General features: G+C 46.2%; 45 protein-coding genes (2 of these 45 only partly in view). 11 read left to right on the forward strand and 34 right to left on the reverse strand.

Translation table 11 applies throughout. The features are described 5' to 3' along the window. The 20 genes from gyrA to J2X75_RS11510 form a co-directional block, all read right to left on the reverse strand. Positions 1–1940: the 5' portion of a DNA gyrase subunit A gene (gene gyrA / locus J2X75_RS11415; protein WP_310336476.1), read on the reverse strand. The gene continues 523 nt to the left of window position 1, outside the view; 1940 of the gene's 2463 nt are visible here — the first part of the coding sequence; the start codon lies at positions 1938–1940; the stop codon falls past the left edge of the window. Positions 1941–1952: 12 nt separating this feature from the next. Continuing rightward, the gene (gene parE / locus J2X75_RS11420; protein ID WP_091029012.1) at positions 1953–3932 is read right to left on the reverse strand and encodes a DNA topoisomerase IV subunit B; all 1980 of its coding nucleotides are present in this window, start codon (positions 3930–3932) and stop codon (positions 1953–1955) included. A 76-nt stretch (positions 3933–4008) separates the two neighbouring features. After that, positions 4009–4998: an ABC transporter permease gene (locus tag J2X75_RS11425; RefSeq protein ID WP_310336479.1), complete on the reverse strand. Its 990-nt coding sequence runs from the start codon at positions 4996–4998 to the stop codon at positions 4009–4011. Next, positions 4991–5956 (reverse strand): ABC transporter ATP-binding protein, encoded by a 966-nt coding sequence (locus J2X75_RS11430; protein WP_310336480.1) that lies wholly within the window; start codon positions 5954–5956, stop codon positions 4991–4993. The genes J2X75_RS11425 and J2X75_RS11430 overlap by 8 nt, the downstream gene beginning before the upstream one ends. Continuing rightward, on the reverse strand, positions 5957–6829 hold the full coding sequence (locus tag J2X75_RS11435; RefSeq protein WP_310336483.1) for a GDSL-type esterase/lipase family protein: 873 nt from the start codon (positions 6827–6829) through the stop codon (positions 5957–5959). 290 nt (positions 6830–7119) lie between these two features. After that, complete coding sequence (locus tag J2X75_RS11440) at positions 7120–7935, reverse strand: CAP domain-containing protein (protein ID WP_310336484.1); 816 nt, start codon at positions 7933–7935, stop codon at positions 7120–7122. A gap of 316 nt (positions 7936–8251) precedes the next feature. Continuing rightward, positions 8252–8710 (reverse strand): GNAT family N-acetyltransferase, encoded by a 459-nt coding sequence (locus tag J2X75_RS11445; RefSeq protein WP_017687788.1) that lies wholly within the window; start codon positions 8708–8710, stop codon positions 8252–8254. Beyond that, on the reverse strand, positions 8700–9887 hold the full coding sequence (gene purT / locus J2X75_RS11450; protein ID WP_310336486.1) for a formate-dependent phosphoribosylglycinamide formyltransferase: 1188 nt from the start codon (positions 9885–9887) through the stop codon (positions 8700–8702). The genes J2X75_RS11445 and purT overlap by 11 nt, the downstream gene beginning before the upstream one ends. A gap of 252 nt (positions 9888–10139) precedes the next feature. Beyond that, entirely contained in the window at positions 10140–11162 is a 1023-nt protein-coding gene (locus tag J2X75_RS11455) for an NAD(P)/FAD-dependent oxidoreductase (protein ID WP_310336487.1), read from the reverse strand. 62 nt (positions 11163–11224) lie between these two features. Next, positions 11225–12214: an ABC transporter substrate-binding protein gene (locus J2X75_RS11460; protein ID WP_310336489.1), complete on the reverse strand. Its 990-nt coding sequence runs from the start codon at positions 12212–12214 to the stop codon at positions 11225–11227. Positions 12215–12345: 131 nt separating this feature from the next. Further along, entirely contained in the window at positions 12346–13986 is a 1641-nt protein-coding gene (locus J2X75_RS11465) for a helix-turn-helix domain-containing protein (protein WP_310336491.1), read from the reverse strand. Between the two features lie 211 nt (positions 13987–14197). Next, positions 14198–16048, reverse strand: a complete 1851-nt coding sequence (locus J2X75_RS11470) for an ABC transporter ATP-binding protein (RefSeq protein WP_091017941.1) — start codon at positions 16046–16048, stop codon at positions 14198–14200. Further along, positions 16045–17817: an ABC transporter ATP-binding protein gene (locus J2X75_RS11475; RefSeq protein WP_124116257.1), complete on the reverse strand. Its 1773-nt coding sequence runs from the start codon at positions 17815–17817 to the stop codon at positions 16045–16047. Before J2X75_RS11475 ends, J2X75_RS11470 begins: the two co-directional genes overlap by 4 nt. Before the next feature lie 324 nt (positions 17818–18141). Continuing rightward, entirely contained in the window at positions 18142–21828 is a 3687-nt protein-coding gene (locus tag J2X75_RS11480; RefSeq protein ID WP_310336498.1) for a dynamin family protein, read from the reverse strand. A gap of 307 nt (positions 21829–22135) precedes the next feature. Further along, positions 22136–22408: a hypothetical protein gene (locus J2X75_RS11485; protein WP_017687779.1), complete on the reverse strand. Its 273-nt coding sequence runs from the start codon at positions 22406–22408 to the stop codon at positions 22136–22138. Between the two features lie 23 nt (positions 22409–22431). Beyond that, entirely contained in the window at positions 22432–23127 is a 696-nt protein-coding gene (gene nth, locus J2X75_RS11490) for an endonuclease III (RefSeq protein ID WP_036607558.1), read from the reverse strand. 163 nt (positions 23128–23290) lie between these two features. Then, positions 23291–26029: an S-layer homology domain-containing protein gene (locus J2X75_RS11495; RefSeq protein WP_310336505.1), complete on the reverse strand. Its 2739-nt coding sequence runs from the start codon at positions 26027–26029 to the stop codon at positions 23291–23293. Between the two features lie 72 nt (positions 26030–26101). Further along, entirely contained in the window at positions 26102–26779 is a 678-nt protein-coding gene (locus J2X75_RS11500) for a GerMN domain-containing protein (protein ID WP_074095599.1), read from the reverse strand. 35 nt (positions 26780–26814) lie between these two features. Beyond that, a complete protein-coding gene (locus J2X75_RS11505; RefSeq protein ID WP_036607564.1) occupies positions 26815–28224 on the reverse strand; it encodes an N-acetylmuramoyl-L-alanine amidase family protein in 1410 nt (469 codons plus the stop codon). Positions 28225–28482: 258 nt separating this feature from the next. Continuing rightward, on the reverse strand, positions 28483–29889 hold the full coding sequence (locus J2X75_RS11510; RefSeq protein WP_310336509.1) for an N-acetylmuramoyl-L-alanine amidase family protein: 1407 nt from the start codon (positions 29887–29889) through the stop codon (positions 28483–28485). Between the two features lie 277 nt (positions 29890–30166). Between J2X75_RS11510 and J2X75_RS11515 the strand changes: the two genes are divergently transcribed. The 3 genes from J2X75_RS11515 (at position 30167) to J2X75_RS11525 (ending at position 33447) form a co-directional block, all read left to right on the forward strand. Then, on the forward strand, positions 30167–30841 hold the full coding sequence (locus tag J2X75_RS11515) for a response regulator transcription factor (RefSeq protein ID WP_310336510.1): 675 nt from the start codon (positions 30167–30169) through the stop codon (positions 30839–30841). Continuing rightward, positions 30826–31923 carry a HAMP domain-containing sensor histidine kinase gene (locus J2X75_RS11520; RefSeq protein ID WP_310336511.1) on the forward strand — a complete coding sequence of 366 codons (1098 nt, stop codon included), beginning with the start codon at positions 30826–30828 and terminating at the stop codon, positions 31921–31923. Before J2X75_RS11515 ends, J2X75_RS11520 begins: the two co-directional genes overlap by 16 nt. A 180-nt stretch (positions 31924–32103) precedes the next feature. Next, positions 32104–33447, forward strand: coding sequence for a serine hydrolase domain-containing protein (locus J2X75_RS11525; RefSeq protein WP_310336512.1), 1344 nt, complete (start codon positions 32104–32106; stop codon positions 33445–33447). A gap of 199 nt (positions 33448–33646) precedes the next feature. Here the strand turns inward: J2X75_RS11525 and leuD are convergent, their stop codons facing one another. The 5 genes from leuD to J2X75_RS11550 form a co-directional block, all read right to left on the reverse strand. Continuing rightward, on the reverse strand, positions 33647–34249 hold the full coding sequence (gene leuD, locus J2X75_RS11530; protein WP_091028995.1) for a 3-isopropylmalate dehydratase small subunit: 603 nt from the start codon (positions 34247–34249) through the stop codon (positions 33647–33649). Positions 34250–34280: 31 nt separating this feature from the next. Next, complete coding sequence (gene leuC, locus J2X75_RS11535; RefSeq protein WP_310336766.1) at positions 34281–35702, reverse strand: 3-isopropylmalate dehydratase large subunit; 1422 nt, start codon at positions 35700–35702, stop codon at positions 34281–34283. 371 nt (positions 35703–36073) lie between these two features. After that, positions 36074–37531, reverse strand: a complete 1458-nt coding sequence (locus tag J2X75_RS11540) for a glycoside hydrolase family 1 protein (RefSeq protein ID WP_310336515.1) — start codon at positions 37529–37531, stop codon at positions 36074–36076. A 45-nt stretch (positions 37532–37576) separates the two neighbouring features. Next, positions 37577–38416 carry a BglG family transcription antiterminator LicT gene (gene licT, locus J2X75_RS11545; protein WP_210108586.1) on the reverse strand — a complete coding sequence of 280 codons (840 nt, stop codon included), beginning with the start codon at positions 38414–38416 and terminating at the stop codon, positions 37577–37579. A gap of 36 nt (positions 38417–38452) precedes the next feature. Next, positions 38453–40351, reverse strand: coding sequence for a beta-glucoside-specific PTS transporter subunit IIABC (locus J2X75_RS11550; protein ID WP_091017962.1), 1899 nt, complete (start codon positions 40349–40351; stop codon positions 38453–38455). A 361-nt stretch (positions 40352–40712) separates the two neighbouring features. On the opposite strand from J2X75_RS11550, the gene J2X75_RS11555 reads away from it, so the two are divergent. Continuing rightward, positions 40713–41633, forward strand: coding sequence for a LysR family transcriptional regulator (locus J2X75_RS11555; protein WP_091018273.1), 921 nt, complete (start codon positions 40713–40715; stop codon positions 41631–41633). 246 nt (positions 41634–41879) lie between these two features. On the opposite strand, the gene J2X75_RS11560 is transcribed toward J2X75_RS11555, so the two are convergent. The 4 genes from J2X75_RS11560 to J2X75_RS11575 form a co-directional block, all read right to left on the reverse strand. Then, positions 41880–42065 (reverse strand): hypothetical protein, encoded by a 186-nt coding sequence (locus tag J2X75_RS11560; RefSeq protein ID WP_017687767.1) that lies wholly within the window; start codon positions 42063–42065, stop codon positions 41880–41882. Between the two features lie 90 nt (positions 42066–42155). Then, positions 42156–42977: a carbon-nitrogen family hydrolase gene (locus J2X75_RS11565; RefSeq protein WP_310336520.1), complete on the reverse strand. Its 822-nt coding sequence runs from the start codon at positions 42975–42977 to the stop codon at positions 42156–42158. 73 nt (positions 42978–43050) lie between these two features. Continuing rightward, positions 43051–44673: an AraC family transcriptional regulator gene (locus tag J2X75_RS11570; RefSeq protein ID WP_310336522.1), complete on the reverse strand. Its 1623-nt coding sequence runs from the start codon at positions 44671–44673 to the stop codon at positions 43051–43053. A 201-nt stretch (positions 44674–44874) separates the two neighbouring features. Next, positions 44875–45870, reverse strand: a complete 996-nt coding sequence (locus J2X75_RS11575) for an ABC transporter substrate-binding protein (RefSeq protein WP_310336523.1) — start codon at positions 45868–45870, stop codon at positions 44875–44877. 260 nt (positions 45871–46130) lie between these two features. Here J2X75_RS11575 and J2X75_RS11580 point away from each other — a divergent pair, with 260 nt between their 5' ends. The 7 genes from J2X75_RS11580 to J2X75_RS11610 all read left to right on the forward strand — a co-directional run bounded on the left by J2X75_RS11580 (position 46131) and on the right by J2X75_RS11610 (position 53564). Next, complete coding sequence (locus J2X75_RS11580; RefSeq protein WP_310336524.1) at positions 46131–47339, forward strand: pyridoxal phosphate-dependent aminotransferase; 1209 nt, start codon at positions 46131–46133, stop codon at positions 47337–47339. A 361-nt stretch (positions 47340–47700) separates the two neighbouring features. Continuing rightward, positions 47701–48804, forward strand: a complete 1104-nt coding sequence (proB, locus tag J2X75_RS11585; RefSeq protein WP_047843533.1) for a glutamate 5-kinase — start codon at positions 47701–47703, stop codon at positions 48802–48804. A 58-nt stretch (positions 48805–48862) separates the two neighbouring features. Next, complete coding sequence (locus J2X75_RS11590; protein WP_307534892.1) at positions 48863–50110, forward strand: glutamate-5-semialdehyde dehydrogenase; 1248 nt, start codon at positions 48863–48865, stop codon at positions 50108–50110. Between the two features lie 42 nt (positions 50111–50152). Continuing rightward, entirely contained in the window at positions 50153–51013 is an 861-nt protein-coding gene (gene proC, locus J2X75_RS11595) for a pyrroline-5-carboxylate reductase (protein ID WP_310336527.1), read from the forward strand. Then, positions 51010–52233 (forward strand): 2,3-diketo-5-methylthiopentyl-1-phosphate enolase, encoded by a 1224-nt coding sequence (locus J2X75_RS11600; protein ID WP_310336529.1) that lies wholly within the window; start codon positions 51010–51012, stop codon positions 52231–52233. The genes proC and J2X75_RS11600 overlap by 4 nt, the downstream gene beginning before the upstream one ends. Continuing rightward, positions 52230–52907: a 2-hydroxy-3-keto-5-methylthiopentenyl-1-phosphate phosphatase gene (locus tag J2X75_RS11605; RefSeq protein ID WP_310336530.1), complete on the forward strand. Its 678-nt coding sequence runs from the start codon at positions 52230–52232 to the stop codon at positions 52905–52907. The genes J2X75_RS11600 and J2X75_RS11605 overlap by 4 nt, the downstream gene beginning before the upstream one ends. 3 nt (positions 52908–52910) lie before the next feature. After that, positions 52911–53564: a methylthioribulose 1-phosphate dehydratase gene (locus J2X75_RS11610; protein ID WP_124116239.1), complete on the forward strand. Its 654-nt coding sequence runs from the start codon at positions 52911–52913 to the stop codon at positions 53562–53564. A gap of 163 nt (positions 53565–53727) precedes the next feature. On the opposite strand, the gene J2X75_RS11615 is transcribed toward J2X75_RS11610, so the two are convergent. The 5 genes from J2X75_RS11615 to asnS all read right to left on the reverse strand — a co-directional run. Then, entirely contained in the window at positions 53728–55029 is a 1302-nt protein-coding gene (locus J2X75_RS11615) for a multi-tm2 domain protein (RefSeq protein WP_406881052.1), read from the reverse strand. 28 nt (positions 55030–55057) lie between these two features. Beyond that, the gene (locus J2X75_RS11620; RefSeq protein ID WP_124116237.1) at positions 55058–55510 is read right to left on the reverse strand and encodes a hypothetical protein; all 453 of its coding nucleotides are present in this window, start codon (positions 55508–55510) and stop codon (positions 55058–55060) included. Further along, entirely contained in the window at positions 55503–56003 is a 501-nt protein-coding gene (locus tag J2X75_RS11625) for an RNA polymerase sigma factor (protein ID WP_152416945.1), read from the reverse strand. Before J2X75_RS11625 ends, J2X75_RS11620 begins: the two co-directional genes overlap by 8 nt. A 247-nt stretch (positions 56004–56250) precedes the next feature. Further along, positions 56251–56955, reverse strand: coding sequence for a DnaD domain-containing protein (locus J2X75_RS11630; protein ID WP_307534880.1), 705 nt, complete (start codon positions 56953–56955; stop codon positions 56251–56253). 20 nt (positions 56956–56975) lie between these two features. Then, positions 56976–57671, reverse strand: the 3' portion of a protein-coding gene (asnS, locus tag J2X75_RS11635) for an asparagine--tRNA ligase (RefSeq protein WP_310336534.1). The gene runs 600 nt beyond the window's last position; the window shows 696 of its 1296 coding nt (coding positions 601–1296); the start codon falls outside the window, past its right edge — the gene reads right to left on this strand; it ends in the stop codon at positions 56976–56978.

Consider the following 57671-nt stretch of genomic DNA (forward strand, 5'->3'; position numbering starts at 1 on the left):
AACACTTCATCGTCCTTGCCCACTTTACAAGCCGCAACTGCACCGGAACGTTTGGTAACGTAATCCTTCAGTTCCGTTCGTTTCACCTGTCCTCTTCGTGTGACAAAGACCAGACTGTGATTTGGCTCTTCAAAGGATTTCACAGCAAGCACACTTGCAATACGGTCATCTTTCGCAAGGGGAATCACGTTCACAATGGCTGTGCCCGGGTCTTTCCACTTGAATTCAGGTACCTGATGAACAGGTAACAAGAAATACTGACCTTTCCTCGTAAAGACAAGCAGATTCTCAAGTGTGTTTACTTCCAGAACCTGAGCGATATAATCGCCATCTTTTACTCCACTTCCGCTCCGTTCACCACCAGAACGTGTAAAGGACTGCATGCCTGTACGTTTCACGTATCCTTCTTTGGATAACGTAACAAATACATCTTCCGCATTCACAAGTACTTCGAGATTAACCTTGAGTTCTTCCACTTCACCCTGAATCGCAGAACGACGGTCTATACCGTATTTCTCACGAATCTCCATCAATTCTTTGCGGATGACTCCGATGAGCTTGCGGTCACTATCCAGAATGGATCGTAATTGCGCAATCTTTTTCATCAGTTCACCGAGTTCCTTCTCCAGAGAATTAATCTCCAGATTCGTCAAACGGTATAATTGCAAAGTAAGGATGGAATCCGCTTGACGTTCCGTGAATCCAAACATCCACATCAGGTTATTCTGAGCATCCTGCCGGTTCTTCGACGCTTTGATCGCTGCAATGACCTCGTCAAGGATGTTAAGAGCTTTAACCAAGCCCTCCAGCACATGTGCACGGTCTTCCGCTTTCTCCAGCTCAAACCGGGTACGGAATGTCACAACTTCCCGCTGGTGGGCAATGTAAGCCTCCAGAATTGATTTCAATCCCATTTGTTGTGGTGCTTTATTCACAATCGCAACCATATTGAAGTTGTAAGTGACCTGCAGGTCGGTTTTCTTCAGCAAATAAGCCAAAATACCTTGTGCGTCCGCTTCTTTTTTCAACTCAACCACGATTCGCAGACCTTCACGTCCGCTCTCATCACGCACTTCGGCAATACCTTCAACCTTCTTCTCAAGTCGGATGTTCTCCATCGCTGTAACCAGACGAGATTTCACGACCTGATAAGGAATTTCGGTAATGACGATTTGCTGTTTGCCTCCGCGCATGTTTTCAATCTCGGTTTTGGACCGGATATAGATCCGTCCCTTACCTGTGCGATAAGCATCCAGAATGCCGTCACCGCCCATAATCAATCCGCCTGTTGGAAAGTCAGGACCCTTCATAAACATCATGATTTCGTCCAGCTCAATTGACGGTTTCTCCATCACAGCGATCGAAGCATCAATGACTTCACGCAAATTGTGTGGAGGAATCTCCGTTGCAAATCCGGAGGAAATACCGCTGACACCATTAACCAGCAAGTTCGGATAACGGGATGGCAATACAACCGGTTCTTTGGCCGTATTATCAAAATTATCCTTAAACAGAACCGTCCGTTTCTCGATATCGCGAAGCATCTCCATCGCGATGGGCGACAAACGGGCCTCCGTATACCGCATCGCCGCTGCCGGGTCATCATCCTGTGATCCCCAGTTACCATGACCGTCCACGAGCATATGGCCCATTTTCCATGGCTGAGCCATCCGCACCATGCCCTCATAGATGGATGAGTCACCATGTGGATGATAATTACCCATTACGTCCCCAACGGTTTTGGCAGACTTGCGATAAGTCTTGTCAGGCGTATTACCTGAATCGTACATGGCGTACAGAATACGCCGTTGTACTGGCTTCAACCCATCCCGGACATCCGGAATGGCTCGATCCTGAATAATATATTTGGAGTAGCGACCGAAACGGTCCCCAACGACCTCTTCGAGAAAGGCCGGCATAAATTGTTCTGATGGACTCATTCCAAGCACCTTCTATTCTTCGTACTCTGTAAAGTCGACGTTCTCTACAATCCAGCGTTTCCGCGGATCAACCTTATCACCCATGAGCGTAGATACACGACGTTCTGCTTTTGCTGCATCAACAATCTGTACCTTCAGCATCGCACGAGTTTCCGGATTCATTGTTGTCTCCCACAGTTGATCCGGATTCATCTCACCAAGACCCTTATAACGTTGAAGCTCAACATTATTACCGAATTCCTTCATATAATTCGCCAGTTCTTCATCCGTCCATGCATATCGAACACTCGCAAGCTTACCAGACTTACGAGTAAGTTTGTACAATGGCGGCTGAGCAATATATACTTTGCCTGCATCAATTAAAGGCTTCATATAACGATAAAAGAAGGTCAACAGCAGCACCTGAATATGTGCGCCGTCCGTATCCGCATCGGTCATAATGATAATTTTGGAATAATTGCTGTCTTCAACTGCAAATTCGGTTCCTATGCCCGCCCCAATCGCCGCTGTAATGGCACGGTATTCTTCATTTTTGAGAATGTCGGCCAGCTTCGATTTTTCTGGATTGAGCGGTTTTCCCTTAAGCGGCAGAATAGCCTGAATCTTCGAGTCACGTCCCTGTTTGGCAGAACCACCAGCGGAATCACCTTCAACAATAAACAACTCATTTCGGGTAAAATCCTTTGATTGCGCCGGCGTCAGTTTGCCGTTCAGGTTGGAACTCTCACTGCGTTTCTTGCCTGTACGCATATCATCACGTGCTTTGCGAGCTGCTTCTCTGGCTCTGGAGGCTTGAACCGCTTTGCGAATTAACGTTTGAGCTACCTGCGGGTTTTCTTCCAGAAACCTTTGAATATTTTCGGACACGACCGAATCCACTGCACTTCGAGCGGAAGCGCTACCGAGCTGATCCTTCGTCTGACCTACGAACTCAACATCTGACATTTTGACACTGATGACAGCCATCATACCTTCACGCAGGTCATTACCTTCGAGGTTTTTGTCTTTTTCCTTAATCATGCTGGTACGCCGTGCGTAATCATTCATTACTCGGGTATACGCAGCCCTGAATCCGGTCTCATGAGTACCGCCGCCCCGAGTAGGGATCGAGTTCACGAACGAAGCCAGTGTCTCCGTATAACCCGCGTTATACTGGATTGCCACTTCAACTTCAATGTCATCCTTCTCCGCATAGAAGTGAATAACATCATGCAGGACATCTTTATTTTCGTTAAGAAAAGCAACAAACTGGCTTGCTCCGCCTTCATACATGTATTCATCCTGATTGCCCGAACGTTCGTCCTTGAGCACAATTCTCAGACCCGAATTCAGAAAAGCAATCTCCTGAAGGCGTTCTGCCAATGTATCATAATTAAATTGAATGCCATTCTGGAACACACGAATATCCGGTTTAAATGTAACTTTTGTACCTGTCCGATTGGTATTGCCCAACACTTCGAGACCGGAGACCGGTTCACCGACATGTTCAATCCCTTTTTTGTCCTTCCAATACTCGAATCGCTGACGATGAATCTTGCCATCACGGAAAATCTCGACTTCAAGCCACTCGGACAATGCGTTTGTAACTGACGCACCTACACCGTGCAAACCGCCTGATTTTTTGTATCCTGATCCACCGAACTTTCCGCCTGCGTGCAAAATCGTAAACACGACCTGGGGAGTAGGAATCCCTGTTTTATGTATACCTGTCGGAATTCCCCTTCCGTTATCCTGAACCGTAATAGAACCGTCCTTATGCAGCGTGATATCGATTTTGGAGCAGAATTTGGCGAGATGTTCGTCGACAGCGTTGTCGACAATTTCCCATACCAAATGATGTAGACCCGAAGTGCTGGTGCTGCCGATGTACATCCCCGGCCGTTTCCGTACCGCTACCAACCCTTCAAGTACTTGAATGTCGTCCGCGTCGTAGCCTGAAGACCCCTGTCCTCCGCCTGTCGAACCTGCCGACATATCGATTTGCTCGACCATTCATGCTCCCCCTTCTTAACTTGCAACTAAAAAAATGCCTAAAATGCAAACAGATGTTTTCTTATCCTTGTCCATTTTAATTCAAGATATCCCGTTTCGTAAAGACAAGGAATGACACAATGAGTGAAGCAATGCCCCAAACACTAAGCACAATAAGGGAAAAACCTAAATTCATACCCTCGATTGGCGGTAATCCGCCAGACAAATAATTCGGAAGTTCGAGGTTAACCATGAACAGATACTTCGCTGTCTGCCAGGATGCTGCCATACTGGTCAAGATTGTTCCTGCAATCAGCGCGGCCATCATGATAACGATACTTGCAGCAGTACTGCGCACAAGCACGGATACCATAAATGCAAGCATAGCCACAATTACACTCACAAACCAGATCAGTCCTGCCTGCATAAGCATATACAGCCACTGGTCTACAGCATGCACTGCCGACATATCGACATCTGTTCCCACAACTTTGAATCCTGTGAAGATTGGCATGTTGAAACCTTTATAACCAAAGACCGCACCCGATATGACATAACATATAATGTAAGCTGATACCACTATGATCGAAACAAACATAATCAGCGTAATTAATTTACTCAGAAGCACTTTCCAGCGTCTAACCGGACGCGTTAAAAGCATTTTAATCGTACCTGTCGTACGTTCACCTGAAACAAGATCTGAAGCAATAGCCATGATTAACAGTGGAATAAACAAACCAACCGCGTTGTTCATGAACTCCCGCGTAAAGGTAACACCACCCGGTTCTTTGGGATTGATGTCATTTTCAAGATAATACTGCATCTGCTGGATATATACTGTTCTATATTTTTTGTATTCTTCAGGTACCCGATCGCTACCGAGCGAATTTTGATTGTCTGTGATGGCCTGTTGCAGTTCAAGACGCCAATCGCCGCCAAACTTGTCGCGATTATTCTCCGCAGATTTCATCTGGGCATACGTAAACATCGGTACAAGGACCGCAAGTACAATAAATATAATATAAAGCCGTTTTTTCTTCACCATCTTAATCGTTTCATTGCGGATCAGCGGCAAGATATTATTCAATGGATTCACCTTCTGTCATTTTTAAGAATAGTTGTTCGAGCGTAGGCTGAATCCGCTGTACCCCTTCAACCTGAATACCTGCTTGAACCATCTGCTGCACCAGATCAGGAATTCGATCTTCATGCATCTCGGCAACCACAGCGTTGGGACCAAGGCCCGCAACAATGGTATCATCCATCACATCCGCAGGTCGACTTACCAGAGTAATGCCTGCATCCAGCAACATATTTTTGCCTTGATCCAGTGGTGAAACGTGCCATATAGCCAACTTGGAATGATCTTCAATCAGTTCGCTTACGCCTCCAACAGCAAGCACACGTCCAGCACTGATAATCGCTACTCTGTCACAGAGAAGCTGGATCTCACTTAACAAGTGACTGCTGACAAATACAGCCATCCCTTCACTCGCAAGTTGTTTAATAAAGACACGAAGTTCCTTAATTCCTTTTGGATCAAGGCCATTCGTCGGTTCATCCAGAATGAGCAGACGAGGCCGCCCAAGTAACGCTTGTGCAATACCGAGCCGCTGACGCATACCAAGTGAGTATGTTCTGACTTTATCGTGAATACGCTGATCCAATCGTACAATATCCACAACTTCCTGGATACGATCATTATCCACTCCCGGTTGCATGCGGGCAAAATGTTCCAGGTTCTCCCATCCGGTCAGATAGGTATATACCTCGGGATTTTCAACAATGGAGCCTACATACTTCAAAGCGCGCTCAGGGTCCCGATTCACATCATAACCACAGACTTTAATTTTTCCTTCTGTCGGTTTGATCAGATCGACCAGCATCCGTATCGTAGTTGTTTTTCCGGCACCGTTGGGACCGAGAAATCCGAAGATTTCACCAGGTTTTACGTCAAATGTAACGTCTTTAATGATCCACTTGCGTCCGATCCGCTTTTTCAGATTCTGTACCGATAGGACGGAATCATACTGCTGCTCTGCCATTTAATTTCCGCTCCCTTCTGCCGGTGTATCTGCCTGGAATTCCTGTGCTATCCGAACTGCAATTTGCTCATAACCTTGTCCGTTGGGATGGAAATGATCTGACGAGAGATACTCCCCCAGATGATTTTCAAACAAATCGAATGTAGGGACCAGTGTCATCTTGTCCTCGTTGTTCAAAATAGCCAGTGCAGCATCGTTCCATGCAGCAACCACTGCATTACCCGGCTTCTCCAGTTCCTTCACATCACCAAATGGATTGTACAACCCTATGTACGCAATCTGTGCATCGGGATTAATTTCTTTGACTTTCTTCAATATCACTTGAAGGCGCTTCGACGTTTCCGGCAAAGCCGCTGCCAGCTGCTCTGCTGTTGGCGGATCTTCCCCCTGGAGAACTTGTCCTCCCTGGAACAAATCATTTGCGCCGATCGAGAGCAAAATAAAATTGGATTGTTGCAGGACATAACGCACGCCTTGCTCATCGAGTTTTTCCAATAAAGCATCTGTTCTCAAACCGTTTACACCCAGATTATTAAGAACCTGAACGTCATATCCTTTATCTTTAAGCAGGTTCCCTGCACGTCTCACAAAACCGAGTCCTTCATCATCCCCCGTGCCTCTTGCCAGGGAATCGCCGATGACGGCCATCCGAATCTTGCCATCTTCCACGACAGCCGGTTCCCCCTCGATATCCTTAGATGGAGCGGGTGCTTCCTGGCCTGTAGTTAATGCGGAATCTCCCTCGGGGAAAATCACGTCTTTTATGGCGTATCCAAATCCAAATAACAACAGCAAAGTTGCCAAGATGGATACTGTACTGACGGTTCTCCAGATCCATGGTGCTGAATCAAGGCTTTTTTTCTTTTTCATCATCACATCTCCGCTCATGTACACCAATCCGGGTGCTTAATAATTTATAATGACTTTACATTAAGGCGTGTCTAAAAATCCGCTTCCTTCGGAGTTTTCAGACACGCCCTGATGATGTTATTCCTAAATAACATAAATGTTCTGTCGTTAATTTGCAAATTTTGCCGCTACATTCGCAGAATTCATTTTCTATATGTCATTTAACGGAAAAAAGGTTATGCCATACACAGATTTCAACTGTGCTGGCATAACCTTGTGGAAAAGAAAGTTCATACTTTCTTCATTATAATTGCTTATTTACCGATAAACTCTTGAGCCCAGTATCCGTTGTAGAAACCTACACCGATATGCGTAAAGTTTTTGCTCAGGATATTGGCACGGTGTCCTGCACTATTCATCCAAGCTGTTACAACTTCCTGAGGTGTTTTTTGTCCTTTGGCAATGTTCTCACCTGCATAGCTGTAAGTTACTCCGAACTGTTTCATCATATCAAACGGAGAACCATACGTAGGTGACTGGTGATCAAAATAGTTATTGTTGCTCATATCTTTTACTTTGGCTACAGCTACTTTGTCCAGAAGAGCATCTGAAGTCAGTGCGCTCAGACCTGCTTTGGCACGCTCAGCGTTCACAAGCTTTACAACTTGCGTAGCAAAGTCGGATTGTGTGCTTTCGCTACCATTATTACTTGTATTGTTACCTGTATTACCTGTGTTACCTGTGTTTGATGGATCTTTAGCCGGAGTAGTTTCCGGTTTTTCTTCTTGAGCTGGTTGTGTTGGTTTAGTCGGTTGCTCAGGCTTAGTTGTAGGCTCAGCAGGTTTTGTTGTTGGTTGAGTTGGTTTTGTTGTCGGCTCAGCAGGTTTCGTTGTTTGATCAGGCTGCGTAGCAGGCTTCTCTACAATTTGCCCCTCGGATACGGTATATCCATTTTGTTTGAGCCATTTCTCAATATAAGCTTTCAAGCTGTCTGTACTTGTAATTTTGTACGTTGTGATAGTCTTATATGTTGAATCTGCAGCAGACGCGGAAGCAGGAAGCATTACCCCTACGGCCAGTACGGCTGTCAGACTACTCGTTACGACAGTTTTCATCCATTTCTTTTTCAAATTCATTCATCTCCTTAAGATTAGTTATTACAACTTTGTAATTAATACTCTAGCAGTATATCAATTCAACAGGAGATTGTGAACCTATAAAATATGGAAAAGTAACTTTTTTGTCATTTTTTAGAATGTTTCAGATTTGTCCTAAGGGCTTATCAAAAGGCTCTACCCCCATTGACAAAAGCATAAAAAAAAAGACATTCGGACTAAAAATGCTAGTCGAATGTCGCTTCACCATCTATTTATCATTCACCACACCAGTATGTGCAGATCAGGATATCATGAGAATTTCCATGCAATAGAAGAAACTTTTTTTATACTATAGAAGAACTTTACTGAACCGATAGCCTCTCTTCTGAAAACCAATGTGCTCATAAAAAGAGTACGTTGTTGAAGTCACTTCACGGTTAGCACCCGTGACAAACAGTTGTTTACCACCTTGCTGTCTGCCCCAATCTTCGGCACGAGCCATCAAACGACGGCCAATCCCACCACCACGATGTTCTTGACCTACAATCAGGGAAGTAATTTGTGCGGCAGGTTCTGGATAGGCATGACTTTGCACACATTGCAAGCCAATCACACCAATAATTTGTTCATCCACTTCGGCAACAAGCATGCATGCGTTTGGATTGGTTTCCAAACATTCAATGCGTTCTTTCATGACATTGGTTGTTGTCGGATAGCTGACCTCTCGCATCAGTCCCGTTACCGCTTCAGCATCTCGCAGCTCACACTCTCGGATCATCAGTACAGGGGCCTCAACATTATTGGACATGATTTACCTCCACTTTCAGCATATTAGCGGCTTGCACCGCTGTTTTACGAGCTTCTTCCACATCTTGGCCAGCACTCAAGGCTACAGCCATTCGGCGTCCTACTTTGGTCTCAGGTTTGCCAAATACACGAATCTGAGTACGAGGAATAGCCAGTGCTTCTTCGATCCCGCCTACAGTAAAGTCAGATGTTTCATCATTAGCCTTCAGCGTTGCTGAAGCTCCCGGTGTCAACAGATGTACACCTGTGACCGGAAAACCAAGAATTGCACGTACATGCAGCGCAAACTCGGAACTGTCTTGCGTCACCATTGTAACCATTCCTGTGTCATGTGGACGAGGAGATACCTCGCTGAACACAACACCATCCGGAGTCAGGAACAATTCCACTCCAAACAGTCCATAACCGCCAAGTTCATCCGTGACGGATTTGGCAATATGACAAGCCTGCTCCCATTGTTCAGGAGTCATTGCATGAGGTTGCCAGGATTCGACATAATCCCCATCCTTCTGAATGTGACCGATCGGAGGACAGAATACGGTGCCTGATACGGACCTAACGGTAAGTAATGTAATCTCACTGTCAAATTGCACAAAGCTCTCCACGATAACACGAACGGATTTGCCACGAGCTCCCGAAAGAGCAATGTTCCAGCAATCCTCCACGTCGCCCGGTGTACGGCATACACTCTGCCCTTTGCCGGAAGAACTCATCAATGGTTTAATGACACAAGGTGTGCCAAGCTCACGTACGGCTTCCTGAAGTTGTTCCAGGTTGTCCGCAAAAAGGTAGTCAGCTGTCGGAAGTTTCAATTGTTCGGCTGCAAGCCGACGGATGCCTTCGCGATCCATCGTTAAACGTGCAGCTCGGGCAGTAGGTACTACACAAAATCCCTCTTCCTCAAGCTCCAGTAAAGCTTCTGTTGCAATAGCTTCAATCTCAGGTACGATGTAATGAGGTTTTTCTTTACGGATCAATTGTTTCAAAGCTTCGGCATCCAGCATGTCGATGCAGTAAGACCGGTGCGCGACCTGCATTGCAGGTGCGTTCTCATAACGATCAACAGCGATCGTCTCTACTCCCAGTCGTTGGGCATCAATAACGACCTCTTTTCCCAATTCTCCACTGCCTAGTAGCAGCATTTTTTTGGCTTGAGCCGTAAAAGGAGCACCCCACATGTTCTTTCCAATCCTCCCAAAGAGAAATCTTCTATATCTGTCTCTCTATTTTCGGGGTTTTGGTTAAAGATTGCAAGAGTGCTCCCTATTTTTCTTGTGAATTTTACAAGATTTTTTGTGTTTTTTCGATTAAATTTTACAATTACCGCTTACAGATTCGATACTCCTTCCATTCCTCCCAAAATTAAGGAAATGTTAAAAGAGCAGACTTTAATACTCCAACGAATCGAAATACGCAAACAAATCCCAAGTTTAAAGACTTGGGATTTGTCGATTTTTTTCTTTGAAGATTTCATTATGGGAAGAAACATAAGCCATCTGGGGGGCGTCTGGCGTCATATATTGTTTCGCACTATTAACTGCCACGATCGCATCATTGAAGGCTCCTGCAATGAGTCTAACTTTGCTCTCGTGGGTCGCACAGTCCCCTGCTGCAAAAACACCCGGAAGACTCGTCTGTGCATGGTGGCTCATTAGAACCATTCCATCGTCCATTTCTAAGCCACAACTGGCAAGATCACTTAAATTGCTTTTATATCCGTGACTAATGACGACTTCATCCACTTCCAACACTACATTGTCCTGACTTTTCATATGCGTAATCACAACCTGCTGGATTCGCTTGCCATTATTATGAAGCTGCGTGATGCTGTATGGTGTTCTCACATCCGTTATATTGTTCATCTCACTGACATTACGTTCCATTGCACGAAACTCATTATTCCGGTGGATTACAACTACACTGCGAGCAAGTTGAGCAAGTTCAATTGCCCAATCTACTGCACTGTTGCCTCCTCCTGAAATAAGCACACGTTTCCCTGAAAAATGTTCTGGATTTTGGACGGTGTAATGAAGATTCTCTTGCTCATATTCAATCGGCTCCTGAAGCTCCAGCTTCTGAATCTCTGCGATACCACGGCCTACTGCGACAATGATCGTTCGCGTATAATGTATCTTCCCTTCAGTGGTATACATACTCCATATTCCGTTATCCAGTCGAGTGAACCTTTCCACTTTGCAATTCAATACAACCGTTGGATTAAATGTATTGGCCTGCTGAACAAGCCACTCGATCAACTTCGAACATTTCATAGGCGGTAGACCGCCTACATCCCAAATTGTTTTTTCCGCATAGGTATGCAGAAATCCACCAAGCTGGTCTTTGCCTTCGATGATTTTAACTTTCATATCACGCATCCCTGCATAAAAAGCCGCATACATGCCAGCAGGGCCGCCTCCGATGATGGTTACATCATAGATATCTTCCTTATTCATTTTGGACACATCCTGTTATTTAGTAGTGAATTTAGAGATATGTGTAACATGAACCGTTTGCCTTATTTATTTTTTTCTTCAAAAACAGCTACAATGTCATCAATAACATACTCGTCAGCCAGTGGAGACATCCCCAGATTGAGCCATTCTTTACCACCAACCATGTACACATGATCATTTTTGACTGCTTTCAGATTTTTCCATAGTGAAGTTGCCAACATCTCTTCAAATTTCTTCTTAATTTCAGGATTCTTATCGTCATCCAGTTGAACAATCAAGTGATCTGCATCGTATTCAGGCAACACTTCCATGGATACGGACATGGCAACTTGATCTTTCGGGAAATTCGGGAGCGGATTCATACCCAGACGCTTGTGCACGAAGTTTCCACGGTCAAGGTTCTCCCCGTGAAGTACGATTTCTTTTTCCATCACTCTAATGTAGAGAACAGTCTCCTCACCAATCAGCTTATCCAATTTGGCAGCAGCTCCCTTCTCCTTATCCACCAAATCCTGGATAACCTTTTCTGCCTGTTCTTCTTTGTCCAAAATTTTGGCCATATCCCGCAGTTCATCGCGCCAATCATCACGCTGTGGCAAAAGTACGGTAGGTGCAATCAGAGTAAGCTGATCATAATCCTTTTCGGACCACCAGTCAGGAGCTATAATCAAATCAGGCATTGTCTCCATAACCGCTTCAAAATTCGGCGTTCGTGCGATGCCCATTTTCATGGTATTCGCGAATGGCTCTTCCAAATAAGAAGGATGATCCTCATGATAGTTCTGCACAGCAACAGGTACGATGCCAAGTGCATACAAAAACTCAGGATATACAAGGGACAGACCCACTACTCTTTGTGGTTCAACAGGGATTTCAATTTCTCCCATCTTTGTAGTCACTTTTTTTACCTGACTTGTTTCTGTTGTAGATGTATTGGCAGAATCAGTCTTCTGACCTTCGCTCGTAGCCTCATCTTGCCCCGCTGTACCGCAAGCCGCAATAATGAGCACCAACATCACGGTGCATAGTACCGTTAACCATCTGAATCTCATTCTTTATGTACCCCCTATATGGCATTTAGTTATGACAACGTCTAATTAATAATAATTATCATTATCATTTGATATAGGAGTAAGTATATTAAAATATGTTCAGGTATGATATTGACTATTCAGACTTTTTGCTATGGACGATCTTGCCATAACTTTAATATTTCATCCAACATAAGCTCATGAGTAAACGCAGTGTAGTCCAGCAGGACGCTCGACAAAAGGATATCCATTCTGCCATTCTGTACCGCCAACAACGCAAGCCATTCTTCAGACTTACACACAGCAGACCATGTCTGCCTGGATGTCTCATCATCACCCACAATCAGTAATATTCTTTCCACGTTGAGAACAGATAGCTCCTTAATGGTCACTGTGCCCCGTTCCCAATAAGTCTCAACTCCTTCGGGACCCTCCATTTGCATATCAACGTAAAAAACGGAAGCAATGCTCCTTGGGCCTAACATCTGCAACGCTTCACCATGAACTTTGAGTACAACCAACCTGTCTTTTTGTATAAAATCCGCAAGCTGATTCTTAATGATCTTTGCCTTCTCTTCATATCTTTGAAGCCACACCTCTGCAATATCCGACCTGTCCAAAAAGCTTGCAACATATCTCAAATGTTCTCTCCAATCCCCTTTTTCCCACGGGAGGTCACACACAGGAGCAATGTATTGAAGCTGACTTTGCAGAGCCTCAGACTCTGTCCCAATCGTAATAATATAATCAGGTTTAACTAATTGAAGCTGTTCCAGCCAGGTGGTCTCACTCTCTGCGAGTGGCATAACTTTGTCCGTTTCATATTTACGTCGGTAATAGTATGTCCAAGGATGACTTGCCGGCGCGGCACATGGAATGATCTGCAATGCAAGCAGTATACCAATGCTCAAAGAATGAACTGCAGCAATTTTTTGTTTGCTATTACGTATAAACGCTGCTGGTGGAATGCCAGAGATTTGCTTGAATTTACGCCGGAAATACGTCTCATCCTGATAACCCACGTACGATGCCACATCCTTGAGTCGATAACTGTGATCATTTCTCATTAAGATCTGGGCTTGTTTGATTCGATATAGCGTTAAATAGTCCACTGGACTGTGACCATACATTTTCTTGAATAAACGCATGAAATGTCGAGGGCTCATTCGTGCCACATTTGCTAATTCCTCAATGGTTAATCTCTTCGAATAATTCTGCTCCATGTAGCCTTTAACATGTTCTATTGGTGAAGCCAGATCCGTCTTTTCTGCGCAGGCCACGTCATAAAACATGGTATACAATAATTCCTGAAAACGAATCTGACCATAGTACCTTTGCAAACCATCCTTCTTCAATGTGTGGTGGTAAATCATCTGACAGATCACGCCAACAGCAACGGGCGAAGATGAGCTGACCTCGCCATTCACTTCATTACGTAAAAATTGCTTCATCATTTCAAGGGCTGTCCCACCCTCCTGATCCAATGTGTACATGACATCAAAACTCATGTGATACACACCTCGTTCATCCAATGAATGCACATTTGCCTCAACCAGTTGCCCCGGGAAACCTACGTACAGTCCGCCCACCTTCAATTCGATGAAACTGCCATCTATCTTTAACCACCCTTGTCCACTGGCTACAAATAATAACATGTATGTTTCAATGAAGTGTTTCCTCAGAAGCCACTCCGTCGCAGGGTAACTCGTATAATTCACGTGAAGGAGCCTAAAATTCATATGATCCAGGTGATCCAAATGCTTTGAATTTATTTCGTTGTTGTCCATCTGCATTGATCTCCCTCCAGCCATGAACAAATTGTATTGATTTCATTCTTCAAAAATATAACATACCACACTAACGAATAAAAAAAACACTCCGGCTATCCTCTAACCTGTCTTCAATGAATAAGATGCACTTATTATTGAAGGATCAGGCTATAGAACGCCAGAGTGTTATAAGTTCATATGTGTTCAGACGCTTCACAGGCGTCCGAAGGTTTCATCACAAAAATCTGTATTGAGCTTCTATTAATCCATTATACACGCCTTGTTTTTGGATCAGCTGCTCATGGTTGCCCTCTTCTTTAATTTCACCATGATCCAGGACGATAATGTTATCTGCATTCCGGATGGTTGAGAGACGGTGAGCGACCATAAAGGACGTTCTTCCCTGCAACAGCACCTTCAATGCTTCCTGGATTTTAAGCTCTGTCTCCGTATCAATGCTGGCTGTAGCTTCATCCAGAATCAGTATGCGTGGATCAGCAAGCAGCGCACGGGCAAAGGATAACAGTTGTCGCTGTCCCATGGATAATACGTTCCCGCGTTCCTCTACTTCGGTATCATATCCGCCAGGCAACTTCATGATGAACTCATGTGCATTGACTGCTTTGGCTGCGTCCTCCACCTCTTCATTCGTTGCATCCAGTCGTCCAAATCGAATATTGTCACGAATCGTCCCCGAGAAGATGAAGGTATCCTGTAATACAATGCTGATCTGACTGCGTAAACTCTCTACCGTTACATCCCGCACATCCTGTCCGTCAATGGTGAGACGTCCGCCAGATATATCATAGAAACGACTGATCAAATTGATGATCGTACTTTTACCTGAGCCCGTATGACCAACAAGTGCAATCGATTGTCCCGCAGCCGCCGAGAAGCTGATCCCTTTCAGCGCCTGTCTGCCCTTCTCGTATTCGAACACCACATTTTCAAATGCGATATCTCCTTTAATAGAAGGAAGTGGCTTGGCACCTGGTTTATCCGCAATACTTGGTTTTTCATCCATGAATTCGAAGATACGCTCCGATGATGCCATCGCAACCAGCAGCTGATTGTACATCTGTCCCAGACGGTTGATTGGGTCCCAGAAGTTGCCGACATAGTTGGCAAAAGCGACAAGTAATCCCACGGTCAACTGACCTTCCTGAATCAGGTAAGCACCGAACCAGAAGAGTATTAATGTACCAAAACCGCCTGTAATCTCAATCAGCGGTCCAAAGCCCTGGTTCATCGCTGATGCTCTATCCCATGACTTTTTGCTGGACAGGTTCATGTTGTCAAAGTATTTCATGTTCTCTTTTTCCTGGGTATAGGCCTGAGTCACTCGAATCCCTTGAATGGATTCATTCAAGTGGGAGTTAATTCGAGAGTTCTTCATGCGCACATCCTGCCAAGCACGACGGATCAGCACCCGCAGTTTGGTCGAGATGATAAACATGATCGGCACCGTAATGATTACGGCAAGGCCCAGTTTCCAGTTAATCAACAGCAAGATTACAATGATCCCGAGCAGCTGTACACAGTCGATCATGACGTTAACTGCACCGTTCGTGAATAGATCCTGAAGGGAGTTAATATCATTCGTAACACGTACCAGTACGGAACCTGCCGGTCTTTTGTCAAAAAAGTTAAAGGACAGCTTCTGGATATGCTTGAACAGATCCGAGCGAAGATCATAAATAACACGCTGTCCGATAATGTTTGTCAGTTTGATCCGGTACGTATTCGCAGCCCATTGAATCAGATACAAAACAAATATGGAGCCTGCGATAAGATAAAGCATAGTCATGCTTGGCAACCCCGTTGCCGGTGCGATGGCCCGGTCAATTGCCAGACTGATCAGAAACGGTACGGACAATTTCGTAATGGTACCCAAGATCATCATTAGAATAACAAGTGGTAACAGTTGTTTCGCATAGGGTTTCATGTATGCAAACAAACGTCCGAACTCTTTCCAGTTAAACGGTTTTTCAATAATTTCATCGTCCTGATACACAAATCGTTCATTCAGTTTCTTCTCAGAGGCCCCTTTGGCCTCGCGCCTGTCTGCTATCGTTTCGGCACTCATGAATTCACCTGCTCCCCAGCCTCCCGCTTACCGCGGGCAATATAATCTGCATATTGAATTTTATAAACATCCTGATATGGTCCAGGCACTTCAATGAGTTCGGTATGTTTGCCACGTTGTACCACGCGACCTTCATCGAGCACCAGAATCTCATCTGCATGTCGTAGTGAAGAAATACGGTGTGCAATAATAAATGTCGTTCTGCCGCGCATAACTTCCTGGAAACCGGATTGAATCTCGTGTTCTGTCTCCATGTCCACGGCGCTTGTTGCGTCATCAAGTACCAGAATTTTCGGATTTTTCAGCAAAGCCCTTGCGATCGCAATCCGCTGTTTCTGTCCACCAGATAAACCCATACCGCGCTCACCAACCACCGTGTCATATCCGTCCGGGAACTCCATAATGAAGTCATGAGCCTTGGCCAGCTTGGCTGCACGGATGATCTCATCCATGGTGACGTTCTTAAGCCCGTAGGAAATATTATTGCGAATGCTGGATGAGAACAGGAATGTTTCCTGGAAGACAGAAGCGATCTGACTCCGTAAACTGCGGATACCTATATCTTTGATGTTTTTACCATCCAGCTTGATCGTTCCCGAGTTCACGTTATATGCACGCATCAGAAGCTGAATGATAGTCGATTTACCTGACCCTGTTCCCCCGAGGAAACCGATTACAGAACCGGGTGCAGCGTCAAAATTAATATCGGTTACCGCTGGCATTTTGTTGCCGTAGGCAAAGGTAACGGATTCAAACGTTACATGGCCGTTGACCTGGTCTGCCTCCACAATGACCGGATCTTGCGTTTCTTCCACGTCCACTGGCGTATTGAGCAGTTCGAGCACCCGTTCACCTGAAGCTTTGGATTGCGTATAGTTGTTGATATGGAACCCAAGGTTCCACATTGGACCGATTATGTACCAGATCAAACTGAAAAAGGCAACGAGTTCACCGAGTGTCAGCGTCTTCTGTATAACCATTCTTCCACCAATCACCAGCAACAGTACGATACTCACCGAAGCAAGAATCTCCATGATCGGAAAATAACGACTCCACAATGTTGCAGCATGAATCTGATTTGTTTTGTAACGTTCATTACGTGTAGAGAATTTCTCCACTTCATAAGGCTCACGTGCAAAGGATTTTACCGTACGTACGCCAGTGATATTCTCCTGTACCGCTGTTGTCAGTGAACTGAGCGCCAGCCGCATCTCCTGAAACGCAGGGTGAATTTTGGATTCGAATCTCAGCGCAACGAAGGCAAGTAATGGGATGCATATGAGCGTGAACAGCGTTAGCTGCCAACTCATGGTCATCATCATGATTGCGCCGAATACGACCATCAAAACCATGTTGAGAATCTGGGCGAAACCAAACCCGATAAAGTTACGGATGGCTTCCAAATCTCCCGTGAGGCGGGACATCAGATCACCTGTCTTGGCCGTATCATAATAACGGAAGGATAAAAATTGAAGCTTTTCATAACATGCGTTACGAAGTCTGTACGCCAGGAAGTTACCCAAGCGTCCTCCAAAAAAGCCATGTAAAAACTGCATTCCCGCTTTCAAAATAACTACACCTAACACTGTCAAGGCAATTATGGGAACGTCTTCAAAAGTTCGCGGAACAATGATGTCATCAATCAGTATCCTCAGCATGTAAGGATACACCAACCCAAGTGCGGTCGCTAAGGCGAGGAACAAGATTGATACAAATAAATACGTTCGCTTTTCCCAAAAAAAGATTTGCAGTTGCCTAAGAACATCCATGTTTCTCCTCCTCTTATGTCGTTCAAAAATACTATGAACATTTATGAAGTTTATCACCGTACCCCATTCGCGGCAAAGCGAATAACAGACCATATTCTGCCTGCTTTCAGCTTATTGACGCATTAACGAAGGTAAATACCCACCTTTCAATCAAATGTTTGAATATTCTCTTTATTTCAGGTTGTTCGTACCAAAAAAAGGCTCCCTATATGCCTTTTCGGCAGGGGCCTTTTTGGGTTGATTTTCGCAACATTTTCAATGTGTTGCTGTATCATTCATTTTGTTTTACAAAGACTTCCAGAGAATACGTGTTATGCCGCGATTTTAACTGCGTTCAATCTGTTCCAGTTGGTTAGACAAGCTGGTCCATTGCTCCGCCGGAATTCCGCTCTCCAGTGTATCTTGAATTCCACTCACCGCCTCGCCCAGACGTTCTTCCAACTGACGGGATTGGTGTTGCAATGATTTACAAATCTGGTTGTCATAAAACTGAATCAGTTTGTCTTGCGCAGCAGGAAGAACTTCAATGATCATCTGTTTGAGGACAGGATCAAGTGCCTCTTGTAATCGCTGACGTCCATCTCCTTCGAAGAACTGTTTCGGATTGCGGAAATAATTCAAATAGCTTTTCCATCCGGACGGTTCTTCCAGACGAACTTCTTCAAGCACAGGTGTACTCCAGCGTTCGTTCAGTGGCAGTGACACATCCACGCCCCCTGATAACTGTCTCACCTCATCTATACAATCCGTAACTTGCTTCATCAGCCAGGTCTGACCTGCCTGTTCAAGTCTGAGGGTGGTGGCGAGCAGTTCCTGCTCCAGTTCAATGGCGATCATGCGTAACAGTTCACGTCCACAGGCTGCAAAAGCCATCTTCAGATTGCCTCGATCCTCCCGAAGTACGGATGGATGGAATGCTTCTGCCATGAATAGACCAAGGCGGTAGGCAAGTCGTTGCCGCACATGGAAGAGTAATTCTGCTGTTTCCTGTGACAATTCTTCCTTCATGGATCTTGCTGCAAGTTGCTGTATGCGCTGGCGTGACTGTCCCTGGATGGTCTCCAGTTCATCCCGCCGCTGCTGCAAAGCTTCCTCCCCTTGAGCCGCATCCTCCGCGCGTTTCTTCAGCCGCTGAATGACACGTGCCATCTCTTCGGAAGCTCCACCTACCGCAAGGTCGGCTAATTCTCTGCCTGCAAATTGGTTGAACTCTTCCTCAAACCGGATAAAACCGGATTGTTCAAGCAGCTTCGAATCACCTGCTATCTTGCCTTCCATCGCCAGTATACTGGATACCGGGAAGAGTCGTGGTGCCCGAATTCCATTACTGCGCAGTTGGGTGCTCACATGATCGAGAACCTGCTCCAGTTCTTCCTCAGAGGAAGACAAGTCACTGGCATTCACAACAAAGAACATCTGATCCATGGCAGAACTATCCTTAACACGACCCAACTGATTCAGGAACTGGCGATCTCCTTGTGAGAAAGCATGGTTGTAATACGTTACAAAAATGAGTGCATCCGCATTCTTCATATAATTGAAGGTTACACCCGTATGACGAGCATTCACGGAGTCCGCTCCTGGTGTGTCTACCAATACAATGCCTTGTTCAGTCACATCGCAACTGTAATAGAGATCGATACTGTCTACAAAACAGGACTTCTTCTCGTTTGCGACAAAGTTACGATAACCGTCCAGATCCACCAGCACATCCTGACCTAACTGGTCCGCTGTTTCTTCCCACCCGGCTGCCGCTGCCTGCAAAAAGCTGTAATGCGGGCGCCCCGCCGGATGCACATCCTGTGGTGAGAGGGACCGTACTCGCTTCTGCCACTCCGCTCCAGGCTCACCCAATCCGAGCAATCGGAAGGAATAGCCGAGGTCTTCCTGGAAGGCATCCCGGGTCTTCATGCGGACCCGGGCTGTTCCATGCTCCGCGCCCCCGGCAGGAGCCATGATCCGGTTAATCGCCGCTGTTGTTGGATGCGGCGAGACGGGTAGTACAGCTTCGCCCAGCAACGCGTTGGCGAAGGAGGATTTGCCGGCGCTGAATGCTCCGAACAGCGCCAGTGTGAACGTGCCGCCCGCAAGCGAAGCCGCGCGTGCACGCAGATCCCGTACCGCCGACCCCATGGCGGGGTACGGCTCCACCAGCGCAGCAGCGGCTTCAAGCCGTGCCGCTGCTGCGTCCAGGCGTCGGCGGCGTTCAGCGCCAGCCGCCGACGATAGCCCAGGCACTGCCGCTGCGGCTGCGCGCTGCGCTGGCGGTGCCTCTGACGTCTGTGGCTGCGCAGCCACAGACGTTGACGTGCCCGCATGCGGACCGGAAGCTTCGCCCGGTTCAGGCACCGCGGGCACGTGCGGGCCCTTCACCTCCGGCAATAGCCCGGAGGGGAGGGGGCCCGCATCAGGCAGCAGGCTGCGCAGCCCTGCTGCCTCTGCGGCGGCGCTGCGCTGGAGCGCCGTGTAGCGCGCCGCCGCCGCGGATTGCGCCAGCAGCGCTGCGCGGCTGGCGTCCAGCGCCTGAAGCGCGGCTTCGCCTCGCGCGCCCAGCGCTTCCAGCATGCGGTCGGCCAGCATCATGGCCGACTTGCGATAGCGGGCCTCAATCTCGCCCCGCACATCTTTACTGAACTGAATCACATACTCGGGTGATACCTCTGCACTGGCACTGCGTTTCATCTCCAGCAGTGCTTCATCTACAGCAGGCAGCTCTGTATTGAGCGCCTGCTCCCACTCCGCTCCCCATACCTGATGGGATTCACCCAGCTGCCTAAGCATCGTACGAATATGTACCTCAACTTGTCCGGAAGCCTGATCCTGTAACAGTCTGACCAGCTCAGAAGCACGGCGTTGTTTCTCCTGCTCGGTTTTGCCGCCTGAGAACAATAAGCCTACCCTGAAACCCGGTTTGCGGCTCTCCAAATAGGCAGCAGCCGACGTACGAATATCCGCAGGAGTAAGATTTGCATTCGCCAGAAGAGGCTCAAGCTCTGCCCGGAATTTCTCACGCACTCGCGAAGGCCCGGTGCGAATATCTTCTGCTTGTTGATCAAGAAGCTCCAGCTCCCTTTCCAAGCGTTCAATTCCTTCCTTGCCACCGATCTCATCCAGCAGAGAATTTTCTTCATCCTCACGTTTCTCCGCGTCTCTCGTCAGGTGTTGCTCCGTTACATGACTGGCCGAACTTGCCAAACTGTGCGTAATTAACGCTTCCTTCTCTTGCATCATGTGTCCAATGAGTTCCGGTAGCATATCCCACTCGTTGTAGCGATGCTCCTTGTCGCGGAGGGAAGTAAACAACAGTCCGTCATATCTAACTTCCCAGGCTGCAAATATAGCTTCGACCCCTTCGGTATATTGTTCAAAAGAAAGCTCACGTTCCCGATGCTTGTCGATCTGGTTTACGATCAAAAACAACGGTTTGCCCCAATCCGACAGACTCTTGGCAAATGAAAGATTCGTCTCGGACTGGACATGATTATAGTCCATGACGTAGAAGACCACATCCGCCAGATGGAGCGCGGAATGGGTCGCGAGACTGTGCCCCCGATCCGTAGAATCCACACCGGGTGTATCCAGTAGAACAGCATCATCCTTCAGCAGGGGAATATCATCCCATACCTCAATGGAGCTGTACGCTCCCCCATTTTTGCAATACGCCTCCAATTCCTCTGGAGAAACTTCAAGTGTTCCTGCTCCATTGTCAGCGCTTACGTTTGGCGTAGTATAAATAAGCGCTCTTGGCTTACCATTACGTATGGATACCACATTTGCACTTGTTGGCACGGGACTTGAAGGCAGCACCCGCTTACCGCACAAACTGTTGATGAGACTCGATTTGCCTGCAGAGAAATGACCACAGAACGCAATCGTCAGATGTTTCGTTTCCGCCTTGCTGATTAAATCCGTTATAGCCTGTACAGCCGTATGGTCCCCTGTCTGCTCCATCGCTTCACGCAGCGGAAGCAGAGGTTTGGCCATTTCTTTTGGGTAATCTGTTCTGGACATGACTGGCCTTCCCCCTGGCTCCTCTAATTTGACATCCGTTTCGACGTCTATCTCTTTTACAACATTTATTTTAACATTATCATGTTTGAATTTGAACGGTTGGAATTGAATATACATAAATGAACGTATAAATCTATAATCTAAAAAAAATAAAACCGAACAAGTCGGTTTTATCTGTAATACGTTTTATACTCGGTATTTAGCAAATGTTTACGCCAAGTGTCTGTTGCATGAATGCGATGCGATCACCTTAACCACAACGATCCTCATGACATTAATACAACAGAACCAATAGTGTAATCACTTCTTATGAAACTGCGTTCTCCATGGAAGGCAGCAAGATTTCAAATACTTGTCCATGTTGCAGAATTGTAATGTCTCTGCCTTTGTCTCTCATAACAACAACTTCTGGTTTAACAGACATACGCTCCAGATAATGTTCAGGCACGTCGCCAGAGTGGCTTACTGTGATTCCTTCTACTTCTTTTTCTTCATTTTCAGCCATTTCCTGTTCAACGATTTGTTCAAAGATATCGGAGAAGGCCTCAAAATTGTCAGTGTACACGGAAATGCATTTCATGATTATTCATCCTTTTCTGCTCATTAATTTATTTTGCGTTTTCGGGTGGTGACACGTTCCTTATCTTTCCTGATTTGGGACGTTTTCATACGTTTCTTCCCTTCCCTGCATATGTCCAGCAATGGACAGATATGACACGCAGGGTTCTGTGCCTTGCAATGGTAGCGTCCAAAAAATATAAACCGGTGGTGAGTTAAAGTCCACTCGTCCCGGGGTACGCGCTTCATTAGTTTCTTTTCGACTTCAAGTACGGAGTCATCCCAACCTGCAAGCGCCAGCCGCTTGGATACACGTTCAACATGAGTATCTACCGCAATTGCCGGTACTCCAAACGCATTGGAAACAACTACATTCGCGGTTTTCCGCCCGACACCTGGTAGTGTCACAAGCTGATCATGTTCCTGCGGTACATCACCGCCATACTGCTCTATTAAAATTCGGCACATGTTCTGAATATGCTTGGCCTTGTTCCGGTACAAACCGATTCGCCGAATATCCTGTTCCAACTCTTCGAGAGGAACCGCCAGATAATCTGCTGGGCTTCTGTACTTCTGGAACAAATCTGCGGTTACCTTGTTCACCGTTTCATCGGTGCACTGGGCAGACAAAAGGACAGCTACCGTCAATTCAAATGCATTGCTGTGATTTAATTCGCAATGTGCATCAGGAAACATTGCTTCCATAGTTTCGAGTATATGTCTAACCGTCGCTGCATTCATGAAGAGCTACCTCCCACAAAATGACTCCACTCTGCGGAGCCTTACTTCGAAGCTTCATCCGAGTACTTTGCGGGGACCTCAAAAAGCTTGCAAAAAAAACGTCTTGATGCGGGAAAGATCCCGTATCAAGACGGTCATTCTTTTGATCCTCGAAAAGAAACGATTACTGTTTTTGAATCTCCAGAATAACATTGTTCAGGAGATACAATACAATATTATCATTATCTCTGAGAGATTGCACGCTTAAAGTATTGTCACCCTGGTGAACAAATACACTTGATCCGAGTGCAAAACGATAGTTGGTGTCTGCTGTCGTTTCCCGTTTAACCAAAATCTGGTTACCCACGCCATCATAAGACCAGAATTGTTTGCTCATGACAGTTAGTACTCTGAAACGTGTGGAATTATCCGTATCTTTTGTCATTTCCACACGATCTCCGACCGTAAGACTAGTCAATGAAGTTAATGTGGAGCCAGATTTTACGACTTTAACAGAACCGCTAACAGGCACGGTTTCAGTCTGGCCGTTAAACTGTTTGAGCGTTACAGATGAAGCATCCACCGCTGTAACTTCAGCCAGTGTACGCTTCACGACTTGAACCGCTTTTGGCGTAGCTCCTTCAAACGTTACATTAATCAGGTTACCTGCTGTCAGTTGTGAAGGCGTGATCGTCTGACCACTCTCTCCTGTCAGTACCGCTTGATCCACATAGAACTGACTTGTCAACAGATCGGATTTTACTCGAATACGACTATTTGCTTCCAAGGCAACCACTTCGAATTGAGCCACAGTGTTGAGAGCAACCTTCTGCACTACATCCTGATTTGCTCCAAGCGTTACGGTCACTTTGTCACCAATCTTCAAATCTCCCAGACTTGCGCCCGATTTGTTATAGATCTCAACCGTAGGTAAGGTAGTATAAGGCACTGTAATCGTCTGATTACCAGACAACAAACTGATTTTTCTGCCCGATGTGTCAATGTTGTTGATCGTACCTTCGTACTTGTAAATCACTTTAACGGACAACGCACGTGTTCCCACATAGGTCAGATCCAATTTGCGACCATCATTTAAAATCGACTCCAGTCCAGCGAGTGTAGGTTTGGTCGTATTGTAGTCCAGTTTGGTTTTCTCGTCCAATGTAAATACAAACGGTTTTTTGTTGTTGTCCAGTACGGTAAGTACCTTTGTTTTGCTGTTGTAAGATACAACCGTTACTCCGTTCATAGGTTCCATTTGACGTCCAATCACCTGAATACGCGTTACCTGATCGTCAGCGTTCAATGACAACTCCACCTGATCCCCGTTCGTTGCATCTGTGATGAGATCATTTAGCGTTGCATCCTGAATACCATTAATAATAACTTCCGGCTTTTCAGTCAGCAGTTTCGCCTCAAGGGAACCCCCTTCACGTTTGAACGTTAACGTGGACTGGTTGCCACCGATCTCAACCAATGTTCCGCGCACAGATTGCTCCACACCTTGAGACAATGTGATAGTTTGCAAAACACTGTCCTTTACGGTGTATTTCACGGCACTGCCGGCTTTGAGATCAGCCACTGACATGATACGGTTTTGATATGTGATAAGCAGATTGTCATTGTATGCAAACTGCTCGGTAGCACCCGCTGTATTGACAAGTTTAATGGTTTTGCCAGAAGTGGATACTTCAGCAACTACGCCATTGTCACTCTTGTTCACAATGCCGGATTTCACACGAATAGCGACTGTTTTTTTGTCAGCCGAGAACGTCTCACGCTGTACTTCGATGATGCTATCTGCCGTAATATCGGACAGTTTGATTGCATTACCATTCTGATCGATGAATGCAGTTCCCTCATCATAACTGTACGTTTCGTAATTTTCGCCCACAAAGATACCAATTTTATTACCAGACAATGAACGTGCAAATGTACCTTCAACACTTTCCACCTGCGGTGTAGCATCAACAACTTCCACATAGGAAGCCCCACCTGCCGAACCTACAATCATAACTTTCGTATACAGCTTCACATCTGTGGCGGAAGCACGAGTTTCACTGTCTTTCGTAAAGTAAGGCGTACTGCTGTTCACTGCGAAGTTAACGGCTTTGCCGTCCACAACCAGCGTGATCTGCCCATCTTTCAATCCTGTCACATAACCCGTGGATGTGTTCGGGTACGTTGTATCCGTTAACGATTCACCACGACTGAAGAAGGTAGCCAGTTGAGCACGGGTTACGGAACCAGTTGGATTGAATTTGTTGCCTTCCACACCTTTGGCCAGATCCAGGCTAACAGCCAGATTGACATAACCTTTACCACTTTCGGAAATACTTGCATTATCAGCAAATCCGGTAGATTGATTGTTTTGTGCCTTCGCTTCAGCATCCTTGTCCAATGAACGGATTAACAATTTCGTAATCCATTCCCGTGAAGCAGGTTTTTGACCCCAGGAGGTCTTGGATACATCCACCGTTGATTCTTCCGTTTTGTCAATCAGTCCCAGTTGAAGTGCCAGCGCGACATATGGCTTGAAATAATTTCCCACTTCCATGTTTGTCGGTAATGCCGCAGCCGTGTCGGTATTCAACTGGCCCTCTTGATTCATAAAACGGATTGCCATCGTTACAGCTTCTTGCTGTGTTACCGCGTCTCCTGGACGGAACAGGCCGTTGTTACCGAGAAGAATACCTTGATATGCCAGTTTATACACATGTTTTTCAGCCCAGTATCCGACCTTGATGTCACTGAACAAACCAGTTGGTGCAGCCGTATTTGTTATTGCAGCAGTCTGACCCTGCCCCGTTTCTGTTGATTCTGCTGCCATGGCAGCTCCGCCGGCGCTAAGGGCCATCATGCCTGCAAGCACGGCTGATACTACTTTTTTAGAGTGTGATGGATTGTTATATTTAAAAGTCACCTATGATTCCCCTCTCTCATGTAAAACGACCCATATTCCGTGGATTCACGGTACAACAGCATGCTGTACAGCCTATTCGGATCTTGTCATTGGATGTTCAAGATCCACATGGCCCATCAGACTCTCCGTCTGCTGACCATCCACCAGTAAATCAAGTGATTTTACTTCATCAAACTGGAAGAACGTTTGTTTTAGAGCATCCAGCGCATAAGATTCTCCACCTGCTCCAAGACGTGCCGTATCTGGCATATGAATATCCAGTGTAAGAGCTCCATCCTTGAACTGAACAGACTTCAATTCAATTTCTTTAGACCACAGCGGAACAAGTTTAGCGTCTTTGCTCTGTTGCAGTGATTCAAAGGCAGCTTTATATTTGGCATCATCCGATGCGTATGAAATCTCTGCCGAAGCTTTGTGCAACTCCAGTTCTTCTTCATCCGTATAGAATACAGTGATCGTTTTCTTTTCATTACTTTCGGAAGTTGCCGGCTTCTCCGTAGACGTTTCGCTTGGCGGAGTAGTTGTAGTCGCTTCCTCCGAACTGCCTTCCGTCGATTCTGTAGGCGTTGTATTCTCTTCAGGCTCAGCAGTTACCGGTTCGGTAATTGTTTCGCCTTCAACCTCGGTCACATTGTTTTCCGTTCCTGCGCCTTGCGTCTGATTCGGAGCAGCTGTTGGCTTGCTTCCACATCCAGCAGCAACTGCCATAACCGTTACCAGCAAGGCTGCAATCCATATTTTCTTGTTCATTCTAACTCCGCCTCCTCAACATAAGGGCTTGTCCCTTATTTAATTCCCAGATACTCCTTGATTCCTGCAACAATCCCTTTGGCAACACTGTTCTGGAAACTCTCCGTGAACAGGGCTGCTTCGTCGCTCTTATTGCTAAGGAATCCACCTTCCAGCAGAACTGCTGGCATTGTCGTTTCACGGGTCACATGGAGACTTGCCGTTTTCACTCCACGATCTTTCAGTCCGGAAGACTGTAAAAGATACTTGTGCATCACTGTAGCAAGTGCTTTGCTGTTGGAGCGTGTATAGAATGTCTCTACACCGTTCGCAGCAGCAGGGCCACTGTTAGCATGAATGGAGATGAAAATATCCGCTTTTATGTCTTGTGCAATCTTCACACGTTCTTTCAATGCCAAAAATGTATCATCGCTGCGCGTTAACACAACGTCAATTTTGGATTCTTTTTTCAACAAGGCTTCCACTTTCAGAGCCATTGCCAGATTGAAGTCTTTTTCACGTTTACCAGTTACACCGATTGCCCCAGGATCATGATCTCCGTGACCTGCATCGATAACGACAACTTTTTTGCCATTATTACCAACTGGAGGAGCAGGTGTACCACTTTGATTGTCGAGGTTAATCATAACCAGTCCGGAATCATTTTGCACACTGTACCCTTTTGAACTGGACAGATCGATTACAAAACGAATAGTAGATGGACTGTTGCTGTATAACGAGTAACGAATCTTCGACACATCCGGATAGCCGCTAACGACGAGTTGTCCATTCTGGTTGCTGTCTAGAGCCTGTCCTTCACTGAACGAATCAGCAAATGCGGTATTCGGCAAGTCTATAACGATTCGATCTGGTCCTGTCATCGTGAAGACGTTCGGCTTCGTACTTCCGCTTGTTGCAATCATGAAGCGGTTGTCGCTGAAGCTGATGCCGTTCACCAGTACAAGACCTTCTTGATCCGATCCTCCGCCTTCATTGCCAGAGTTCGGAGGTGTGGTTGTCCCGTTTCCGGAACCTGAATTCTGGGTAACTAATGTTACCGTCTTCGTGGTATTGTTCCAACCCACCTTAAGACCCATTTCCTCACCAATAAATCGGAGAGGTACGAGCGTAGTACCATTTTTCACGAGTGGCGGGGCATCCAGGTTTACGTTACTGCCGTTCACCGTTGCCGTCTTCTGTCCAACAATCATCTGCATGGCAGTGTTGTCTTTGCTAATAGTCACCGTTTGCGTTTGCTGCTTCCACTCCACGCTATATCCAAGATTTTCGGACACAACCCGGATCGGAACCATCACCTTGCTGTTGATAATTTCCGCTTTTGTATCCGATGGCTGTACGATTTCTTTTCCGTCTAGGATAATTTTCGTGTCTGTTGCTGCGTGACTATAGCCCGGGAATACGAGCCCAAAGACAAATAACAGTACCAAAAAACCGAACTTCTTCATCCTTCACCCCTACCATTCTCATATTTTTTTGCCGCATGTTGTCATTTTCCAACTCCGACTGACCGCTTGGGCATTACCAGACACCTATTAGACGCCCCTCGCTCTCAAAAGTTGCGAATATATTCCAACATAACAGAAAAAAAACGTTGTCAGATCAAGCTTTTTTTACATTTTAATGTCTTCTTTTTTCCTTATTTATCAAATATACATCTCTAAACAACGTACTACCCTAACCTTCATATTTGCGCACAATTCAATTTACAGTCCCAAAAATTCAACAATTCCGTCCACAATCGCCTGTGCACATTTGTTCTGGTATTCTTCCGTGAGCATGACTGCTTCATCTGTAGGGTTACTTAAAAAACCAAGTTCAAGTAACACAGCAGGCATGGTTGTTTCACGCGTCACATGCAGACTAGCCGTTTTAACCCCACGATCCTTGAGTCCTGTTACCGGCAACACATATTTGTGAAGAGTGTCAGCCAAAGTCTTGCTTTCTTTACGACTGTAGAGCGTTTCAATGCCGTTTGGTACCGGTGTAGTAAATTTGTTTCCATGAATGGACACAAAAACATCTGCCTGATTCAATTCAGCAATATCCACACGCTGTTTAAGTGAAAGTTCTGTATCATCCTGGCGTGTAATGACCGTTTGAATATTTTGGTATTGTTGAAGGATTGCCTGTACCTTCAGTCCTACAGCCAGATTGAAATCCTTCTCATAAGCTCCTGACAAACTCACTGCACCCGATTGACGACCACCATGTCCCGGATCAATGACCACAATCGTTTTACCATCATTGGTAGGTACTGCCGGTTGGCTTGTCGGTTCTCCATTCGTGGCTGTCAGGTCAACGAGCAAGACATTGTCATCTCCAACAGACCATTTGGCTGTAGCCGTCTGATTCAGATCCAGAACGACACGCACGGTAGAAGGCGATTTACTGAACATAGCATAACGGACTTTGGAAACTATTGATGAATCCGTAACGAGAATCTGTCCACTGCCATCCGGATTAGATGCTTGTCCCTGAATGAATTCCTGAGAGAATTTCGCTGAAGGCAGATCAACAATAATTCGGTCTGGCCCACCAATACTGGATACTTTGGGGCTAATATTACCGTTTGTTGCTACAATCAACCGATCTCCGCTGAAGCTGATGCCTTGAAGTTCTGTCAAACCATCCGGGACAGGTGCATCGACGGGGTCACTGTCACCTTCCGTTTCAACTACAGGAGGAATACTAAATAGGCTTACTGTCTTGGTTCCATTGTCCCAGCCAACACGCAGACCCATGCCTTCCCCAACAAAGCGTAACGGAACAAGCGTAGTTCCCTGTTTGATCAGTGGGGGCGAATCCAAGTTCACCACGTTTCCATTCACTGTAGCTGCATCTTTGCCAGCCGTCATTTGGATCATGCTGTTTCCTTTTTGAACCTGGACTGACTGAGTTTCCTTCTCCCACTTCACCTTATAACCCAGGTTCTCGGATACAATTCGAATTGGAACCATGACCGTTTTCCCGATATTCTCTGCAGGTGCACCCGTCTGCTGGTTAATGGTTACACCGTCGAGTACAATCGAGGGAGTGGTGTCTGCATGGGCCATGATTGGGAATAAACATAGGAACAGAAGAAAAACGACTGCTGCCGACCATTTTTTCATACCTCATCCACCATTCATTTTTTGTCTTTGAACATCCGACCTGATTCTCTGCAGCGTAACATCAATGACAATATGTAACCTTCCATAATCTACTAATCAGTTTATCAGATATTGTCTGATCATCCGGTTACAACGTTGTCATATTTAGTCGGAAACAGAGTGGCAAAAAGGTTACTTACTCCATTCGTCTAGTTCCCGAAATCATATGGAAATTACATTCCTCATCCATTTTTGCTATGCTGAGTTCAAATACTTGATTACAGGAGATTGAGACTTGATGCCTAAAATACTGATCGTGGACGATGAAGCAGATCTTCGAAAGCTACTGACTGATTATTTTGAAATTAACGGATATTCCGTGATGACGGCCAAGAACAGCCGGGAAGCGCTGCGGAAAGTGGAAAAACAACCCGATATCGTTTTGTTAGATATCAACATGCCTGAACAGAACGGCCTTCAATTATGTGAGAAAATTCGGGACTACGTCTCTTGCCCCATCTTATTCTTAACGGCTCGAATCGAAGATGCTGATAAAATAGCAGGTTTTCGTGCCGGAGGCGATGACTATATCCTGAAACCTTTCAGCATTCGCGAGTTGGGCGCAAGGGTTGAAGCACATATACGCAGGGAACAACGAATCCAAACTAAATCTTCGGTAAGGTTTAACAATGAATTGGTCATTGATTATACGGCCAGGGAGCTCTACTACCTGGATAAGCGAATTTCACTGCCCAAAAAAGAGTTTGATATTGTCGAATTGCTGTCCACGCATCCTGATATGGTGTTTGGAAAGGAACGCATATACGAAAAGATTTGGGGCATGGACGAGCAAGGCGACAGTAACGTGATTGCAGAGCATATCCGGCGAATTCGCTACAAATTAAAGGAATACGGCTGTGATAATCAAATCGAGACCGTTTGGGGAGTAGGCTACAAATGGCCAAGTTCATGACTAGACTCCTGTTTTTAAAGCGATTGTCCTTACTGCACTCTTTTATGCTGTTGTGTGTGGTCACACTCGTTGCCGTGCTGGCCGTTATAACTATGGAGTTTGCTTGGGCGGAGAACCTGCGGCTGCGTTTCGGAGATGCGGATTGGGTGCTGCCCTCCCTCGTCTCGGCGGTTCTGCTCACCGTAGCGACTGGAATTGTCACCATGGCCGTTCTATTTTACAGATGGAAGCTAAAACGTCCGCTGGAGCTATTAAAACGAGCATCCGAAAACATTTCGGCCAACGATCTAAACTTCCGCATTTCCTATGACAGCCAGGATGAGATGGGCGAGCTGATCGCGCTATTTGAAAACATGCGCTCACAATTGGAAAAAAACCTTAAGACACTTTGGCGTTCGGTTGAAGAGCGCAAGCAGATCAATGCTATTTTTGCCCATGATCTGAGAACACCCCTGTCAGTGTTAAAAGGAAACGCCGAGCTTCTCGCCACCTATCTTCCCGAGAAGAAGTTGTCGGAAGAAAAGGTGCTCGACCTGATCCATACTATGAACCTTCACATCTTGCGTCTGGAGAGTTATGCAGAGGCCATGAACTCAATTCAGAGGCTGGAGGATGTGCCGTTGAACTTCCAATCGATGGATACGATCTCATTGACGGCTTTGCTGGACGGCAGCGCTGAACAAATCGCGAAACAGTACGGTATACGTTTCGTCTCTTCCGTGGAATATGATAATGCCTCAGTACATGTAGATCACTATCTCGTCATGCAGATATTCGAGAATATAGTGGCTAATGGGGCAAGATACGCAGCCAGTCAATTAAACGTTCACTATGACGTGCAGGGTGGCATTATGAAGATTACCGTTTCCGAGGACGGTCCTGGTTTCTCTGACGAAGCACTGAGTAAGGCTATACTCCCTTTTTACCGAGGCGAAGTATGGGATGCGAGCGAACATCGCGGGCTGGGCCTTTACGTTTGCAAGGTGTTTTGCGAAAAACATGAAGGTAGTCTTCAGATTGCAAACGGTCCTAACGGAGGTGGAAGCGTGACGGCAAGTATTGGGACACAAGTTGATAAATAGTTGAAAATGATCTGATAACATCTTCTTATCTTGAATTCGAGGAGTGTTATCATGCTAAAACTAAAAAAAAGATTGTATATCACAATTAGTTGCTTGTTGTTATGTATCGCGTGGGCGACCCCCTTATCCGCCAATGAAGCCAGAGACAGGACAGAAGTTCTGCAGGAGATCGACGAATATATGAATCGGAGCATGAAGGCCAATCACATTAAGGCTGCTTCACTGGCGATTGCCAATAACGATGTGGTCTTTTACGCAAAAGGCTATGGGACATTTGCAGATGGCCAGAAGGTTACGGGCAACACCCCTTTTCCCATTGCTTCACTCAGCAAGTCCTTTACTGCATTGGCCGTTCTGCAGTTGGTGGACAAGGGTCGGATCAACTTGGATGCTACTTACGCTTCCTATTTTCCAGAGCTATCTCCACAGGATCCCCGCGTTCTTGACATCACGGTCCGTCATTTACTGAATCAGACGAGTGGTCTCAATGACAAGATAAATCCCGATATGACAAAGACTCCGCAATTCCAATCGTTGGCTGAAGCGAACCAATTATTAAACACGGTTCAACTTGCCCATATCCCCGGAACGGCCTACAGCTATCATAATCCTAATTACGTGCTGCTGGCGAACCTCGTGGAAAGTGTTAGCGGAGAGCGCTTTTCGGATTACTTGAAAGAACATATTTTTGAACCGCTAGGAATGAACCATACCTTCAGTGTCAGTACGACGCAGCAATTCTATGAGAATAATACTATCCCGCTAGGACATTACCTGAGTTTGGGACGCTCTATAAGTCAATCCGAACCGCTTTGGTTCATTGAGGGCCCCGCCGGCATCGTTTCAACCGCAGAGGACATGTCCCTTTGGATGCTTTCCCAATATAATGGCCGCCTCATTTCCCCTATGCTGATGAAACAATATCATGCAGCAGGAGATATCAGTCCGTACGGCATGGGCTGGCTTGCAAACCAAGATGCGTCTAGCGGCCGAACGATCTCCCACAGCGGCATTTTCTGGACCTACAAGTCAGAAGAACTGGTTTCTTTGAACGAGCAAATGGGCATTGCCATAATGTTTAATTCTGGTATAAACGCTTATGTGAATTACTCGGCATTTATTGATGGAATAGCGGATATTATGAGGGGCCGAGAACCCCAAACCTCTTTTGTGAACGGTCGGAATATGGAAATAATCATGATTGCGCTGATCATCGCTACGCTTGTATGGGGCATATACGCCTATTTCCGCATACGTCGGAGCAACCAACGCCTAACGATCAGCAAATTGATTATGATCATGGTTGGTAGACTGATCCCGGTTCTAATTCTCTTGTCTCTGTTCCCCTTGGTTACATTTATCGGCGGAGGACGTGTGCTGCCATGGTTTGGCATCTGGACTACCCTATCAACTCCAATCATATGGCTTATGGTATGGTCACTTGTGAATTTCGTGCATTTGGCTTGTTATATCTATGTCTATTTTCAGAATACAAAAAACGACCATTTGGAGTTACCTCAGTAATCGATTTTTAGGTTCCTCTATTTAGTCGGCTGTTATAGTATCTGTTGAAGTATTCGGCCAAGAAGAATCAGGAGTTCTATGTATAGCTGACTTATTAAGCTAATTTAGCTTCTGAAACTACAAAAAGCTTCTGTCTCACCAATGGGAACAAGGTCCCTTTGGCGAGGCAGAAGCTTTCTTCTTTACGATACTTTAGTAATTAACCGAACAGTTTTGCCGCGTGGCGTTGTTCGTAAGCAGCGATTTCATCATCATGTTGAAGAGTCAGACCGATATCGTCCAATCCTTGCAACAGGAATTGACGACGGTGCTCATCCAGATCAAAATCGATATGCAGTCCGTATGCATCGGTGATCGTTTTGTTTTCCAGATTTACATTCATCTCATAGCCTTCATGTGTCGCTGTACGTTGGAACAAGTCTTCAACTTGCTCTTCTGACAACTTGATTGGCAAGATTCCGTTCTTAAAGCAGTTATTATAGAAAATGTCTGCAAAAGATGGAGCGATCACACAACGGAATCCATAGTCCATAATTGCCCATGGCGCATGCTCACGGGAAGATCCACAGCCAAAGTTCGCACGTGAGATCAGGATGGATGCCCCTTCATAACGAGGTTTGTTCATTTCGAAGGAAGCATTATTGTTGCCCTCTTCATCAAAACGCCATTCATAGAATAAAAATTGTCCAAATCCGGTACGTTCAATCCGTTTCAGAAACTGTTTCGGAATGATTGCGTCTGTATCTACATTGACCCGGTCTACCGGTGCAACGATGCCTTGTAATGTTTTGAATTCTTCCATATTAAACGTTCTCCCTTCTGTCTGTTATAGATTAGATCGCTGCTTCTGTTTTGAAATTCCAGTCCCGTACGTCCACAAAGTGACCCTTAACCGCTGCTGCTGCTGCCATTGCCGGAGATACCAGGTGCGTACGTCCTCCGCGTCCTTGGCGTCCTTCAAAGTTACGGTTGGACGTCGAAGCACAACGTTGTCCTGGCTTCAATACATCCGGGTTCATTGCCAGACACATGCTGCATCCCGCATCACGCCATTCAAATCCGGCTTCCGTAAAGATTTTATCCAAACCTTCTTGTTCTGCTTGGATTTTAACTCGTCCTGAACCTGGTACAACAATTGCTGTAACCTGACTGGATACCGTGTGACCTTTAGCCACTTTTGCTGCTGCACGCAGATCTTCGATCCGACCATTGGTGCAAGAACCGATAAATACATAATCAATTGGAATCTCGGCGATTGGTGTTCCCGGTTCAAGCCCCATATATTCAAGCGCTTTTTCAGCCGCTTTGCGTTCGTTTTCTGTAGGCAATTCAGCCGGAACAGGAACTTTCGAAGAGATGTCGGTTCCCATGCCAGGGCTTGTTCCCCAAGTTACTTGCGGAATCAATGTCTCCACATCGATTTCAACCACATGGTCGAACTCGGCACCTTCATCGGTTACAAGCTGTTTCCAACCTTCTACAGCTTCATCGAATTTGGCATCCGCTGGTACGTATTCACGTCCACGCAGATATTCAAATGTTGTTTCATCCGGAGCAATCAATCCTGCTCTTGCTCCACCTTCGATGGACATATTGCAGACCGTCATACGCTCTTCCATGCTCAAATCACGGATGGATTCGCCTGTGTACTCAATAACATAACCTGTTGCAAAGTCTGTACCGTATTTGGCGATGACTGCGAGGATCATATCCTTCGCGGTTACACCCGGGTTACGTTTGCCGACAAAACGAACTTCCATCGTTTTGGCTTTTGCTTGTTGCAAACATTGAGTTGCCATAACGTGCTCAACTTCACTTGTTCCGATTCCGAATGCCAGTGCGCCAAACGCACCGTGTGTGGACGTATGACTGTCACCACATACAATCGTTTTACCCGGGTGAGTCAGACCCAGTTCAGGTCCCATAACGTGTACAACGCCTTGATCAATCGTGTCCAGATCATACAATTTCACGCCGAAATCACGGCAGTTTTGCGAAAGTGTATCAATTTGTTGTTTGGAGATAGGATCTGTAATGTTGAAACGGTCTTTCGTTGGAACGTTGTGGTCCATTGTCGCAAATGTCAGTTCAGGGCGACGAACTTTACGTCCGCTCAGACGAAGACCTTCAAATGCCTGTGGAGAAGTTACTTCGTGCACCAGATGCAGATCGATATACAGAATGCTTGGTTTGCCTTCTTCTTGATGAATCACGTGGTTTTCCCAAATTTTCTCAAACATCGTTTTTTTACTCATCATTTTCACCTCATTATAAGTTCGGTCCATGGAAGAGCCTCGTGTTTCCTTTAAAAAGTGAAGCTCTTGAATGACATAAATATATCACCCTGTCCTTCATTGTTCCAAGATATAATATCTATAGATGTAATAGGTTTAACCTATAGTAAGAGAAAGACAAATAACCACTGCTCATCGCAGAGGTTTCAATTGATAACAATTATCATTATCAGATAAGTCTTATACTACGTTCCCGCTTCTTCGCTGTCAATGCTTTTTATCTAGAACATAAAAAAGCAGCCCTGAATCCAGAGCTGCTTTCCTAGTTTCTGTTATGAAATGAAAATTATCATATCAACGCCTACTATGAGAGTACTTGTCCTACTACTGTATTACAAACCGTTATTCGCAATCACATCTTTGTACCAATAGAAACTCTTCTTGCGTTTTCTCTCCAGTGTTCCATTGCCGTCATTATCCTGATCTACATAAATAAAGCCATATCGTTTCTCCATCTCTGAAGAAGAATAACTAATCAGATCAATCACTCCCCAACTGGTATAGCCCAGCAATTCAACACCGTCCAGAATCGCCTCATGCATCTGTTCAATGTGAGAGCGGAAATAATCAATACGATAATCATCCTGAATGCTACCATCAGCTTCAATCGTATCTACGGCTCCAATCCCATTCTCAACGATAAACAAAGGCACCTCGTAACGGCTGTACAGTTCATTCAGTGAAATGCGCAGACCTACCGGGTCAATCTGCCAGCCCCAATCATTCGTTTGCAGATACGGGTTCTTCACCCCTCCAGTTGTATTGCCACTCACCTGCTCCAATCGGTCGCCATCCACACTTGATACCAGGGACATATAATAACTGAATGAGATGAAGTCCACAGTGTGTACTTTCAGAATCTCTTCATCCCCCTCAAGCATTTCCAGGTTAATCCCTTTTTCGGCAAAAAATCTCTTCGTAAAGTATGGATACGCTCCCCGCACCTGTACGTCCGTAAACATAAGATTAAATTGATTATCCCGGGAAGCAACAAGTACGTCTTCGGGATTACATGTATGAGCGTACGTTGTCAGTTTGGTAAGCATACATCCGATCTGGGAACCGGGAATGATCTCATGACAGTATTTCACTGCGAGCGCACTCGCTACAAATTGATGGTGCAACCCCTGATATACAGCCTGCTCCACATTTTCGAAACGCTCCGGAACAATACCACCACTCGTAAACGGATGACGAACAATGCTGTCAATTTCATTAAATGTAATCCAATACTTCACTTTGTCCCTATAACGGGTGAACACGGTTTTGCAAAAGTGAACAAAATACTCGACGACTTTCCGATCCGTCCATCCACCATGGTGATTCACCAGATACATCGGCATCTCATAATGCGACAACGTAATTAATGGTTCAATCCCTTGTTTCAGCATGCCATCAATAACGCGGTCATAGAACTGCAAACCGGCTTCATTCGGCTCTGTTTCGTTGCCATTCGGGAAAATTCGGGTCCAAGCAATAGATAAGCGCAACGTTTTGAGACCCATCTCCCCAAACAGGGCTATATCCTCCTCGTAACGGTGGTAAAAATCAATACCTCTGCGTTTCGGATATTCTCTGTCCGAGGTAGACTCCATCGCAGTTTTGATCTGTTCTTCATTGATCGCATTATGCTTTTTATACTCACTCTTGGCTACACCTTTTCGATAGATAGCAATGTCGGCTGTAGACAGACCTTTGCCATCCACATTCCACGCTCCTTCTGCCTGATTGGCAGCAATTGCTCCTCCCCATAGAAAATCTTCTGGAAACGTTCTTGTTGTATTGGTCATTGTGTATTCCTCCTTGGATTATCTCTGTAACTCTTTGATTCTTGCTCAATTGCGACTCATGACCCGATTGATATGAATAATCAAATACATCATCTCTTCATTGGAGATCGTATGTTCAAACCGTGCTTCAATATAATCCTTGATTAGCAATACGCAGGCTTCCTCCTGCGGATATTTATTCGCGATCTGCTCAAAGAGCTCATGATCCTGCGTGTTTAACGTTTTATGTTCAAAAAGCCGTTGAATGAAAAACTGCAAATGGGTCAAAAAGCGTGAATAGTTGATGCTGTGTGTATCCAGCTCCACTTGGTAGTGAATTTTGATAATATTGAGTACATCCTTGACGGTATTGGTCATCATCATGACCTGATTCATATTGTCATCATTCTGCTGCGCATTCACGAGATGAAAGGCAATATTCGCCGCTTCCTCTTCAGGCAGGGAGAGTCCAAGCTGTTTTTGAATGAGAGACAGACCATGCAACCCGATGCTGAACTCCTGTGGATAGAACTTTTTAACTTCCCACAACATTCGGTTCTGGATCGTCATATTGTCCTTGAATCGCTTCATGGCCATATACAGATGATCCGTTAATGCGACATAGAGATGATCACTCAGATGGCGGGACAATGTATGTTTGGCATGGGAGATGATTTCGTCAGCCAGAATCAGATATTCTTTTGGCGTTTCCTTCATCAGAGCGGTGAGATCCGAAGAGATCATTTCATTTTCAAGGACATAGATCTTCTCGATCTCATCCTCGCCCACGACATCTCCCGGTTTGCTCCTGTAGCCGATGCCCTTTCCCATCACAATAATTTCCTTGTCATCCTCACCACGTCTGGCAAGAACAATGCTCGAATTCAATATTTTTATGACTTCCATATCAGGCTGCCTGCCTTTCATTCATATTTCAGCGAGTTATAACACCGTAATTAATGGTTTCCCCGGTCCTGTTGTCGCCGCAGATTCATTGCCCAGCACCTCCAGATAATCCGAGGAATTGGTCACAATTACAGGGGTCGTGGTGTCATAACCTGCGGCTTGTATAGCTTCAAGATCAAATTCAATCAGGAGCTGACCATGAGAGATCTGTTCTCCTTCGTTCACTTTTACATCAAAATGCTGGCCTTTCAGTTTCACCGTATCCAATCCGACATGAATCAGAATTTCTACACCTTCTACCGATCTCAGACCGATGGAATGTTTAGTGCGGAACACCGTCTCAACGGTACCATCAAACGGGGCAAACACCTTGCCAACACTTGGCTGAATGGCCATACCTTGTCCCATGGCTTCTTGCGAGAAGGCCTCGTCCTTCACCTCTCTTAATGGCAGAACTTTACCTTCCAGTGGAGCAAAAACGATCTTTTTCGATTTGATCCCTTTGGATGGCTGGATTTCAGATTCGCCTCTCGCTTTGTTTGTAGGACTGCCTGCTATTGACACTGCTGTTGGAACAACATCCTGAAATCCAATGACATATACAGCGACAAACGCGACAAGAGCAGAGATCAGCATGGTAATGATCGCATAGATAATATTCATATGATCTTCACTGATAAACATAGGCATAGATGCAATCCCCGGACCCACGGCAGCATATGCCTTGAGATTCACAATACCTGCGAACAACCCAGCGACTCCGGCGCCGATCATGCAGGCAAACAGCGTTTTCTTGAGCCTTAAATGTACACCGTAGAGAGCAGGTTCCGTGATACCGAATACACCTGAAATTCCTGCAGACAAAGCGACTTGTTTCAACTTGATGTCTTTGGTTTTGAATGACACCGCCAGTGCGCCTGCTCCCTGCGCCATATTGGATGCCAGCATCGCGACCAGCACCAGTGTTTCATATCCAGGTGAAGCCAAGGCTGCGAAAATAATGGGATAAAATACTTTATGCATACCGAACATGACAATCAGAGGCATCAGTATAGCCATAATGACAACGGTCAACCATCCAATCTTATCCTGAATCCAATAGATCAGGTTGGACATTCCCGTTCCGAGATACATCCCTAGAGGTCCAAGTACAATCAGGGCAACTGGAGCAACAATGAGAATAACAATCAAAGGTTTAAGGAAAATTTTTACTGGTCCTGGTGAGATCTTGTCCGCGAACTTTTCAATGTAAGACATGAACCAGACCGTTAAAATAATCGGTACCACGGATGTCGCATATTGAACGGATGCAACAGGTATGCCAATAAAGGACACCGGATCTTCACCGCCAAGCAGACCAATCATATTCGGGTGTAACATGATTCCACCAAACAGAACGGCAACAAAGGGGTTCGTTTTAAATCTATTTGCACTGGAATAGGCCAGTAGAATCGGAAGAAAGTAAAAGGCAGCATCAGACATGACACTCAAAACGGTATATGTCTGGCTCTCTTTAGACATCAGGCCGGTCACGGTCGCCAGTAGCAAAAGTGCCTTAAGCATGCCCGAGGCAGCAATGGCTGGGATAATAGGTTGGAAAATGCCTGCAATGACACTGGCAAAAGTATTAAACAGTCCTTTGGGGCTATAATCCGCTTTTTGTTTCTCCTGAATTTCGTTTGATTGCCGAGTATCCATCATCTTGGCAAGTTCATTGTAGACGTACGCGACGTCATTACCGATAATAACCTGATATTGTCCGCCGCTATTCACTGCGCCAATAACACCATCAAGGCTCTTAATTTCTTGGGTCTTCGCCATATCCGGATTCTTCAGGGTAAGTCTGAGCCTGGTAGAGCAATGAATTAACGTGTTGATATTATCATTGCCACCGACCAGCTCCATAATCGATTGGGCTAATTGTTTGTGATTCATGGTGCACCTCCGTTTCTTGATGGGAACAAAAAAAGACCTAAAAAGGGCAGGAAAAGAGAAACTCTTCCCACCCAATCTAGGTCTTGCCTGCCGAACAGTAACACGCCATCGTTGGATGAATGTTATTCAATTATATGAACGAAAAAGAATATGAACATTTGAAATGGTTCTGTGCTAACACTTGAAACTGGTACACATGAAAACGTTGATTTTGTTTTACCCGGGTAAGTGGTTCTTATTAAGCGTTTTCAAAATTAGTATAGCAACTCTTCTGATGGAGTGCAAGCGGTTAAGCGAAATTAATGATTTCTTTATCTGTAGTGATATAATGGTGGCATAACGAAAGGAATGACCAATGACGATGGAATTCAGACAACTTCAATATACGTTGCAAATTGCGGCCGAACGTAATTTCTCCCGGGCAGCAGAGAAACTGCATATTGCTCAACCTTCATTAAGCCAGCAATTATCCAAATTGGAAAAAGAATTGGGTGTGCTGTTGTTTCAGCGTAATACAAGTACCGTGGAGTTAACCCATGCGGGTGTTACGTTTGTCGAGCAAGCCCAGAAGATCGTAGATGCCGTGGAGCTATTGCGTCAGGAAATGTCAGACATCTCCCAGCTTCGCAAAGGTAAAGTCGTTGTGGGCAGCATGCCGATCACGGGTTCACACTTGCTCCCACACGTGCTTCCAGCTTTCCAACAAGCTTATCCCGAGATTGAGGTTACCTTATTGGAAGACTCCGGGCTTACGCTTGAGAAATTGACAGCAAGCGGCAAAGCTGATCTGAGTCTGCTATCTCTTCCTTTACAAGAACCAAGCTTGGCTTATGTAACTATTGGCGAAGAACGGATTGACCTGGCAGTTCCCCCGAATCACCCTCTGGCACGCAGGGCAGATCCGGAACATCCGCTTCCTGTGCGAATTGAAGAGCTTCGGGATGAACCCTTTGTTGTATTGAAAAAAGGACAGGGTTTCCGCAAACTTACATTTGATCTCTGTGAGCAGGCTGGTTTTGATCCCCAAGTTGTGTTTGAGAGCACGAATATTGAAACCGTTCAGTCGCTGGTCGCCACAGGTATGGGTATTACACTGGTTCCACGCTTTATTGCCCGTGCGCCGCGCAGTGAATTCGTACCTGTGTACGTGCCGCTTGCTGAGCCAACTCCCAGCAGAACACTTGTTGTGGCTTATCGTCAAGGAAGAGTACTCTCGAAGGCAGCCGAAGCATTCATCCATACGTTTCAACAAACGGTGGCCGAACTGTCAAAGGGAAACTAAGAAATTGCTCTATGGTAAAGGTACATTTCTTTAGGTACAATTCATACTGAACCAAAACAAAGGCTTGACCCTTATGGGCCAAGCCTTTGTCATATACTCGTTTCCCGCATCCGCAGGATAGAGTTCTTACATTGCAATCACAGTAACTGGTTACAGTACAATGTTGCTTGTTAAGTTGTTTAGCTACAATGCTAATTTATAATGTTAACGTAGAAACGTACATAAGAAAACTTCATGTCTGGCGGTTTATTTACGCAAATTACGATCACTTGTCAGCCTGTTTTGCTGATTCATTACACGGCCTTCGTCCTGAACAGTTGAATCAGGGGGGGATAGCCCTCCTGCTCCATTCTCTAAGAATGCCCTTAAGTGATCTTCCCTTGTGTTATCCTGTTCCAGTCTCCTGAGCGTATCTTTCACATGGTTGTCCATTGATTGATCATCTCCTTGGTAACGGGATAGTTATCATTACCCGCGCCCTGGAAGAATAAACACTTTATCTAAAGAATTTTATTCCAATTTTTATTTTTCGCCAAAATAAACGCCAGGTCGACGGTCTTCAAACACGGGAATACGCCCGCGAACCTCATCTACCAGGGAAGGGCGAATAATTCCAGTCACGATCTCTTCCCCTTCGCCACCTTCAGCCACAATCTCACCCCACGGATCAATGATGAGAGAATGTCCGAAAAACTCGGTGTCTCCCCCTTTTCCCACACGGTTACAGGCGATCACATACATCTGATTCTCAATCGCTCGTGCTGTAAGCAACGTACGCCAATGGTGGAGACGAGGGTTCGGCCATTCAGCAGGAACAATCAATGCCTTGGCCCCGTTGAGAGCAAGGGTGCGGGCAAGTTCCGGAAACCGGATGTCGTAACAGATCGAAGCACCCGCTGTAAGACCGTTCTGCAATTCAAAAATTTCAGGTTCCGCACCTGGCTGTAAATATTTCTCCTCATCCATCAGACGGAACAAATGTAATTTGTCGTACCGAGTGACCTGTTTTCCTTCACGATTATAAGCATACATTGTATTGTATATTTGACCATCCCGTTTCTCAGCGATTGACCCGCCAACGATGGAAATTTGATGTTTTTGAGCAAAAGCAGACAACCATTCCCGAGATTTCTTGCCTTCCGGGTCAGCGAGTTCATGAATTTGCGTCAGAGCGTAGCCCGTATTCCACATCTCAGGTAACACAGCCAGCCCCAGATCCGGATATTGTTCTACCGCACGCTCAAGCAACGTCTGCATATGTTTATGATTGACCTCAGGGTCTCCGAGTTGAATATCGCCCTGAATCAGGGCTACACGCATTTCTCCCTGTTGTTTTTCTGTCATGACAAGCACTCCTCTGAACCGTAATACCTGCTATCATAGCTTGATCCTCTTGAGGACTGCAAGCCTGTTTTTATTATGAACTTGCACACAACAGCTCAGGGAGCAGGGTCAGCAATCGATCACTGGTGAGCGCATCACCCACATTCCATGTTGACTCCTCCACAGGATATACCCGTCCATTCTGCACAGCCGGAAGGGCCTGCCAACTGGGACTTTTCATCAGCATCTCTGTAGCCTGTCTTGCCACGACTTCCTCAGGCAGCATAACAAATACATGATCTCCCGCATACTGACGTACCGCTTCAGCCGAAATTTCCTTATAGGCTCTGCCTGCCGCAAGTGCTTCCTTCACTTTGGTAACTGGCCTGAATCCCATCGGATGATATAACATCGGCGCCAGACCGATATTGCCCATAACAAATAATCGTGCACCCCGATGGTATGTAAATACGGAAGCCGTTTCCCCCTCTTCAATCACAGTATGGATCTTCGCCCACATCTGCTCAGTACGCTCCTCATAGGAGGTTAGCCATTGTTCAGCCTGAGGTTGTCTGCCAAACCAGCTGCCCAATCTGCGCATTCGTTCTTCCAACGTGGCATGTGAATTGTAAACAAGCGTCGGTGCAATCCGGTAAAGTTGTTCATACTGCTGTTCATTGCTGCTATCAAAAATAATTAAATCCGGCTTCATATGAACAGCCGCTTCCACATTAACCGGAGCAACCGCGTCATAGATCTGATCTCCCAATATCTGAATACCCAGCATCAGCAGATCCCCAGCCGAATCTCCGTAATACATAATTCGCTCCGGGTTTACTGGAATATTCACATCATGACCCAACCAATCTTGTACCAACGTCTGCTGCTGAATCGATCTGTCATATTGACGAGGAGATAATCCGGTCATTTGGCGAAAACGCCTGCTGAAATAATACTCATCCTTAAACCCTACGCGACTCGCTATATCCCGAAGTGGTTCATCTGATTTGCGAAGCCAGTCCTTGGCATGTTTGATGCGTACATGATTCACATAATCGAGCGGCTTGTGACCCGTGAGTTGTCTGAAAAGAGTCGTAAATTGTACAGGTCTGATCTCCGCAAGACGTGCCAGTTTCTGTACAGTGATTTCTTCAGCATAATGGTCGTCCACATACTGAATCGTACTGTGTAGTCTTGCTTCCATACTCTGTTCCGTCTTTGGAGAAGTGTACCGGGTAATGATCATCTCCATCCATTTTTGGAACTGTGCATTCAAATGACTGTATTCGGCATCTGTTTTATAGTTCCGAATGACATACATTTGCTCAAGCAGACCACTTAAAGGAGCATAGGGATAACCATTCAATTGGTTTCTGTGCTCAAATACAGGGCGGGTAAAGAGCTCGGGATCACCCGTCAACACATGAATAACATCAAAAGCCATTACGAAATATTTCAATTCCAAGTTATTACGATGTTCAATCTGGTGCCCCTCTCCCGGAGAAAGCGGATAAACACATCCCGTAGTAAACGGAAACTGTTCATGTCCAATATATAAACGCCCATCCCCTTCTTCGCAGATCAGGAAGGCATGTTTCTCGCAAGCAACTTCCAGCATCACCTGTTCAGGTGGTTCAATTCGTCGTACCAGACGATCCAGCCGAAACATGAATGCTGAAAAGAACAACGCTCCCCCATCGGCATCCAAAGCCTGCATGTCGGTTCACCTCGTTTTTCTAAAATGAGAATAATTATCAATCATTCTGTATGGTCTGATTATAAGCGAGCGATAGTCAATAATCCAGATATGAGTTTATTCTGCAAAAAAGAGCGCTCAACGAAAGGTTGAAGGCTCCTTTTACTTTTTAAATCCGCATTACTCAAAGGTATTACCAGTGCCTTACTAGCTCATCACCAATTATTGGATCATCTGTTTTGGCAGCTCTTGTAACAGCCACTCCCTGGAAAGGGCATCACTCGAAGCTTTGGCGATATCAAAGCGGTATACTTTTCCTTCTTTCACCGCAGGCAGGTTCTTCCAGATTGAACTATCCAGCAATTCTTTGGTGGATTGCTTGGCATCGTCGGTCACAGGATCCAGAATAAATATCCGATCACCGGCAAATTCAGATAATTTTTCAGTCGAAATCTCTACAAATCCCATGTCTTCATCCAATACTTTCTGGATTTCCGCGGTTGGCTTCAGCCCGTCTTTTCCGTATAACAACTGTGGCAATCCTGCACCCGCCATGACAAACAGACGATTCCCGGGATACATGGTGAATACCGATGCGGTCTCCCCTTCTTTTAATCCGTTCTCATGAAGTTGCGTCCACATTTCTTCCGTCGCTTTTTGATGAGCCGTAATCCAGTCCTCCGCTTCTTGCTTCTTATTCAACAAATCGCCAAGGATACGCATGCGATCTTCTATTAAACCAAACGAATCAAATGTAACCGTGGGTGCAACCTTCGCGATCTGATCATATTGACCCTCGTCACTGTTGGAGAAAATGATCAGATCGGGATTCAGGTCTAACGCCTTTTCCACACTGATCGGAAATCCTACATCTTCTGCCTGAGCAACCTGATCATCAAATACGGTTCCCTCTTGACGAAGTATGCCGACAGGGACAATACCAAGCGCGAGCAGATCCCCTGTAACTTCTCCGTGATAGATAACTCGCTTCGGATTTACAGGAACCTCTACTTCATGGCCTGTCCAGTCTTTGAATATCCGGGTCTCGCCTTCATTCGTTTCTTCCATTGCAGTCGTGGTCTCTGTCGTTTCTGTGGCTGCTTTGGATTCATCTGTGCCAGCAGCAGGTGTTGCAGCCTGATTTCCACAAGCTAGTAGCAAAATGGATAACCACGTTACTGTAAATAATACTGCCGTATTTCGAATGCCCTTTTTCATTTCTATTTCTCCCCCTATATCATGTGCGTTGTGAAATGAATTAATGATATTGATTATCATTATCGGATATTATCATAAAACATGGCTTCTCTTAGCTCAATGGACAAAACTAAATGAGTACTTTCAGTTTTGTACAATACTCCGCTCTTTGCTCCTATGTACTGTATATTCAAGTCGATTTCCCTCTATACAGCTCGGGATTGGCGTGATAAATTAATGAGAACTATTTGCCATTTTTAATAACCGGAGTGATGAATATAATGACCCATCCAGACCATATAACTGCTCGTTCAGCTTTTAAGATACCGACTTCTGATGTGATGACACAGCTGCCAACGCAATTTTTTGCCACCCTTGTTCAAAATGTAAATCGTGAAATCGCAAGTGGACATGACGTGATCAATCTGGGTCAGGGGAACCCGGATACACCTACACCACCTCATATTGTGAAAACACTGCAAGAGTCGGCTGAGAATCCCCTCTACCACAAATACTCCCCTTTTAGAGGGCACTCTTTCCTGAAGGAAGCTGTCGCCAAACGTTATAAGGAAGATTACAACGTTGATCTGGACCCCGAGACTGAAGTAGCCATTCTGTTCGGAGGCAAGACCGGCTTGGTTCAGTTACCTCAGGTCCTGCTTAACCCCGGCGACACCGTTCTCGTTCCCGATCCAGGCTACCCGGATTACTGGTCTGGTGTTGCACTCGCCAAAGCAAACATGTCATTTATGCCTTTGCTGGAGTCCAATACATTCCTGCCGGATTACGAAGCTGTTACAGCCGAAGATCGGGATAAGGCCAAGCTGATGTTCCTGAACTATCCCAACAACCCAACGTCAGCAACGGCACCCCTTTCGTTTTACGAAGATACGGTTGAATTTGCCATTCAAAATCAAATCGTCATTGCCAGCGACTTTGCTTACGGTGCAATTGGATTCGACGGACATCGTCCCGTAAGTTTCCTGCAAGCCCCTGGTGCCAAAGAAGTGGGCATTGAGTTCTATACGTTATCCAAAACGTACAATATGGCTGGATGGCGTGTTGGATTCGCGCTCGGTAATGCAGAGATTGTCTCTAAAATCAATCTGCTTCAGGATCATATCTATGTCAGTCTTTTCGGTGGAATTCAGGCTGCGGCAACGGAAGCACTTACTGGCTCCCAGGAATGTGTTACTTCGCTGGTTTCACGTTACGAATCCCGTCGCAATGCATTTTATGACTCTCTTTCCTCGATTGGCTGGCAAGCTTCGAAACCCGCAGGTTCATTCTTCAGCTGGTTGCCTGTACCTGCCGGTTATACCTCTGCTTCATTTGCAAACTTGTTACTGCGGGAAGCCAAGGTAGCCGTAGCCCCAGGTATTGGTTTTGGTTCGCATGGCGAAGGCTATGTGCGCGCGGGACTGTTAAGTGATGAAAACCGATTACGCGAAGCTGTCGAGCGGATTGGCAAGCTGAATTTATTCAAGTAATTTACAGGACCATAACCCCTTTGCATATGCCAAGTTTCCATGGTATGTTATAAGAAATATTGAACGAAACGTGATGACGGGACCAGTAAGAGAATATCAGTCGCGCCCAGAGAGTAAATTCCACCCTGCTGAAAGAATTTACCGCGGCTCTTCTCTGAAACCTACCCCTGAGCGGCCTGTTACGTGCAGGACAGTGCCTTCTGTTACAGGGCATGAAGCCGGATGATCTAATCATCAATAAAGGTGGTACCGCGGAAGTAACGAACTTTCGTCCTTTTTAACTAAAGGGCGGGAGTTTTTTTTGTACCCGCAAAAGCCAGCTCCAGAAACACTTATTAATCATGTTTAAGGAAGTGAAACCATGACTTCACGTATTGTAGTTAAGATTGGAAGCAGCTCGCTTACAACGGAAGAAGGGGGTCTGGATCGCAGTTCGATCACTTTTTTTGCCGGAGAAATTGCAGCATTGGCTGATCAGGGCCATGAAGTACTTCTGGTCACCTCAGGAGCGGTAGCGGCCGGATTCCGGGAGATCGGTTACCCTCAGCGGCCCAAACTGCTACATGAGAAACAAGCCGCAGCGGCCGTTGGGCAGGCATTACTGATGCAGGCATATCAACAGGCTTTTGCAGCGCACCGCGTTACTACGGCGCAAATTCTGTTAACTCGTACAGACTTTCACAGTCGTAAACGCATGGGTAATGCAGGCATGACCGTAGAAGAGCTGCTTAAACAGCGAGTGATTCCGATTTTTAATGAGAATGATACGGTGTCGGTGGACGAATTGAAGTTTGGTGATAACGATCTGTTGTCCGCGTTGGTTGCAAACCTGGTGAAGGCACAGCATCTGATCATTCTTACCGATACCAACGGCTTGTACACCGCAGATCCGCGTAAAGATCCATCTGCCGTTCGTTACGACCGCATCCCCGAGATAACGGCGGAGATCTATGCTTTTGCCGGTGGTTCAGGATCATCGGTTGGTACAGGTGGCATGCGATCCAAAGTTGATGCAGCCAAGGTTGCTACACGTGGAGGCGTACCTGTATTCGTGGGAAGTGTGAAAGAACCCGGAGATATGCAGAAGGCGGTTGATGGCACGGGCAAAGGAACTTACTTTGAGACACGACTCGCTTCGCTATCCCGTAAAAAGCAGTGGCTTGGCTTCATGTCCACTCCGCTGGGAACCGTCGTTGTGGATGATGGTGCTGAAGAAGCACTTGTCCATGGGGGGCACAGTCTTCTACCTGTAGGGGTCAAGCGGGTACTGGGAACATTCCATGCAGGAGACGTCGTAGAGGTCATTGGCATGGATGAAACCTTGCTCGGTCGCGGTATTGTCAATTATGACGATGACCAGCTTCGACTTATTGCCGGACTTCCCAGTGGCGAAGTGATGAAACAACTCGCTAGCATCCACAGACTCGAGGTTATTCATAGAGACGAGTGGATTACGTTAAAATAAACATGAATCTATATAGTCGTTGGAATATTCGACTTTATATATATGAGGAGGAATTAAGATGAGTGAAGTGAGAGAAAAAGCCAGCAAAGCTCAAGCCACGGTTCCACAGCTGAACCGATTGAATACAGAACAGAAAAATGCGGCCCTGCGTGTCATGGCAGATGCTTTGATTAAGGAAACGGATTCCATCATTACGGCAAACGCCGAAGATCTGGCACGCGGCAGAGAACAAGGCACGCCGGAATCCATGCTGGATCGGCTCGCACTTAATAAGGAGCGCATTGCTGGCATTGCTGAAGGATTACGTCAGATTGCAGATCTGCCTGATCCAGTCGGTGAAGTATTGGAGACATTCACCCGTCCTAACGGATTGCATGTTGAAAAATTAAGAGTGCCGATTGGCCTGATCGGCATCATCTACGAAGCTCGTCCTAATGTAACTGTAGACGCAGCTGGATTATGTCTCAAAACAGGTAATGCAGTGCTTCTGCGCGGTGGCTCCTCTGCCCTGTCCTCCAATCGTAAAATTGTGGAGGTGCTGCATCAGGCACTTACAACGACAGACATGCCTGCTGATGCTTTGCAATTGGTTGAAGATGCAGATCGTGCTTCCGTAGATGAGATGCTCAAGTTAAACGGACTGCTGGATGTTATCATTCCACGCGGAGGGGCTTCCCTCATTCGTAATGTGGTTGCCAATGCAACCGTACCTGTTATCGAAACTGGGGCAGGCATCTGCCATACCTATGTGGATGAATCAGCTGATCCAGTTATGGCAGCCGAAATTGCCATCAATGCCAAGGCACAACGGCCATCCGTATGTAACTCCATGGAAACGTTGCTGCTGCACGCCGCATATGCAGAAGAGCATCTGCCTGCTCTTGCCGAGCAATTCCGTGAGGCCAATGTAATCTTGAAAGGTTGCGATACCGTGCGCCGACTTGTTCCTTCTGCCCTTGAGGCAACCGAGGAAGACTATGCGACCGAGTACAACGACTACATTTTAAATATCCGGGTGGTCGAGAACCTGGACGAAGCGATGCAGCACATCGCACATTACGGAACCAAACATTCCGAGTGTATCGTAACCCGTGATACAGACCATGCAGAGCGCTTTATGCATGATGTGGATGCAGCAGCCGTCTATCACAATGCGTCCACGCGTTTCACCGACGGATTTGAATTTGGCTATGGAGCCGAAATCGGAATCAGTACCCAGAAACTGCATGCACGAGGACCAATGGGACTACCAGCACTGACGTCAACCAAATATCGGATTACAGGCAATGGACAGATTCGTCAATAACATCCCAGCACCAGCACCAGTTATATAGGAGGAACGATAAATATGAGTCAAGAGCAACAGACGTTACTACAACAGAAGATTACTTTCCACGGAGCAGGCGCGATGGCTGAAGCCATCGTGCGCGGACTGATCTCCCGCTTAGTCGTTCGTCCTCAGGATATTACGATGCTGAACCGCAGCAACCAGAAACGTCAGGAGGAGCTCAGCACCCGTTATGCAGTACATACCGGAACGGCTTCACAATCTCTGGTTCATCTTGCCTCCACTCCGGTCATTGTACTCTGTATGAAACCCAAAGATGCTGCCGCAGCGCTGCGCGAACTGGGTCCGCTGTTATCACCGGATCAACTGATCGTATCTGTCATTGCCGGATTATCAATCCGCACGATGCAGTCCTTGCTTGGTCGTAAACAACCGATCGCGAGAACCATGCCGAACACATCCAGTACCATTGGACTCGGTGCAACAGGGCTTGCCTTCTCTGCGGAGATTACGGATGAACAGCGCAGTACGGTAATGACCATGTTTGAAGCGGTTGGTATCGTGACCATCGTGCCTGAAGATAAACTCGAAGTGCTCACAGGGATTTCCGGAAGCGGCCCTGCTTATGTATACTATTTAATGGAGGCCATGATTGCCGCAGGTATTCGTGGTGGCTTATCCAGCCAGCAATCTCGTGATCTCACTGTTCAGACGGTGCTTGGCGCGTCACGTATGGTACAACAAACCGGTTTGGAACCGATGAAGCTTCGTAGTGATGTGACATCCCCAGGAGGGGCAACGCAAGCAGCACTGAAAACGCTGGACGAAGGAGATTTCTTTGAAAATGTAATCGCAGCCGTCAACCGCTGTGCAGAGCGCTCACGGGAGATGGGAGCTGCTTTGGAAGGGGATTTAAAATGAATAACATGTGCACAGCCACATATCGTCTGCATGATGATCATGCAGACTTTCGCAAGAAGGCTCAGTCCATCGCGATTGGCATGACCGTGGGTAGCTGGACGGAGTTGCCACAAGCCCAGCGTGAAGCGATGCAGAAGCATCTCGGTGAAGTAATAAGCGTAGAAGTCCATGAAGCTGATGGAATGGCTGCGGGTGAGCGTTACGCGGATATTACTATTGGATATCCTGATGTGAACTTCAGTCGTGACATTCCTGCCCTGCTCGTGACGGTCTTTGGTAAAATCTCAATGGATGGCCGGATCAAATTGACTAAGCTTGGTTTCTCGGATGGCTTCCTCAGTGCATTCCCGGGACCCAAGTTTGGATTGAATGGTGTTCGTGATTTGCTTGGTGTGCATGATCGTCCACTGTTAATGAGTATCTTCAAATCGGTTATTGGGCTGAATGCAGATGAACTGCGTGAACAATTTATTCGTCAGGCCCTTGGGGGCGTTGATCTGATCAAAGACGATGAAATTCTGTTCGAGAATAAATTGACACCTATCGAAAAAAGAGTCGAGGTCTGCATGAAAGCTGCCGAACAGGCACGCCAGGAGACCGGCAAGAAACTTCTATATGCAACTAATCTCACTGGGCCTACATCTCGTCTGAAGCAACAAGCTGAACGCGCCATAGGTGCAGGAGCCAATGCCCTGCTATTCAACGTATTGTCTTACGGATATGATGTGCTGCATGAACTCAGCAGTGATCCTGACATCAATGTACCAATTATGGCTCATCCTGCTCTTGCAGGAGCACTGTATCCTTCACCACATTACGGCATGTCGGCTTCGGTTGTACTTGGTCAGTTGATGCGTCTTGCAGGTGCCGATCTGGTGCTCTTCCCTTCTCCTTATGGATCAGTAACGATGCCGAAGGAAGAAAATATGGCGATCACGGAGCAATTACTGACAGCTGATCTGCCAGTACGAACCAGCATGCCAGTGCCTTCAGCCGGCATCCATCCAGGCCTTGTACCGCTCATTTTGCGCGACTTTGGTACAGATGTCATCGTTAATGCTGGTGGCGGTATTCATGGACATCCTATGGGCACTGAGGCAGGCGGACGTGCATTCCTGCAAGCGATTGAGGCAGCTCAGCGTTCCATTCCACTCGCGCAATATGCAACCGAGCATCCGGAGCTAAAAAGCGCATTGGACCTGTGGGGTGGCGAACGATGAGAAGTGATAAAAAAACAGTCATTTTCTGTGACTTTGACGGTACGATTACCCTCTCGGACAACATCGTAGCGATCATGAAACATTTCAAGCCTAAGGGCATTGAAGCGATCATGAAAGATACGATCGAGCAAAAAATCTCGCTGCGTGAAGGTGTTGGAGCCATGTTTGCTCTTCTGCCTGCATCACAGAAAGATGAAATTGTGGAGTTTGTGCTTGGACAAGCGGGGATCCGTGAAGGTTTCAGCGAGTTTCTTGACTACGTTCGCAGCGAAGGGATCGAATTCAATGTGACCAGCGGTGGCATGGACTTTTTCATTGAGCCGTTACTCGCACCATTCCATATCCCGCAGGATCATGTCTATTGCAACGGAGCTGACTTCTCGGGTGAAACCATTAAGATTGAATGGCCGCATCCCTGCCAGCCTCCTTGTGAGAACGGCTGCGGTATGTGTAAAACAACCGTGATTCGTACCTTCCCGGAAGATCAATATAATCGAATTCTTATTGGAGACAGTCTGACAGATTTTGAGGGTGCAAAGATTGCCGATCTCGTCTACTCTCGCTCCATTTTAACGGACAAATGTATTGAGCTGGGTGTAGACCATGTGCCATTCGCTACCTTTTACGATATCATCAAAGATATGAAACAGAAGCAAACACAAGGAGTGCTGTAAACGATGGGCTTTGAAAAGATTACATTGGAACACAAACGTCAGGTCCTTGAAGAACTGGCTGATATTAAAGCGTTGTTCGCCAGTCGTAACTGGTTCCCTGGAACAAGCGGCAATCTGTCGATGCGTGTAGGAGACTTTGACCCGGAGCAATTTTATTTTGCGGTTACCGCCTCAGGCAAAGACAAATCCCTTCGCACACCGGAAGACTTTCTTTTTGTGGACAAACACGGCAAAGCGATTGAGACAACAACGTTGAAACCAAGTGCCGAAACGTTGATTCACTGCGAAATCTATCGTTTGACGGGTTGTGGCGCTGTATTCCACGTGCATACCGTGTTTAACAACCTGATCAGTGAATTCTTTGGAGCAGATGGACACGTACCGATTCAAGGAATCGAATTGATCAAAGCTTTCAACATTTGGGAAGAAAATGCGGAGATTCGTGTACCCGTCCTGCCTAACTTTGCAGATATTCCATCTATCGCTGAATTGGTGCCAGGTGTACTTGATACCAACGTACCAGGGATCTTGCTTCGGAACCACGGTATTTATGCCTGGGGTAAAGATGCTTTTGAAGCGAAACGTCATCTGGAAGCGTTCGAGTTCCTGTTCGAAGTGATGTACCGTCAACTTCTGCTGAAGGGCGCTACGAAATAGCAATCTTTTATTCAAAATCAAAGCTGCAAAACCAAAAACACGCCAGAGGCTGGTATACATAGCCCTTGGCGTGTTTTTATGTTGTGGGATAACAGCGATTGGAAGGTTGCTCTGTCATCGTAGTGTCAGTGTAAATAATCTTTAATTCAACTTGGATCGTAAATTACAGTCGATCATCCCGATCCTTGAATAAAAACAGACTGTCTGCTCCCTCATCATTTCGATGAGCAGCACTATGGATCCCCGTCCCCCGTTGCTTGCCAAACAGCAGTTTCAAACCGCCAAAAATGAGCAGCAAGGATACGATGACGGTGTTCAAATAGGAACGGATCTCATACGTCATAAATGCATTAGGGAAGAGTTCATTCAGCTGTGGAATGACAAGACGGATCGTCAGGTAATATAGACCCAGCGCGGCAATCCCGAATCCAATCAAGCGCTGATGGCGGGCCCAATCCTTAAAGATCGGCTGATCGATCAATGGCTCGCGTCCATAGCGACTGGAGCACTGTAGCCCGTCAAAGAAGCTGTAGAACCAGATCAACGGTATCATGAACAGGAACACTGATAAGTGAAGCAGGTCCAGAACATAGATGCTGCCCAGGAACAGGAACATCAGTTGCATGCCTCTTTTTTGCAAACCCAGATATAGATGACCCGCACCTGGAAAAGCAGATAAAAGGGTTGCAAGCACTTTACTGCGTCGTCCGGCTACTCTGCCCATCTCCAATTCCTCGAATAACGTCCGATCCTGCAGTACCTCTCCAGCCTGCTTACGGTGGACATGCTGCACGGCATCAAACATGCAGTATACCCATATTACAGGCAGAATGAGCAGGAACATTAGAAACACCGATTCATTGGTGATAGAAGCTACAAAAACCATCATGGCAAAGGAACCAAAAAACGCCATCAGGAAGGACAACCCGCGATGCAACAATCCCAGATGAAGATGTCCCAATCCAGGAACAAATGAAAGCAAAATGGTAAAGAATCGTTCACCCTCACTGCCTTTTCGATACATGGGCTGACCATATCCACCCTCATGGTGACCATATTCATTACCTGGATGTTGATGTAGCTCATCTTCATTCATCTGCTCCATAGGCCCTTGCTGACCCATGTATGCTCCCTGGTAGGCTGCTCCTTGGTGTGGAGGAGCTCCATAAGGCGCACCGTATCCCCTATAATGAGCATCTCGGGCAGAAGGTGCACGGAGCAGAACAATAATCATGTCCAGCATGCTGATCCCCCAGAAGAAAGCTGCAAAAAGTGCTCCAATAATCATTAAATCTTGTTCATTAGTGACCATTGCTAACATGAATGAGCCAACAGCTGTTCCGAAGAAAAGCAATGGATAAATCACGGCTCTTGCGGCCCGTCCCCAATACATGAAACCGAGACCTGGTATCAGATTTAATAGAAATGCGAGTAGTTTGTTACGATCTGAGTGCACAGTCGTCATCCTTTCTTTTCAGGCAATGCAAAACTATTTATGGTTTAGGCTTGAAGTTATCCAGCCATGAAGTGGCTGCCTCCGTCCATTTCTCGGTAAAAGACCCTCTGTGGTCGCCATCCTGGAACTTGTGATATGGTGCTACCTTGTCAAAAAGTCCAGACGAGAGGAAGATCAATGTCAAACAGGCTGCTACCGCGTAATGGAACACTTTATGATCAAGCCAGCGCCGGTTTCGTCCAGCACGGGATTTGCGTTGTACCTTGGGTGATTGAATGCCCTCAATCCGATGCATGACTGAATCCGCAAACCCTGTTGGGTCATGTAGCGGAGGCAGTTCTCCGTGGATACCAAGCGCTTCCAGATAGATGTCCATCGCATCCGGATCTTCCATCAGAAGCTGTTCCATTTGGTTCGCTTGAGTTTCACTCATATGGCCTTCAATATAATCAGTCCACTGCGCAGCGGTATACTTCTCCTGTTTACTCACGCCATTCATCCTCCTTCCAATGTTTTCGAATCCACTGCCGTGCACGATACAAGCGGGATTCCACGGTCTTCACAGCCACCTGTGCATCACTGGCAATCTGCTCATAATTTTTTTCGCTTAGATAATACGCAGTGATAATGTCACGATGCTGAGCAGGCAACTGATTAATTCGTTCGCGAAGTTTATCCTGACGTTCTTCACGAACGAGACGGGTAAGAACGTCTTCATCCCGTCCGGGCATATTGATTATTTTTTCTTCTCCACCCAGATCCTCAGCAGTTCGTCTGCCCAGCTTGCGTTTGGCATCAATCGCTTTGTGAAAGGCAATTCGGGTTAACCACGTTTTGAAACCTTCAGAACGGTAGTCGGGGAGAGACTTATACATCTGTATGAACGCCTCCTGAGCTGCATCCTGTGCTTCCTGATCGTTCCTGAGTACGGAATAGGCCACATGGTATACATGCTGGCTATACTTATCAATCAGAGTACGCATCTGGGATGTATCTCCTTGACGGATTTGTTCGATTACGCGCGCTTCATCAATAACTCTCCCCTCCTCTCCAATACAATAGACGACAGCTTGTGTGTTAACCCCTGCGTGATCTATCAAATTTTTGTAAAACAAAGTGAAATCATTGCCTGAAAGGTTGATGTTACTGATAACTCATCCAATCTTTAATCCAAAAAAAACAGGCACAGAATGACTTCTGGCCTGTTTCTTCTCCCTGCCTACGCTGGAATTAACGTCCACCATTACGAAACCGCTGCGTGTACGCCTTCGCGTCTTGAACGGTCTTGACACGATTGCGACTCCACTCAAGCAGAATTCGATCGATATACCTGAAATGTACTTTGCCTGCAAAAACCGCTTCCTTCAGAGCCATTAGAATCAATTCCTCTTGATAACGGTCCTGATCCAACCAGCCGGATATCGTCTCGCACTCCATTGGAGAGAGCGGACGTCCAAATTCTTTTTCAAAGATGGAGAACATGTTCCGTTCTTCCTCTTCTTTTTGAACACTGTTCGAATCTTGACGTGCTGTATTTCTACTCTGCTGCTCCGCACGGAATGCGGCTACTTCTTCAGCAGTGCACGCTGCAAGCTTGGCATATAATCCATGTAAATCATATCGTTCGTACTGGATGTCCCGTTCTTCGTCACGGTGCTCGTCAATAGCAATATACCCATCCCTCATCAGACGTTGCAACATTCTGGCAATGCCTTCAGGTGCAAGTCCCATGCGCGCCGCAAGCTCTTCAAGCGTGGGAAACTCATTGAACTCTGCCTGACGGAACCCTAGCAGTTGAATCAGAAGAAGCACTTCTGCATCTGATAGGCCAAGCATGTGATAAAAACGTAACAAGGCATAAGGCAGATGGGCTGTACCCGAAGTCATGCCATAAGCTGCTCCATCCAACCAAGCTTTGGATGTGGTGTCTTCCATAGACGCTCCTCGGTTAAGCATTAAGGGTACAGACGATAGAGCATACGTGGGAATGCGATTGTTTCACGTACATGATCCAATCCACAGATCCATGCTACCGTCCGCTCCAATCCCAGACCGAAACCGGAGTGAGGAACCGATCCGTATTTACGCAAATCCAGATACCATTGGTAAGCTTCATCCGAGAGATTGTGCTCCTCAAAACGTTGTTGCATCAATTCCGGATCATCGATACGCTGCGAACCGCCAATAATCTCTCCGTAGCCTTCTGGTGCAATCATATCAGCACAGAGAACAACTTCTGGACGATTTGGATCTGGTTTCATGTAGAAAGCCTTGATTCCAGCAGGGTAATGCGTGATAAAGACAGGTGTATTGTACTTCTCAGCAATCGCTGTTTCATGCGGTGCACCAAAGTCTTCTCCCCAAGGAATATCAAAGCCTTGTCCATGCAGGAATTCAATCGCTTCATCATACGTAATACGCGGGAATGGATCTACGATTCCTTCGAGTTTGGATACGTCACGACCGATAGATTCCAGTTCTGCACGGCAGTTTTTAACCACGGATTGAACGACATGAGCGATAAATTTCTCTTGTACGCGCAGACTTTCCTCGTGATCTACAAATGCCATTTCCGGCTCAATCATCCAGAACTCAATCAAGTGGCGACGTGTTTTGGACTTCTCTGCGCGGAATGTTGGACCAAATGAATA

The sequence above is a fragment of the Paenibacillus sp. 2003 genome (genome assembly GCF_031455635.1).
GTDB lineage: Bacteria > Bacillota > Bacilli > Paenibacillales > Paenibacillaceae > Paenibacillus > Paenibacillus amylolyticus_B.

Bases quoted from the DNA above. Each gene is read 5' to 3' on its own strand.
- parE (WP_091029012.1), bottom strand. From the start codon at position 3,932: ATGGTCGAGCAAATCGATATGTCGGCAGGTTCGACAGGCGGAGGACAG.
- J2X75_RS11430 (WP_310336480.1), bottom strand. From the start codon at position 5,956: ATGGCAGAGCAGCAGTATGATTCCGTCCTATCGGTACAGAATCTGAAA.
- J2X75_RS11435 (WP_310336483.1), bottom strand. From the start codon at position 6,829: ATGATGAAAAAGAAAAAAAGCCTTGATTCAGCACCATGGATCTGGAGA.
- J2X75_RS11445 (WP_017687788.1), bottom strand. From the start codon at position 8,710: ATGTCCAATAATGTTGAGGCCCCTGTACTGATGATCCGAGAGTGTGAG.
- purT (WP_310336486.1), bottom strand. From the start codon at position 9,887: ATGTGGGGTGCTCCTTTTACGGCTCAAGCCAAAAAAATGCTGCTACTA.
- J2X75_RS11455 (WP_310336487.1), bottom strand. From the start codon at position 11,162: ATGAATAAGGAAGATATCTATGATGTAACCATCATCGGAGGCGGCCCT.
- J2X75_RS11460 (WP_310336489.1), bottom strand. From the start codon at position 12,214: ATGAGATTCAGATGGTTAACGGTACTATGCACCGTGATGTTGGTGCTC.
- J2X75_RS11465 (WP_310336491.1), bottom strand. From the start codon at position 13,986: ATGCAGATGGACAACAACGAAATAAATTCAAAGCATTTGGATCACCTG.
- J2X75_RS11470 (WP_091017941.1), bottom strand. From the start codon at position 16,048: ATGAGTGCCGAAACGATAGCAGACAGGCGCGAGGCCAAAGGGGCCTCT.
- J2X75_RS11475 (WP_124116257.1), bottom strand. From the start codon at position 17,817: ATGGATGTTCTTAGGCAACTGCAAATCTTTTTTTGGGAAAAGCGAACG.
- J2X75_RS11480 (WP_310336498.1), bottom strand. From the start codon at position 21,828: ATGTCCAGAACAGATTACCCAAAAGAAATGGCCAAACCTCTGCTTCCG.
- J2X75_RS11485 (WP_017687779.1), bottom strand. From the start codon at position 22,408: ATGAAATGCATTTCCGTGTACACTGACAATTTTGAGGCCTTCTCCGAT.
- nth (WP_036607558.1), bottom strand. From the start codon at position 23,127: ATGAATGCAGCGACGGTTAGACATATACTCGAAACTATGGAAGCAATG.
- J2X75_RS11500 (WP_074095599.1), bottom strand. From the start codon at position 26,779: ATGAACAAGAAAATATGGATTGCAGCCTTGCTGGTAACGGTTATGGCA.
- J2X75_RS11505 (WP_036607564.1), bottom strand. From the start codon at position 28,224: ATGAAGAAGTTCGGTTTTTTGGTACTGTTATTTGTCTTTGGGCTCGTA.
- J2X75_RS11510 (WP_310336509.1), bottom strand. From the start codon at position 29,889: ATGAAAAAATGGTCGGCAGCAGTCGTTTTTCTTCTGTTCCTATGTTTA.
- J2X75_RS11515 (WP_310336510.1), top strand. From the start codon at position 30,167: ATGCCTAAAATACTGATCGTGGACGATGAAGCAGATCTTCGAAAGCTA.
- J2X75_RS11520 (WP_310336511.1), top strand. From the start codon at position 30,826: ATGGCCAAGTTCATGACTAGACTCCTGTTTTTAAAGCGATTGTCCTTA.
- J2X75_RS11525 (WP_310336512.1), top strand. From the start codon at position 32,104: ATGAATCGGAGCATGAAGGCCAATCACATTAAGGCTGCTTCACTGGCG.
- leuD (WP_091028995.1), bottom strand. From the start codon at position 34,249: ATGGAAGAATTCAAAACATTACAAGGCATCGTTGCACCGGTAGACCGG.
- leuC (WP_310336766.1), bottom strand. From the start codon at position 35,702: ATGAGTAAAAAAACGATGTTTGAGAAAATTTGGGAAAACCACGTGATT.
- J2X75_RS11540 (WP_310336515.1), bottom strand. From the start codon at position 37,531: ATGACCAATACAACAAGAACGTTTCCAGAAGATTTTCTATGGGGAGGA.
- licT (WP_210108586.1), bottom strand. From the start codon at position 38,416: ATGGAAGTCATAAAAATATTGAATTCGAGCATTGTTCTTGCCAGACGT.
- J2X75_RS11550 (WP_091017962.1), bottom strand. From the start codon at position 40,351: ATGAATCACAAACAATTAGCCCAATCGATTATGGAGCTGGTCGGTGGC.
- J2X75_RS11555 (WP_091018273.1), top strand. From the start codon at position 40,713: ATGGAATTCAGACAACTTCAATATACGTTGCAAATTGCGGCCGAACGT.
- J2X75_RS11560 (WP_017687767.1), bottom strand. From the start codon at position 42,065: ATGGACAACCATGTGAAAGATACGCTCAGGAGACTGGAACAGGATAAC.
- J2X75_RS11565 (WP_310336520.1), bottom strand. From the start codon at position 42,977: ATGACAGAAAAACAACAGGGAGAAATGCGTGTAGCCCTGATTCAGGGC.
- J2X75_RS11570 (WP_310336522.1), bottom strand. From the start codon at position 44,673: ATGCAGGCTTTGGATGCCGATGGGGGAGCGTTGTTCTTTTCAGCATTC.
- J2X75_RS11575 (WP_310336523.1), bottom strand. From the start codon at position 45,870: ATGAAAAAGGGCATTCGAAATACGGCAGTATTATTTACAGTAACGTGG.
- J2X75_RS11580 (WP_310336524.1), top strand. From the start codon at position 46,131: ATGACCCATCCAGACCATATAACTGCTCGTTCAGCTTTTAAGATACCG.
- proB (WP_047843533.1), top strand. From the start codon at position 47,701: ATGACTTCACGTATTGTAGTTAAGATTGGAAGCAGCTCGCTTACAACG.
- J2X75_RS11590 (WP_307534892.1), top strand. From the start codon at position 48,863: ATGAGTGAAGTGAGAGAAAAAGCCAGCAAAGCTCAAGCCACGGTTCCA.
- proC (WP_310336527.1), top strand. From the start codon at position 50,153: ATGAGTCAAGAGCAACAGACGTTACTACAACAGAAGATTACTTTCCAC.
- J2X75_RS11600 (WP_310336529.1), top strand. From the start codon at position 51,010: ATGAATAACATGTGCACAGCCACATATCGTCTGCATGATGATCATGCA.
- J2X75_RS11605 (WP_310336530.1), top strand. From the start codon at position 52,230: ATGAGAAGTGATAAAAAAACAGTCATTTTCTGTGACTTTGACGGTACG.
- J2X75_RS11610 (WP_124116239.1), top strand. From the start codon at position 52,911: ATGGGCTTTGAAAAGATTACATTGGAACACAAACGTCAGGTCCTTGAA.
- J2X75_RS11615 (WP_406881052.1), bottom strand. From the start codon at position 55,029: ATGACGACTGTGCACTCAGATCGTAACAAACTACTCGCATTTCTATTA.
- J2X75_RS11625 (WP_152416945.1), bottom strand. From the start codon at position 56,003: ATGCGTACTCTGATTGATAAGTATAGCCAGCATGTATACCATGTGGCC.
- J2X75_RS11630 (WP_307534880.1), bottom strand. From the start codon at position 56,955: ATGGAAGACACCACATCCAAAGCTTGGTTGGATGGAGCAGCTTATGGC.